The 57,671-nt window shown below is 69.0% G+C and carries 47 protein-coding genes and 1 pseudogene; 31 read left to right on the top strand and 17 right to left on the bottom strand.

The annotated features are described in order from the left end of the window. Window positions 1-58: 58 nt before the first annotated feature. From epsC to AruCF_RS08310, 6 genes are all read right to left on the bottom strand, one after another. Window positions 59-1,006: a serine O-acetyltransferase EpsC gene (gene epsC, locus AruCF_RS08335; RefSeq protein ID WP_049072982.1), complete on the bottom strand. Its 948-nt coding sequence runs from the start codon at window positions 1,004-1,006 to the stop codon at window positions 59-61. A 183-nt stretch (window positions 1,007-1,189) separates the two neighbouring features. Continuing rightward, window positions 1,190-2,242, bottom strand: a complete 1,053-nt coding sequence (gene galE / locus AruCF_RS08330; RefSeq protein WP_049072981.1) for a UDP-glucose 4-epimerase GalE — start codon at window positions 2,240-2,242, stop codon at window positions 1,190-1,192. Between the two features lie 12 nt (window positions 2,243-2,254). Further along, the gene (gene pgi / locus AruCF_RS08325; protein WP_049072980.1) at window positions 2,255-3,928 is read right to left on the bottom strand and encodes a glucose-6-phosphate isomerase; all 1,674 of its coding nucleotides are present in this window, start codon (window positions 3,926-3,928) and stop codon (window positions 2,255-2,257) included. Window positions 3,929-3,941: 13 nt separating this feature from the next. After that, window positions 3,942-5,345: a phosphomannomutase/phosphoglucomutase gene (locus tag AruCF_RS08320; protein WP_049072979.1), complete on the bottom strand. Its 1,404-nt coding sequence runs from the start codon at window positions 5,343-5,345 to the stop codon at window positions 3,942-3,944. Between the two features lie 18 nt (window positions 5,346-5,363). Then, the gene (locus AruCF_RS08315; RefSeq protein ID WP_049072978.1) at window positions 5,364-7,625 is read right to left on the bottom strand and encodes a GNVR domain-containing protein; all 2,262 of its coding nucleotides are present in this window, start codon (window positions 7,623-7,625) and stop codon (window positions 5,364-5,366) included. Window positions 7,626-7,729: 104 nt separating this feature from the next. Next, window positions 7,730-8,866 carry a polysaccharide biosynthesis/export family protein gene (locus AruCF_RS08310; RefSeq protein WP_049072977.1) on the bottom strand — a complete coding sequence of 379 codons (1,137 nt, stop codon included), beginning with the start codon at window positions 8,864-8,866 and terminating at the stop codon, window positions 7,730-7,732. A gap of 249 nt (window positions 8,867-9,115) precedes the next feature. On the opposite strand from AruCF_RS08310, the gene AruCF_RS08305 reads away from it, so the two are divergent. The 13 genes from AruCF_RS08305 to AruCF_RS08245 all read left to right on the top strand — a co-directional run bounded on the left by AruCF_RS08305 (window position 9,116) and on the right by AruCF_RS08245 (window position 22,679). Beyond that, window positions 9,116-10,525 (top strand): undecaprenyl-phosphate glucose phosphotransferase, encoded by a 1,410-nt coding sequence (locus AruCF_RS08305; protein WP_049072976.1) that lies wholly within the window; start codon window positions 9,116-9,118, stop codon window positions 10,523-10,525. Window positions 10,526-10,598: 73 nt separating this feature from the next. Continuing rightward, the gene (locus tag AruCF_RS08300) at window positions 10,599-11,060 is read left to right on the top strand and encodes a GDP-mannose mannosyl hydrolase (protein WP_156515994.1); all 462 of its coding nucleotides are present in this window, start codon (window positions 10,599-10,601) and stop codon (window positions 11,058-11,060) included. Beyond that, a complete protein-coding gene (locus AruCF_RS08295) occupies window positions 11,057-12,487 on the top strand; it encodes a mannose-1-phosphate guanylyltransferase/mannose-6-phosphate isomerase (RefSeq protein ID WP_049072975.1) in 1,431 nt (476 codons plus the stop codon). The genes AruCF_RS08300 and AruCF_RS08295 overlap by 4 nt, the downstream gene beginning before the upstream one ends. Then, on the top strand, window positions 12,480-12,887 hold the full coding sequence (locus AruCF_RS08290) for a VanZ family protein (protein ID WP_175146593.1): 408 nt from the start codon (window positions 12,480-12,482) through the stop codon (window positions 12,885-12,887). Before AruCF_RS08295 ends, AruCF_RS08290 begins: the two co-directional genes overlap by 8 nt. A gap of 10 nt (window positions 12,888-12,897) precedes the next feature. Next, window positions 12,898-14,007, top strand: coding sequence for a GDP-mannose 4,6-dehydratase (gene gmd / locus AruCF_RS08285; protein ID WP_006387741.1), 1,110 nt, complete (start codon window positions 12,898-12,900; stop codon window positions 14,005-14,007). 6 nt (window positions 14,008-14,013) lie between these two features. Beyond that, a complete protein-coding gene (locus AruCF_RS08280; protein ID WP_049072974.1) occupies window positions 14,014-14,967 on the top strand; it encodes a GDP-L-fucose synthase family protein in 954 nt (317 codons plus the stop codon). A gap of 296 nt (window positions 14,968-15,263) precedes the next feature. Beyond that, window positions 15,264-16,580: a lipopolysaccharide biosynthesis protein gene (locus tag AruCF_RS08275; protein WP_049072973.1), complete on the top strand. Its 1,317-nt coding sequence runs from the start codon at window positions 15,264-15,266 to the stop codon at window positions 16,578-16,580. Window positions 16,581-16,585: 5 nt separating this feature from the next. Further along, a complete protein-coding gene (locus AruCF_RS08270) occupies window positions 16,586-17,503 on the top strand; it encodes a glycosyltransferase family 2 protein (protein WP_232732793.1) in 918 nt (305 codons plus the stop codon). 28 nt (window positions 17,504-17,531) lie between these two features. After that, window positions 17,532-18,824: an O-antigen ligase family protein gene (locus AruCF_RS08265; protein WP_049072971.1), complete on the top strand. Its 1,293-nt coding sequence runs from the start codon at window positions 17,532-17,534 to the stop codon at window positions 18,822-18,824. Next, complete coding sequence (locus AruCF_RS08260) at window positions 18,817-19,953, top strand: glycosyltransferase (protein ID WP_049072970.1); 1,137 nt, start codon at window positions 18,817-18,819, stop codon at window positions 19,951-19,953. Before AruCF_RS08265 ends, AruCF_RS08260 begins: the two co-directional genes overlap by 8 nt. 13 nt (window positions 19,954-19,966) lie before the next feature. After that, entirely contained in the window at window positions 19,967-20,851 is an 885-nt protein-coding gene (locus AruCF_RS08255; protein ID WP_080977378.1) for a glycosyltransferase family 2 protein, read from the top strand. Beyond that, complete coding sequence (locus AruCF_RS08250; RefSeq protein WP_049072968.1) at window positions 20,848-21,408, top strand: putative colanic acid biosynthesis acetyltransferase; 561 nt, start codon at window positions 20,848-20,850, stop codon at window positions 21,406-21,408. Before AruCF_RS08255 ends, AruCF_RS08250 begins: the two co-directional genes overlap by 4 nt. Then, entirely contained in the window at window positions 21,405-22,679 is a 1,275-nt protein-coding gene (locus AruCF_RS08245) for a glycosyltransferase WbuB (protein ID WP_049072967.1), read from the top strand. Before AruCF_RS08250 ends, AruCF_RS08245 begins: the two co-directional genes overlap by 4 nt. A 72-nt stretch (window positions 22,680-22,751) precedes the next feature. Here AruCF_RS08245 and AruCF_RS08240 read toward each other — a convergent pair whose 3' ends face one another. From AruCF_RS08240 to AruCF_RS08230, 3 genes are all read right to left on the bottom strand, one after another. Beyond that, the gene (locus tag AruCF_RS08240; RefSeq protein WP_049072966.1) at window positions 22,752-23,420 is read right to left on the bottom strand and encodes a response regulator transcription factor; all 669 of its coding nucleotides are present in this window, start codon (window positions 23,418-23,420) and stop codon (window positions 22,752-22,754) included. Window positions 23,421-23,728: 308 nt separating this feature from the next. Then, a complete protein-coding gene (locus AruCF_RS08235) occupies window positions 23,729-24,478 on the bottom strand; it encodes a response regulator transcription factor (RefSeq protein WP_049072965.1) in 750 nt (249 codons plus the stop codon). Between the two features lie 564 nt (window positions 24,479-25,042). Then, complete coding sequence (locus tag AruCF_RS08230; protein ID WP_049072964.1) at window positions 25,043-26,647, bottom strand: glucosamine inositolphosphorylceramide transferase family protein; 1,605 nt, start codon at window positions 26,645-26,647, stop codon at window positions 25,043-25,045. A gap of 355 nt (window positions 26,648-27,002) precedes the next feature. Between AruCF_RS08230 and AruCF_RS08225 the strand changes: the two genes are divergently transcribed. The 10 genes from AruCF_RS08225 to AruCF_RS08180 all read left to right on the top strand — a co-directional run bounded on the left by AruCF_RS08225 (window position 27,003) and on the right by AruCF_RS08180 (window position 41,330). Next, the gene (locus tag AruCF_RS08225) at window positions 27,003-27,674 is read left to right on the top strand and encodes a TetR/AcrR family transcriptional regulator (RefSeq protein WP_049072963.1); all 672 of its coding nucleotides are present in this window, start codon (window positions 27,003-27,005) and stop codon (window positions 27,672-27,674) included. 58 nt (window positions 27,675-27,732) lie between these two features. After that, on the top strand, window positions 27,733-30,081 hold the full coding sequence (locus AruCF_RS08220) for an acyl-CoA dehydrogenase (RefSeq protein ID WP_049072962.1): 2,349 nt from the start codon (window positions 27,733-27,735) through the stop codon (window positions 30,079-30,081). A 27-nt stretch (window positions 30,082-30,108) separates the two neighbouring features. Then, window positions 30,109-31,401, top strand: a complete 1,293-nt coding sequence (locus AruCF_RS08215) for an acetyl-CoA C-acetyltransferase (RefSeq protein WP_049072961.1) — start codon at window positions 30,109-30,111, stop codon at window positions 31,399-31,401. Further along, window positions 31,398-33,230, top strand: coding sequence for a 3-hydroxyacyl-CoA dehydrogenase NAD-binding domain-containing protein (locus AruCF_RS08210; RefSeq protein WP_083036599.1), 1,833 nt, complete (start codon window positions 31,398-31,400; stop codon window positions 33,228-33,230). Before AruCF_RS08215 ends, AruCF_RS08210 begins: the two co-directional genes overlap by 4 nt. A 116-nt stretch (window positions 33,231-33,346) precedes the next feature. Beyond that, window positions 33,347-34,657: an OmpP1/FadL family transporter gene (locus AruCF_RS08205; RefSeq protein ID WP_049072959.1), complete on the top strand. Its 1,311-nt coding sequence runs from the start codon at window positions 33,347-33,349 to the stop codon at window positions 34,655-34,657. A 60-nt stretch (window positions 34,658-34,717) separates the two neighbouring features. Beyond that, window positions 34,718-37,108 (top strand): 3-hydroxyacyl-CoA dehydrogenase/enoyl-CoA hydratase family protein, encoded by a 2,391-nt coding sequence (locus AruCF_RS08200; RefSeq protein ID WP_083036598.1) that lies wholly within the window; start codon window positions 34,718-34,720, stop codon window positions 37,106-37,108. Between the two features lie 204 nt (window positions 37,109-37,312). Beyond that, a complete protein-coding gene (locus AruCF_RS08195; RefSeq protein WP_049072957.1) occupies window positions 37,313-38,512 on the top strand; it encodes an acetyl-CoA C-acyltransferase in 1,200 nt (399 codons plus the stop codon). Window positions 38,513-38,530: 18 nt separating this feature from the next. After that, window positions 38,531-39,079: a DUF4442 domain-containing protein gene (locus tag AruCF_RS08190; protein WP_049072956.1), complete on the top strand. Its 549-nt coding sequence runs from the start codon at window positions 38,531-38,533 to the stop codon at window positions 39,077-39,079. Next, window positions 39,040-39,636 carry a chalcone isomerase family protein gene (locus tag AruCF_RS08185; protein WP_049072955.1) on the top strand — a complete coding sequence of 199 codons (597 nt, stop codon included), beginning with the start codon at window positions 39,040-39,042 and terminating at the stop codon, window positions 39,634-39,636. Before AruCF_RS08190 ends, AruCF_RS08185 begins: the two co-directional genes overlap by 40 nt. A gap of 2 nt (window positions 39,637-39,638) precedes the next feature. Beyond that, complete coding sequence (locus AruCF_RS08180; RefSeq protein WP_049072954.1) at window positions 39,639-41,330, top strand: AMP-binding protein; 1,692 nt, start codon at window positions 39,639-39,641, stop codon at window positions 41,328-41,330. A 54-nt stretch (window positions 41,331-41,384) separates the two neighbouring features. Here AruCF_RS08180 and AruCF_RS08175 read toward each other — a convergent pair. Then, window positions 41,385-42,952 (bottom strand): annotated as a pseudogene (locus tag AruCF_RS08175) (sulfatase-like hydrolase/transferase). Window positions 42,953-42,962: 10 nt separating this feature from the next. Beyond that, complete coding sequence (locus tag AruCF_RS08170) at window positions 42,963-43,937, bottom strand: Bug family tripartite tricarboxylate transporter substrate binding protein (protein ID WP_049072952.1); 975 nt, start codon at window positions 43,935-43,937, stop codon at window positions 42,963-42,965. Between the two features lie 202 nt (window positions 43,938-44,139). Here AruCF_RS08170 and AruCF_RS08165 point away from each other — a divergent pair, with 202 nt between their 5' ends. From AruCF_RS08165 to AruCF_RS08140, 6 genes are all read left to right on the top strand, one after another. Continuing rightward, a complete protein-coding gene (locus tag AruCF_RS08165) occupies window positions 44,140-44,661 on the top strand; it encodes a MarR family winged helix-turn-helix transcriptional regulator (RefSeq protein WP_049077649.1) in 522 nt (173 codons plus the stop codon). Between the two features lie 71 nt (window positions 44,662-44,732). Further along, a complete protein-coding gene (locus tag AruCF_RS08160; RefSeq protein WP_049072951.1) occupies window positions 44,733-46,586 on the top strand; it encodes an ABC transporter ATP-binding protein in 1,854 nt (617 codons plus the stop codon). 150 nt (window positions 46,587-46,736) lie between these two features. Continuing rightward, entirely contained in the window at window positions 46,737-47,765 is a 1,029-nt protein-coding gene (locus AruCF_RS08155; protein ID WP_083036596.1) for a 2-keto-3-deoxygluconate permease, read from the top strand. Next, complete coding sequence (gene dtnK, locus AruCF_RS08150) at window positions 47,762-48,982, top strand: D-threonate kinase (protein WP_049072949.1); 1,221 nt, start codon at window positions 47,762-47,764, stop codon at window positions 48,980-48,982. Before AruCF_RS08155 ends, dtnK begins: the two co-directional genes overlap by 4 nt. Then, window positions 48,979-50,031 carry a 4-hydroxythreonine-4-phosphate dehydrogenase PdxA gene (gene pdxA / locus AruCF_RS08145; RefSeq protein ID WP_049072948.1) on the top strand — a complete coding sequence of 351 codons (1,053 nt, stop codon included), beginning with the start codon at window positions 48,979-48,981 and terminating at the stop codon, window positions 50,029-50,031. Before dtnK ends, pdxA begins: the two co-directional genes overlap by 4 nt. Before the next feature lie 4 nt (window positions 50,032-50,035). After that, entirely contained in the window at window positions 50,036-50,944 is a 909-nt protein-coding gene (locus tag AruCF_RS08140) for a GntR family transcriptional regulator (protein ID WP_049072947.1), read from the top strand. A 71-nt stretch (window positions 50,945-51,015) separates the two neighbouring features. On the opposite strand, the gene AruCF_RS08135 is transcribed toward AruCF_RS08140, so the two are convergent. The 6 genes from AruCF_RS08135 to AruCF_RS08110 form a co-directional block, all read right to left on the bottom strand. Continuing rightward, entirely contained in the window at window positions 51,016-51,750 is a 735-nt protein-coding gene (locus AruCF_RS08135; RefSeq protein ID WP_049072946.1) for a CoA-transferase subunit beta, read from the bottom strand. Beyond that, the gene (locus AruCF_RS08130) at window positions 51,743-52,573 is read right to left on the bottom strand and encodes a CoA transferase subunit A (RefSeq protein ID WP_049072945.1); all 831 of its coding nucleotides are present in this window, start codon (window positions 52,571-52,573) and stop codon (window positions 51,743-51,745) included. Before AruCF_RS08130 ends, AruCF_RS08135 begins: the two co-directional genes overlap by 8 nt. Window positions 52,574-52,620: 47 nt before the next feature. Beyond that, window positions 52,621-53,343, bottom strand: a complete 723-nt coding sequence (locus tag AruCF_RS08125) for an enoyl-CoA hydratase/isomerase family protein (RefSeq protein WP_049072944.1) — start codon at window positions 53,341-53,343, stop codon at window positions 52,621-52,623. Beyond that, on the bottom strand, window positions 53,340-54,503 hold the full coding sequence (locus AruCF_RS08120) for a CaiB/BaiF CoA transferase family protein (RefSeq protein ID WP_049072943.1): 1,164 nt from the start codon (window positions 54,501-54,503) through the stop codon (window positions 53,340-53,342). Before AruCF_RS08120 ends, AruCF_RS08125 begins: the two co-directional genes overlap by 4 nt. A gap of 251 nt (window positions 54,504-54,754) precedes the next feature. Beyond that, the gene (locus AruCF_RS08115; protein ID WP_049072942.1) at window positions 54,755-55,519 is read right to left on the bottom strand and encodes an IclR family transcriptional regulator; all 765 of its coding nucleotides are present in this window, start codon (window positions 55,517-55,519) and stop codon (window positions 54,755-54,757) included. Window positions 55,520-55,648: 129 nt separating this feature from the next. Next, the gene (locus tag AruCF_RS08110; protein WP_049072941.1) at window positions 55,649-56,275 is read right to left on the bottom strand and encodes a cysteine dioxygenase family protein; all 627 of its coding nucleotides are present in this window, start codon (window positions 56,273-56,275) and stop codon (window positions 55,649-55,651) included. 179 nt (window positions 56,276-56,454) lie between these two features. On the opposite strand from AruCF_RS08110, the gene AruCF_RS08105 reads away from it, so the two are divergent. Together AruCF_RS08105 and AruCF_RS29690 are read left to right on the top strand one after the other, a co-directional pair. Then, window positions 56,455-57,228 (top strand): SIR2 family NAD-dependent protein deacylase, encoded by a 774-nt coding sequence (locus AruCF_RS08105; protein WP_049072940.1) that lies wholly within the window; start codon window positions 56,455-56,457, stop codon window positions 57,226-57,228. A 169-nt stretch (window positions 57,229-57,397) separates the two neighbouring features. Continuing rightward, window positions 57,398-57,671, top strand: a 274-nt coding sequence (locus AruCF_RS29690) for a hypothetical protein (RefSeq protein WP_217349497.1), incomplete at its 3' end; no start/stop codon positions are given.

The raw sequence follows: 57,671 nt of genomic DNA, 5'->3' as shown, positions 1-57,671 counted from the left end.
AGCAGGCCGCCCGGGCCGGACGCGGGCGGCATCGAAGCCGCCCACCGCACCGCGGACCTCAGCCGCCCAGGCCGCAATCCGGCGTGTCGCTGACCAGGCTGGCCTGGGTCACGTTGCTGCCCGGCGGCACGCTGCGCGTGAGCCAGACGTTGCCGCCGATGGTCGAGCCCTTGCCGATGGTGACGCGACCCAGGATGGTGGCGCCCGCGTAGATGACCACATCATCTTCGATCAGCGGATGGCGCGCCAGGCCTTTCTTGAGTTCACCGTTCTCGCCCGGCGGGAAGCGCTTGGCGCCCAGCGTGACCATCTGGTAGAGCCGCACGCGGTCGCCGATGATGGCGGTTTCGCCGATCACCACGCCGGTGCCGTGGTCGATGAAGAAGCTGCGGCCGATGGTGGCGCCGGGATGGATGTCGATGCCGGTGTCGGCGTGGGCGATCTCGGCCACGATGCGCGCCAGCATCGGCACGCCCAGGCGGTACAGCACGTTGGCCAGGCGATGGTGGATCATGGCGGCCACGCCGGGATAGCACAGCAGCACTTCGTCGACGCTGTGCGCGGCCGGGTCGCCCTGGTAGGCGGCGGTCACGTCCAGGTCGAGCGCGGCGCGCACGCGCGGCAGCTCGGCGCCGAACTGGCGCACGATCTCGATGGCGCGCGGCTGCGAATCGGCCAGCAGCGCCGGATCGTCGCGGCTGACGTATTGCAGCTCCAGGTTGACCTGGTGCAGCAGCGCGTCCAGCGCCGCGCCGATGGTGTGGCCGACGTAGAAGTCCTCGACCTCTTCGCGCAGGTCGATGGGGCCCAGCCGCATCGGGAACAAGGCGCCACAGAGGTCCTTGATGATCTGGCGCAGCGCTTCCTGCGACGGGAACTCGCGCAGGCCGGCGTCTTCGCGCAGGCGGCCGCGCGGGCCGCGCCAGGCCACGCGCGCCTGGCGCAGGCCCGAGACGATGCTGTCCAGGTTCCAGTGGGCGGTGGGAAGGTAGGCCGGGCCGCTCATCGGGACAGCCCCTGCGGGATGCCGGCCGGGCCGGCGAACGGATGAGAATCGAGCATGACAGTGCCTCGGTGACGGTGCATCGCGCGTGACGGCGGGGCCGCGCGGCGATGCTGCTTCGCAATATTTCCGTCAACTGTAACCGCTCGGCCCGCTTCGCGGAACCCATCCGACACGCCGTTGGGGTTATGACGCCGCGGACTCCGGGTCATAGCCATGCGGATTGCCCTGTTGCCAGCGCCAGCCATCGGCGCACATGGCATCCACGCCGCGCGTGCTGCGCCAGCCCAACAGCGAGGCGGCCAGGGCCGGATCGGCCCACATCCGCTCGATATCGCCGGGACGCCGCGGCCGGGTGCGCAGCGGGATGCGGCACTGGTTGACCCGCTCGAAGGCGCGCACCAGCTCCAGCACGCTGGTGCCCTGCCCGGTGCCCAGGTTGACCGCCACGAAGCCCGGGTGGCCGGCCGCATAGGCCAGGGCCTGCACATGGCCCTGCGCCAGGTCCATGACGTGCAGATAATCGCGCACGCCGGTGCCGTCCGCGGTGGCGTAGTCATCGCCGAACACGTTCAGGAACGGCTGCCGCCCCACCGCCACCTGCGTGATATAGGGAAACAGGTTGTTGGGCACGTCGCGGGGGCTTTCGCCGATCTGGCCGCTGGGATGCGCGCCGATCGGATTGAAGTAGCGCAGCGTCACCGCGCCGAACGCCGGCTCGGCCGCGCACAGGTCGCGCAGCATCTGCTCGACCATCAGCTTGCTGCGGCCATACGGATTGGCCGGCGCCAGCGGATGCGCCTCGGTGAACGGCAGCGAGCGCGGCTCGCCATAGACGGTGGCCGACGAGCTGAACACCAGCCGCGTCACGCCCTCGTCGCGCATGGCGCGCAGCAACGCCACCGATCCGGCCACATTGTTGTCGTAGTACTTGAGCGGATCGGCCACCGATTCGCCGACCGCCTTGCAGCCGGCCAGGTGCAGCACCGCCTGCACCGGGTCGCCGCGCCGCGCCTCGCGCGCCAGCAGCGCCTGCACCAGCCCGGTCTGGCGGATGTCGCCCTCGACCAGCGGGATCGGCGCGCCGCACAGGCGCTCGACCCGCCGCACCGCCTCGGCGCTGCCGTTGCTGAAGTTGTCCAGCACCAGCGGCCGCTGGCCCGCCGCCAGCATCGCCACCAGAGTGTGGGCGCCGATGTAGCCGGCGCCCCCGGTGACCAGCACGCGCATGTCCGTCATGCCCGCTCTCCGTCAAAGGTGCGCCGCCACGCCCGGCACCCAGGCATGGCGCGGCCGCGGCGCCTGGGCATGGCCGCGATAGCGGTCGATCCAGTACGAGGTGGAAGCGTCGTGGCCCCAATCGACCACGCCGGCCGACACCGGCACCGCCAGCTCGCGCTCGATGCCGCTCGCCAGACGCTTGCCCAGTTCCACGCCCCATTGGTCGAAGGGATTGACGCCCCACACCACGCTTTGCACGAACACCTTGTGCTCGTACAGCGCCAGCAGCGCGCCGAGGGCGCGCGGATCGAGCTGGCGCAGCACGATCAGCGTGGACGGCCGGCCGCCGGGATGCACCATGTGGTGCGCCAGGCTCAGCGCCTTGTCGGGGTCGTCGATGTGGGCCACGTCCAGCAGCGCCTGCTCCAGGCTCTTGCCGCGCATCAGCGCCTGGCGCTGCGCCAGGCAGTTGGCCAGCAGCATGCGGTGGGCGTCGGGACTGTCGGGGTGGCCCTGCAGGCTGGCGATGAAATCGACGGGCGCGCCCTGGGCGCTCTGGTGCAGCCACTGGAAGAAAGTGTGCTGCCCGTCGGTGCCCGGCATGCCCCAGATGATCGGCGCGGTGGGCACGTCGACCTCTGCGCCATCGCCGCCGACGCGCTTGCCCAGCGATTCCATTTCCAGCTGCTGCAGATAGGTCACCAGGTGCAGCAGCCGCGCGCTATAGGCCGCGATGTTGAGCGAACCGTGGCCCAGCACGCTGCAATTGACCAGCCCGGCCAGCGCCAGCTGCACCGGCGCATTGGCCGCCAGCGGCGCCTGCTGGAAGTGCTGGTCCATGGCCTCGGCGCCGGCGCGCATGCCGATCAGCACGTCGGCGCCGACGGTCAGCGCGATCGACAGCCCGGCCACCGACCAGACCGAATAGCGCCCGCCGACCCAGTCGCACATGCGGAACACCTGGCTCGACGGCACGCCCAGCGCGCGCGCCGCCGGCACGTTGGCGGTGACCGCCGCCAGGTGTTCGGACGGATCGGCCACGCCGCCCTGCTTGAGCCAGGCGATGGCGGCGCGGGCGTTGTGCAGGGTCTCGGCGGTGGTGAAGGATTTGGACGACACCACCACCAGGCAGCGGCGCGGGTCCAGCCCGGCCACCGCGTCATGGAAGGCATGGCCGTCAATGTTGGAGACAAAGCGGATCTGGCGGCGCTGCCCGGCGCCGCCGAAGGCCTGGATCGCCAGGCGCGGCCCCCAGTCGCTGCCGCCGATGCCGATGTGCAGCACCGCGGAAAAATCGGCGCTCTGATCGATGCGCCGCACGAAGTCGGTCATGCGCGCGTACTCGCAGACCGAGTCCTCGTCCTGCCCGTCCGGCTGTTCGCGGGTGCGGCCGGCGCGCAGCGCCGTGTGCCAGGCCGGCTTGCCTTCGGTCCAGTTGACCGGTCCGCCGCCGAACAGCGCCTGGCGCGCGGCGTCCAGTCCGCGCGCGCGCAGCAAGGCCTGCGCCGCGGCGTCCAGCGCGCCGGACTGCCGCTGCATCGTCAGGTCCACGCACAAGCCGGCCGCCTCGATCACCTTCAGCGTGCTCCCGTCCAGCGCGGCGCCGCGCGCCGCCTGCGCGAATGCCTGCCATTCGGCGCTGGCGGCCAAGCTGTCCGCTTCTGCCCCGGCCCGGGCCTCTCTCGCAAAATTCGCCTTTCCCATCGCGTGATGCTCCTTAGAACGGTAAACGGATATGAGGGGCAACGCGCCGGAACGCATTGCGGAAGTCCTCCTCGATGCGGGCCAATGCGGCCACGGTGTCTCCTTCGAAACGCAGCACCACCGTCGGCGTGGTGTTGGACGGCCGCGCCAGGCCGAAGCCATCGGCGTAGTCGACCCGCACCCCGTCCAGGTCGTTGATGGACAGGGCGCCGGGAAACTGCCCGTGCTCGCGCAGCGCCGCGACCAACGCGAACTGTTCGCCCTCGGTGGTTTCCAGCTTGATTTCGGGGGTGGCGCAGGACTGCGGCAGGCTTTCCAGCAGCGCCGACGGATCGGGCGCCGCCGACAGGATCTCCAGCAGCCGCGCGGCCGCGTAGATGCCGTCGTCAAAGCCATACCAGCGTTCCTTGAAGAACACATGGCCGCTCATCTCGCCGGCCAGCAGCGCGCCGGTCTCGCGCATCTTGGCCTTGATCAGCGAGTGTCCCGTCTTCCACATGGTCGGCTTGCCGCCGGCCTCGGCGATGGCGCGCGCCACGTGGCGGCTGCACTTGACGTCGTAAAGGACCTCGGCGCCGGGGTTGCGCGCCAGCACGTCGCGCGCGAACAGGATCAATTGGCGGTCGGGCCAGATGATCTGGCCGGACTTGGTGACCACGCCCAGCCGGTCGCCGTCGCCGTCGAACGCCAGCCCCACCTCGCAATCGGAATAGCGCAGGCAATAGATCAGGTCCTGCAGGTTCTGCGGATCGGCGGGGTCGGGATGGTGGCCCGGGAACGATCCGTCCACCTCGCAGAACAGTTCCGTGACCTCGCAGCCGAGCGCCCGGAACAACGCCGGCGCCACCGCGCCGGCCACGCCGCTGCCGCAGTCGATGGCGATCTTCATCGGCCGCGCCATGCGGATGTCGCCCACCAGCCGCGCGGCGTAGCAGGGCTGGATCTGCATCTGGGTGCGGCCGCCGGCCACGCTGGCCGACTCGATCGGCAGGCGCATCGCGTCGCGCAGCGCGGTGATGCCTTCGCCGTACAGCGAGGCGCCGTCCATCACGATCTTGAAGCCGTTGTGGGTCGGCGGGTTGTGGCTGCCGGTCACGGCGATGCCGGCGCCGGTGTCCATCAGCCAGGTGGCGAAGTACACCATCGGCGTGGTGGCCATGCCGATGTCGATGACGTGCAACCCGGCCGAGCGCAGGCCGGCCTGCAGCGCCGCCGCCAGCTCCACGCTGCTCAGGCGCCCGTCGCGCCCCACCACCATGGCGCGCGCGCCCAGTTCCAGCGCCCGCGCGCCCGCCGCCATGCCCAGGCTGTGGGCGAAGCGCGCGTCGATTTCCTCGGGCACCGTGCCGCGTATGTCGTACGCTTTGAAGACCGCATCCAGGATCTGCGGGGTTTCCCAGCCAAACGTTCCATGCATGCCAGTTCTCCGCGGGGTTTACTTGGGGCCGTTCTGCTTGAAGTCACCGTAATAGGCCGCCCGCGAATAGCGGTATCCGCCATATTTGGAACGGAACCCGAAGCGCTCGGGCATCAGCTTGAGACCGTTGAACAGCACCCCATCCACCGGCGCGCCCGCCTGGATCAGGCGCTTGGCGGTCTCGCGGATCTCGCCCACCGTGTTCATGCCCGACCGCACCACCACCATCACCGCCGCGGCATGCGTGCCGACCACCGCCGCGTCGGGCGAGGACAGCACCGGCGCCGTATCCAGGATGACCATGTCGTACTGGCTGGCCAGCTCGCGCAGGGTCTGGCCGAAGATCGGCGAGGCCAGCAGCTCCGATGGATCGAAGCTCACCGCGCCGGTGGCGATGAAGTCCACGCCCTCGGAGACGCTGTGCTTGCGCACCCGCTCCAGCGGCAGCGTGCCCGACAGCACCTCGAACAGGCCGTCTTCCTTGGGCACGCCGAAATAGCGATTGAGCTGGCCCTTGCGGAAATCGGCATCGATCAGCAGCACGCGCTTGCCGACCCCGCCCTGGATGAAGGCGAAGTTGGCCGACAGGAACGACTTGCCGACGCCGGCCACCGGCCCGGTGAACATGACCATGTTGTTGGCCGACTGGCGCAGCGAGGCCTGCAACACGTTGCGGAACGACCGCAGGCTTTCGATCGGTGGCGCGTTGCTCTGGCTCTGCGCCAGCAATGCCGGCACGGTGGCGTTCTTGCGCCGGCTGCGGCGCCACAGCTTGTCCTGCAGATCGCTGTGGGGAATCGCGGCCAGCACCGGCAGGCCGGTGTAGCGCTCGACATCGTCCGGCTCGGACAGGCCGCCGAACAGCGCGTTGCGCACGAAGGCGCACAGCACGCCGATGATCAGGCCGATGGCCGTGACCACGGCGATGATGATGGCGGCCTTGGGACGCACCGGCTTGTCCGGCTGCACCGCGGCGTCCAGGATGCGCACGTTGCCGACCTTGCCGGCACGGATCAGGCGCAGTTGCTGGGCGTTGTTCAACAGGCCCGTATACAGCTCGGTGTTGACGCGCACGTCGCGCACCAGCCGCACCACGTCCTGCTCCAGGTCCGGCAGCTGCTTGATGTTGTTGCCGATGCGGTTGACGTCGCCGGTCAGCGAGGCGATCTGGCGGTCGATGGCGACAATGCTCGGATGGGTCGGCGCGAACCGGGTGATCAGTTCCTGGCGCTTGGCGCGCAGCTCCATCACCTTGGTCTGGGCGTCCACCGACTGCGCCAGGATCAGCTTGGCTTCCTCGCTCAGATCGATGGTGCCGCGCTTGTTGCGCAGCGAGTTGTACTTGGTCTCGGCCGCGTCCAGTTCGCGCTTGAGTTGCGGCAGCTGCTCGTCCAGGAACGCCAGCGATTTCTCCGCCTGGGCCGACTTGCGATTGACGTTCTGCTGCACGTATTCCTGGCCGATCTGGTTCAGCACCGCGGTGGTCAGCGACGGATCATTGCCCTCCAGCGTCACGCCGATCACGCCCGAAGTGCGCCCGCGTTCGAAGATCCCCAGGCGCGATTGCACGTCCTCGATCGCCGCCAGGCGCGAGGTGCGCGACACCGTGAATTCGGTGCCGGGCCGGCCGCTGAGCGCGTCGATGTGCACGTCCAACGCGCCGCCGCCCGGCAGCACGAAATGCTCGGGCTTGCCGACCGTGCCCTTGAACGTGGCGCCGGTGATCTTATCGTTCAGGGTGTAGGCGCCTTCGCCCAGGGTGGTGATGCGAAAGGGCTTGCCCAGCCATTCATTGGGCACGTCCAGCTGCGAGATCGAGATCGACTCGCCGCCCCAGGCGTAACCGCCGCGCGGCAGCCCGGACGGGTACGGCAGGCTTTCGTAGTGCCGCGCCAGCCATTCGCCGACCACCGGGAAATAGCGCGGCTTGGCATGGATGTACAGCATGAACTTGTCGACGGCCGGTCCCACCACCATGCGCGAGCGCAGCACTTCCATCTCGCCGGAGGTCTCGGCCTTGGTGTCGAAGATGGCCGAGACGTCGCCCAGCAGGCTGCGGCTCTGGCCCTGCGGCAGTTCCTCCTCCACCTGGACGATGATGTCGGCCGAATAGACCGAAGGGGTGACCATGACATAGACCACCGCGCCCAACAGCGCGATCAGCGTGATGGCGATGATCAGCCAACGGTTGGAGAAAATGGCGTCCACGTGCGAGGACAGCGGGGTTTCCTGCTGGCGAGCCGGGACGGAGGGCTCGAACGATTCGATGGGCAACGACATGCAGCTCTCCAAGATTAGGCGCCGCCGCGGTCGCGGCGCCCCCAAAGGCGTGGGCCGGATCCCGGCCCCGCGCCCAGCGGCGCGGGGCGGGCCCCGAGGGTCGATTACTTGATTGAATGCACGGTCTGTACCGTTTGCGCGCTCGGGAACAGGTTGCTGATGAAGCGGTTCCACCGCACCAGCGCCGCCGTATCCACGAAGACGACGTCCTTGGGTTGCAACTCGAACTTCTCCGCCACCGCATAAGCCTGCGGCGAAGCGGCGTTCAGATGGAACACCAGCGGCGTCGCCTGCTCGGTACTGCGCACCACAAACACCTGCGACGAGTCCGCGGTCAGCTGGTTGGGGCCTCCCGCCACGCCCAGCGCTTCGTTCAACGTCAACCTGCCGTCCCGCATCACGATCGAGGCCGGCGTGGTCACCTCCCCGGTCACGAACACCTTGCTTTCGTCGCGCGGCGTCACCCTGACGATGTCGCCCGACTTCAGCATCACCTGGTTCAGATCCTGGCCGCGGTCGATCAGCGCGGGCAGATTCACGCGCGTCTTCCTGCCTTCGCGGATGACATAGACGCTGCTGCGGTCACCGGTGGGCAGCACCCCGCCCGCGCGGTTGATCGCTTCCAGCAGCGTCATGGGAATGTCGTTGATCGCGACGGTACCCGGCGTCTTCACCTCGCCTTCGACGTAGACCCGCTTGCTGCGGTAGCCCAGCACGCGCACCGTGATCTGCGGATCCTGGATGTATTTACCCGAACTGTTGACTATGAGATTGCGCGCCTGAAGTTCCGTCAACCCCGCCACTTTCAGCAGTCCCGTATAGGGAAATTGGATATATCCGGAGGATGAGACCGTATACCCCGGAATGCCCGAGGCGGTATCCCCGAAGGCTAGTTCGGTCACCCCCGTGCCGATGGCGTAGGTTTGCGTCGGAAGCACGAGCTCGGGGTGATCCCAGACCACGATAGAAAGAATGTCCCCGGGACCGATGCGATACGGCTCGGCCTTGTCGACCAGGCGCGATACCCCGTCGTTGTCCAGCAGCGCCTGGCGCGCGCGGTTGTCCTCCAGCACCAGGCTGGGCGTGATTTCCTTGATCTGCGCCACCGAATTCGGATCGAGCGGATCGACCAGGTGCTTGGCATCAAAGGTCATGCCGGGAGAAAGGGCGCAAGCGCCCAGCGAGGACACGAGCGCGATGGCAGCGATGGCTCGGCTCAACGTTCCGAAAAATGTCGTCATGGCAAATCCACTGTGAATGACTTCGTTGCTTGGAAAGGAGCCCGATGCGTAACGGGTTGCGACATTCCACTCCCTTTTCAAGCCCCCGCACATTCGACGGATGCCTTAAGCCTTCTCCTACATCGTTTGGAGGTTTCGGGTGCGCCGGGCACTCAATAAGATTTGGACGGTAGCCACATGCCTTGCGGCGGTGCAGCGTTTTTTTTCGCGGCCCCCAGGGCGCCTCCCCGAAGAACGAAGGAGTGCGCGATGGACCCGTCCCTCACGGACACGTCAAGCAGGTCGAACCGATCCAGCTATCTGTACCGGCTGCTGGACGCGGCGATCGTCATTATCTGCGGCCTGGCCGTCACCGAGCTGAAGTTCGCGGATGAGGCGATGGCCGATCCGCCGCAGATCCATCTGTTCCTGATCTATCTGTGCGGCCTGGGCGTCATCGCGCTGTTTCCGGCGTTCAGCCTGTATGTGTCATGGCGCGGCCGCCGGCTGGCGGACCTGATCGTGCGCAGCCTGGCGGCATGGTCGCTGGTCTTCGCGCTGGGGATCCTGGTCAGCTTTCTCATGCACCAGAGCGCATCGGTATCGCGCCTGTGGGCGGCGACCTGGTATGGCTGCGCGGCCCTGGCGCTGGCCGGCGTCAGGCTGGCGGTGTACGCGGTGCTGGGCGCGGCGCGGGATCGCGGCCTGAACCGCAAGCGCGTGCTGCTGGTCGGCTTCGGCGCGCTCGGCCATGACCTGTGGCGGCGCGTCGAACGCTACCGCGAAGCGGGTTATGAGGTCGCCGGCATCTACGCCGAACCGCACGAGAACCTGCCGCCGCAGGTGCGGCGCCTGCACGACCTGGACAAGCTGCACGCCTTTGTGCGCGAGCACACCGTGCGCGAAGTCTGGATCGTGTTGCCGATGGAGGCCGGCCAGGAATTGCGCGAGGTCCTCTACCACCTGCGCAACGACCTGGTGGACATCCGCTGGATTCCCGACGTGATGTCGATCCAGCTGCTGGGCCACCGCATCGGCGAATTCCTCGGACTGCCCGCGATCCAGCTGAACAGCCTGCCCGCGGCGGGCGTGCGCGGCTGGGCCAAGGAAGCCTTCGACCGCAGCTTCGCGCTGTGCGCCCTCATCGGCCTGTCGCCCCTGATGCTGACCGTGGCCTGCCTGGTCAAGCTGACCTCGCGCGGGCCGGTGCTGTTCACCCAGCCGCGCCTGGGCGTGGACGGCAAGGTGTTCCACGTCTACAAGTTCCGCACCATGACCGTGCACCAGGAGCACGGCGTGGTCACGCAGGCCACCCGCAACGATGCGCGCGTCACCCGCATCGGCGGCTTCCTGCGCCGCACCAGCCTGGACGAGCTGCCGCAATTCCTGAACGTCTTGCGCGGCGACATGTCGGTGGTCGGCCCGCGCCCGCATGCGCTGGAGCACAACGAACTGTACAAGGACCTGGTGCAGCGCTACATGATGCGGCACCGCGTCAAGCCGGGCATCACCGGCTGGGCCCAGGTCAACGGCTTGCGCGGCCAGACCGACACGCTGCGCAAGATGAGCGACCGCGTCGAGCATGACATCTACTACATCCAGCACTGGACATTCCGGATGGACCTGATGATCATCGCCCGCACGGCGATCTCCGGATGGACGGGGCGAAATGTCTATTGAACCGCTGGGCTGGCCCCTGATCGTCCCGTCGCGCGCGCGCCCGGCGCCCGCCCCCGCCGCGCCGCCGCCCGGCCTGCTGGCCGAGGATGACTTCCGCCGCGCGGTGGAGATGCTGCCGCTGGTGTCCATCGACCTGCTGTTGCGCGATGCCGACGGCCGCTACCTGACCGGCCTGCGCAGCAACCCGCCGGCCCAGGGCAGCTGGTTCGTGCCGGGCGGCCGCATCCGCAAGAACGAGACCCTGTCGCGCGCGCTGCAGCGCATCGCCCGCGAGGAACTGGGCCTGACGCTGCCGCCACAGGCCTGGCGCCCGCGCGGCGTGTACGAACACTTCTACGGCACCAATTTCGCCGGCGAGACCGGCCGCTCCACCCATTACATCGTCCTCGCCTACGAGGCCGAGTTCACGCTGGACACCGCCAGCCTGCCGCTGGGCCAGCACCGCCGCTACCGCTGGCAGCCCGCGGCGGCCATCGCCGCCGACCCCGGCGCCCATCCGTACACCCAGGCCTACTTCAAGGAGTCAGCGCCATGACCAACCCCCATCCTCCGTACCGGGCCGTGATCCTTTGCGGCGGCTCCGGCTCGCGCCTGTGGCCGCTGTCGCGCGAGCTGCTGCCCAAGCAGTTCATCCGTTTGACCGATGACCGCAGCCTGCTGCAGAACACCCTGCTGCGGCTGGACTCGGCCGGCGCCCAGGCCCGCCCCATGCTGGTGTGCAACGACGCCCACCGCTACATCGCCGCCGAACAGGCGCAGGAGCTGGGCATCCAGGACGCCGAGATCGTGCTGGAACCGTTCGCCCGCAACACCGCCCCGGCCATCGCCGCCGCCACGCTGCGCGCCATGCGCGACGGCGAGGACCCGGTGATGCTGATCATGCCGTCCGACCACGTGCTGGAAGACGGCCCGGTGCTGGCCGCCGCGTTCGCCCAGGCCTACCAGGCCGCGCGCCAGGGCGCCCTGGTGACCTTCGGCATCACCCCCACGGCGCCGCTCAGCGGCTACGGCTACATCCAGGCGGCCGAACCCGGCGCCATGGCGCCCGCCCGCAAGGTGCGGCGTTTCGTCGAAAAGCCCTCGCCCGAAGTGGCGCAGCGCTTCATCGAGGACGGCAGCTACTACTGGAACAGCGGCATGTTCGCCTTCCAGGCCTCGGTCTTCCTGGCCGAACTGGAACGGCTGGCGCCGCGCATCCTGGAACAGGTGCGCGCGGCGGTGGCCGCCGGCCATGGCGAGCCGGCGCTGTTCCAGCTGGACGGCCCGGCCTTCGAGGCCTGCCCCAGCGACTCGATGGACTACGCCATCATGGAGCGCACCGACAGCGCGGTGGTGATCCCCCTGGCCGCGCCGTGGAGCGACGTGGGCGCCTGGGACGCGGTCTGGGGCATCGCCCGCAAATCGGCCGAAGGCAACTCCACCAGCGGCGACGTAATGGTCGAGGACTCGCGCAACTGCCTGATCCATTCGACCAGCCGGCTGGTGGCCTCGGTCGGGCTGGACGACATCGTGGTGATCGAGACCGCCGACGCCGTGCTGGTGGCGCACAAGACCCGCTCGCAGGACGTCAAGCGGCTGGTGGAGGCGTTCAAGGTGCAGCATCGCAGCGAACTGAATCACCACCGCGAGGTGCAGCGTCCCTGGGGCTCGTACGACTCGGTCGGCCAGGGCCCGCGCTACCAGGTCAAGCGCATCACCGTGAAGCCGGGCGCGCGCCTGTCGTCGCAGATGCACCACCACCGGGCCGAGCACTGGGTGGTGGTATCGGGCACGGCGCGCATCTACAACGGCGACAAGCAATACCTGCTGACCGAAAACCAGTCGACCTACATCCCCCTGGGGGAAGTCCACAGCCTGGAGAACCCCGGCAAGATCCCGCTGGAAATCATCGAGGTGCAGTCCGGCGCCTATCTGGGCGAGGACGACATCGTCCGCTTCCAGGACATGTACGGCCGTGTCTGACCCCCGGCGCGCGGCCTCATCCTTTTGGCGGCCGGGCCTGGCTCGGATCTGCCTGCCGCTGGCGGCGCTGTTCTTCGTCACCCTGGTGACGGTGGGCAACCTGCCGGGGCTGGCCGCCGAGATGTCCGACGCGTTCGGCGACAAGCGCCTGCACCTGGCGGCCTACGCCTTCCTGACCGTGCTGGTCTACCTCTCGGTGCAGCGGCGGCCAGGGCTGACGGCGCTACTGGCCGTCTCCGCCCTGGGTGCGCTGGACGAAGGCATCCAGTCCTTTTTTGCCTATCGACAGGCCGAACTCTTAGACCTTTTGGCCGATATCTCCGCGGCGGGTGCGACAGTAATCTCGTTGAACATCGGTTCCGCAGCCTTCGGCTCTTTTCGTGCAGTGACTAAGTCTTAAGGATAAAACCATGCCAAAACGGGCACTGATTACCGGCGTCACCGGCCAGGACGGCGCATACCTGGCCGAATTCCTGCTGGCCAAGGGCTATGAAGTCCATGGCATCAAGCGGCGCGCGTCGCTCTTCAATACCGCGCGCATCGACCACCTGTACCAGGATCCGCATGACCAGCCGCGCAACTTCGTGCTGCACCACGGCGACATGACCGACTCCTGCAGCCTGATCCGCATCGTGCAATCGGTGCAGCCCGACGAGATCTACAACCTGGCGGCGCAAAGCCACGTCGGCGTGTCGTTCGAGGAGCCGGAATACACCGCCAACGCCGACGGCCTGGGCACCCTGCGCCTGCTGGAAGCCATCCGCATCCTCAAGCTGGAGGACAAGGCCCGCTTCTACCAGGCCTCGACCTCGGAGCTGTACGGCCTGGTGCAGGAGACCCCGCAGAAGGAAACCACGCCGTTCTATCCGCGCAGCCCCTACGCCGCGGCCAAGCTGTACGCCTACTGGATCAGCGTGAACTACCGCGAGGCCTACGGCATGTACGCCTGCAACGGCATCCTGTTCAACCACGAATCGCCCAAGCGCGGCGAGACCTTCGTGACGCGCAAGATCACCCGCGGCCTGGCGCGCATCGTGCTGGGACTGCAGGAATGCCTGTACCTGGGCAACCTGTCGGCGCTGCGCGACTGGGGCCACGCGCGCGACTACGTCGAAATGCAGTGGCTCATGCTGCAGCAGGACACGCCGGAGGACTACGTCATCGCCACCGGCATGCAATACAGCGTGCGCGAGTTCATCAATACCGCCGCGCGCGAGCTGGGCATCCTGCTTGCCTGGGAGGGCGAAGGTCTGGAAGAGACCGCCACCGTGCTGTTCAGCCCGGTGCACGACATCAAGCCCGGCCAGGTCATCGTGCGGGTCGATCCGCGCTACTTCCGCCCCACCGAGGTCGAAACCCTGCTGGGCGACCCGACCAAGGCGCGCGAAAAGCTCGGCTGGTCGCCGCGCACCAGCTTCGCCCAGCTGGTCAAGGAGATGGTGGAAAGCGACCTGAAGGACGCCCGGCGCGATGCGCTGGTGGAACAGAACGGCTACGAAATCTACGCCTACAAGGAGTAGTCCGCCATGAGCAATCCGGACCAACGCGTGTTCGTGGCGGGCCATCGCGGCATGGTGGGCGCCGCGCTGGTGCGCGAGCTGCAGGAGCGCGGCTACCGCGACATCATCACGCGCAGCCATAGCGAACTGGACCTGGAAAACCAGAACCAGGTGCACCGCTTCTTCTCGACCACGCCGGTCGACGTGGTGTACCTGGCCGCCGCCAAGGTCGGCGGCATCCTGGCCAACCAGAACCATCCGGTGGACTTCCTCTACCGCAACCTGATGATCCAGTGCAACGTGATCCGTGCCGCCTACGCGGCCGGCGTGCGCAAGCTGCTGTTCCTGGGGTCGTCCTGCATCTATCCGCGCGAGGCGCCGCAGCCGATCCGCGAGGACGCGCTGCTGACCGGGCCGCTGGAGGCCACCAACGAACCCTACGCCATCGCCAAGATCGCCGGTCTGAAGCTGTGCGAGGCCTACCAGCGGCAATATGGCGCGCGCTTCATCTGCGCCATGCCGACCAATCTGTACGGTCCGCACGACAACTACGACCTGCACAGCAGCCACGTGCTGCCGGCGCTGATCCGCAAGTTCCACGAGGGCCGCGAGGCGGGCCAGGACAGCGTCACGCTGTGGGGCACCGGCAAGCCGCTGCGCGAGTTCCTGTACGTGGACGACCTGGCGCGGGCCTGCGTAATGCTGATGGAGACGCCGTCGGCCGACGGCATCTACAACATCGGCGCCGGCGAGGACCTGTCGATCGCGGAGCTGGCGCGGGTGGTGGCGCAGGTGGTGGGCTACCAGGGCAACATCGTCTACGACGCCAGCAAGCCCGACGGCACGCCGCGCAAGCTGATGGATTCGGCGCGGGTGCGCGCGCTGGGCTGGAAGCCGGAGATTTCCCTGATTCATGGCGTGACGCTGGCCTATGGCCATTTCCTGCGCGAGCAGGCGCGCCAACCGCTGTCCGTGGCCTGAGGGCCTGTTCACACGGAAAGGAGCCTCGCATGAGTACCCGAATGAGTGACTATCAAGCCGCGAAGCGCAGTCGTGGCAGGTCCCCGGCGAGCATTCGCAACGCTGAGAGGCGCTCATTTGGGTACTCACCCTTCGGGCAGGCCGGTAATCGGCCGCCAGGCGTCGTTGCGCTCACCTTGCGTGGCACGGCCACGCGGCGGCGACCAAGCCTAGCCTGGCGGCCGATTTCCGGCCTGTACGAGGCTCCTTTCAGTGTGAACAGGCCCTAACCACGCCTATCGAAAACAGGCATTCCGATGTACCGACTCATCAGAAAGCACGTCGCCGGCAATGCCTCGTTCTGGGGGCTGGTGGAATATGGCATCGGTCCCGTCGCGGCGCTGGTGGCGCTGCCCATCCTGTTCCGCCAGCTGGGCACGGTGGGCTTCGGCCAGTACTCGATGATCATCGCGCTGGCCGGCTTCGGCAACGCCGCCAACCTGGGGGCCGCCGTCACCGCCACCAAGCTGGTGTCCGAGCGCATGCACGAGCCCGGCGGCGCCTATCGCGCGGCCGGCGTGGCCATGTCGCTGATCGGCTGCGCGCTGGGCGTGGTGACGCTGGTGGCGGCGCTGCTGTGGCTGGGCGTGTGGTGGGGCTGGCCCGCCGCCACCTTCGGCGGCGTGGCCGTCACCCTGCTGGCCATGCCGGCGCTGGCCGTCTACCTGACTCAGCAATACGACCAATTGATGTCCGGCTGCCTCAAGGGCCGCGAGGATTTCCGCGCCACCGCGCTGTGCGAACTGGTCAGCCGCAGCGGCACCATGGCCCTGGCCTGCGCCACCGCCTGGCTGACGGCCTCGCCCACCTGGACCGGCCTGGCCCAGGCGCTCGGCCTGCTGCTGGCCGGCTCGGTCAAGATGCGCGTATTCGCGCGCCGCTACGGCCACGTGCTGGTGCGCCCGGTGCGCGACCGGGGCGCCATGCTGGACGCGTTCCGGTTCTCGCGCTGGTCCTGGCTCAACAGCCTGAGCGCGCTGGCGTTCGGCTCGGTCGACCGGGTGCTGGTGGGCAGCCTGATGGGGCCGGCGGCGCTGGCCATCTATACCGTCGGCGTGCAGGTGGGCCAGATGATCCACACCGCCTCGGTGGCGATCTTCCAGAAGGCCATGCCGCGCGTCAGCCGGCTGAGCGCCGCGCCGCCGCATCCGGGCGCGGCCGAGGAAGAGATCCGCCGCCTGATGCTGTGGAACCTGCTGCTGTCGGCGGGCGCCACGCTGGCGGTGCTGGCGGTCAGCCAGCCGCTGCTGGACCTGCTGCTGGGGCATGCCGTGGCCGAGGGCCACCTGGGCACCTTCCGCCTGCTGATCATTGCCTCCGGCCTGCTTTCCTTGAACGCGGCCGCGCATTTCTCGCTGCTCGGACTGGGCAATTCCCGGGCGGTGGCGATCCTGAACGGCCTGGGCGGCCTGGCCATGCTGTGCGTCATGGCCGCCCTGGTGCACGCGGCGGGCGAACACGCCGCGGCCTGGGGCCGCATGGCCTACGCGGCGATCACGCTGGCCGGCGTGGCGCTCGCCATCCGTCAATCCCGGCCCGACTACCCGGGCGCCCTGCCTGCGGCCACCCGGTAGCCATCATGCTGAGGTCCTATATGCGCAAGCGCCACAATGAGTACTCGCGTCAGCTCATCGACTTCGTCAGCGAGCTGCGTCCCCCCGCGCCCATCGCCGGCGGCCTGCTGCCCAAGCTGACCATCGTGACGCCCTCGTACAACCAGGCGCGGTTCCTGGAGCGCACCATTGTGTCGGTGCTGAACCAGGGCTACCCGCGGCTCGAGTACATCATCATCGACGGCGGCTCGACCGACGGCAGCGTCGATATCATCCGCAAGTACGAACGCTACCTGACCTACTGGGAAAGCACGCCGGACCGCGGCCAGTCGCACGCCATCAACAAAGGCTTCGAGCGCGCCACCGGCGACTACGTCGGCTGGCAGAATTCCGACGACCTGTACTACCCGGGCGCCCTGCGCAAGCTGGGCGCGGCCGCGGCCCGGGGCCGGGCGCCCATCGTCAGCGGCAACCTGTTCGTGGCCGACGCCGACAACCACATCTTCCGCAAGATCCACTACACCCCGGTCAACCGCGGCACGCTCACGGTGGTCAAGGCCTCGATCCCGAACCAGTCTGCCATCTTCCGCCGCGACCTGCTGCGAAAACACGGACTGCTGCAGGAAAGCATGCGCTACTGCATGGACCTGGAACTGTGGAGCCGGCTGCTGCGCGAGGGCAGGAACCTGATCGTGCCGGACGCCATGGGCGTGTACACCGCCCATGACGAAACCAAGACCGCCCTGATGCAGGACGTGCTGCTGGAGGAACGCGAACAGATCGTCGACCGCATCCGCCGCACCGAACCCGGCATGGGCAAACTGTTCGGCCTCTCGTGCCGGGCCTCGCAGGTGGCCGCGCATGCGCGCCAGGGCGACCTGTCGTATCTGGTCGAAAAGCTCGCCATCAAGCTGTTCGGGCGCGACGACTGGGCCGCGCACTGACCCCCCAATCCCCAGCCATGGAGCCGCCATGCATCCGCACCGCCGCCTTTCCACGCTGCACCTGCTGGGGCTGTTCGCGTTCACCGCGCTGGCCCTGAACGACGACCGTTTCATCCTGGGGGTCGGCAGCTTCAAGCTGTCGCCCTTCGATGTGCTGTTCGTGGCCATCCTGGTGGTCAAGGCGCTGCGGCTGGCCGATCCGGCCGCGTACGCGCTGCCGCGCGGCGCGCTCGGCATGCTGCTGGGCCTGCAGGTGCTGTCGGTGATCTATCTGCTGCTGGTGTCGCTGCATCATCCCGGCATCGACACCGGCGACGTGGCGCGCGACCTGCGCATCGTCTTCTACTTCCTGAGCGTGCCGTTCCTTTGCTACAAGGACATCGACAGTCCGGCCGCCTACGCGGTGCTGCAGAAGTACATCGTGGCGGCCTGCCTGGCCGTGGCCACGCTGATGCTGCTGGAGCAACTGCAGGGCTTCAGCATTTCCAATCCGCTGCGCAATGTGCGCCTCGGGGTGTGGGCGATTCCGTTCGGCGTGGTGTCGCTGCTGTACTTCCGCAGGACGCTCAACGTGTCCGGGCCCAAGGCCTACGCGCTGACGGTCTACATGCTGCTGGCGCTGGTGTTCTCGCTGAACCGCAGCCAGTACCTGCAGTTGATGGTGGCGGTGCTGCTGGCGATGATGCTGGGCGCGGGCCCCGACATCCGCCGCCGGGTGGTGCTGATCTTCGCGCCCGCGGCCGTGGCCGGGGTGCTGGTGTTCGCCAGCATCGGCTACCTGGACGTGCTGACCAACCGCATTTTCAGCGTCGAGCGGCTCGACGAGGACTCCAGCTACGGCGCCCGCATCCAGGAGATGCAGGGGCAGATGGACTCGTTCGCCGAGAGCCCGGTTTTTGGCAAGGGCGCGGGCTTTCGCAGCTGGGTGATGGGTGAGAACGGCTTCGAGCTGAGCACCTTCGCGCACAACTCCTGGGCCTTCTACCTGATGAAGTTCGGCATCGTCGGCACCGTCATGATCATGTTGCCGCCGCTGCTGATCCTGCTGCTGTCGCTGGGCCGACGCTACGCCCATCCCGGGCTGGAACTGCACCGGCGCTACCTGATCGCCACCGCGCCGATCTACATCTTCGTCGACTCGCTTTCGGGCGGCCTGGCCTACGCGCCCAAGACCGCCTTCACCGGATTCCTGCTGTGCTATTGCCTGTCGCTGCTCCGCAATGCCCGGGCCATGCCCGCGCCCCAGCCCGCGCCCGCGGCTCCCAGCTCCCGTCCGGACGCCATGCGCCGGGCGCCACCGCGAGTACTGCCCCATGCCTGATGTCCTGTTCGTCGCCCCCGACCTGCATGGCGGCGTCGGAAGATGTGTCGCCTTCATCGCCGACGCCCTGCCCCGGCGGGGCGTGGACGCGGGGCTGTTCCTGCTGCGTTCGCGCAACCGCGAATACCCGATCGCCAACCCGCGCGTGACGCGGGCGCTGCCGGTGTTGGAATCGCCGACGGCGCTGCGCCTGATGCTGCCGCTGGCGTTCGCGCGCCTGGTGGCGCAGATCCGCCGCGACCGCCCGGCCATCGTCTGCTCGCACGGGCTGTTGTGCAACATGCTGGTGGTGCTGGCCAAGAAGGCGCTGCGCGGCGACTTCGCCATTGTGGCGTTCGAGCACAGCAGCCCCGCCATCCACTACGGCGCCTCGCGCATGCGCGGCCTGAAATGCTGGCTGGTGAGCCAGACCTACCGCCGCCACGACGCCGTCGTCGGCGTCTCGCGCGGCGTCAAGGAGGACCTGGTCAGCATGTTCCCGCCGCTGCGCGGCAAGGTGCGCACCATCTACAACGGCGTGCCGCTGGACGACGTGCGCGAGCAGAGCGCCGCGGCGTCGCGGCCCGCGCCGGCCGACGCCGGCGCGCCCTATCACGTGGTCGCGGTGGGCCGCCTGGAGGCCGTCAAGGACTACGCCACGCTGATCGACGCCGCCGCGCTGCTGGACGATCCGGGCATCCACTTCACCATCCTGGGCGAAGGTTCGGAGCACGGCGCGCTGCAAAGGCGCATCGACGCGCGGCCCTCGCGCAGCCCGGTCACCCTGGCCGGCCACATCGACAACCCGTTTCCGGTGATCGCCAGCGCCGGCGCCTTCGCCCTGACTTCGGTGCGCGAGAGCTTCGGCAACGTGCTGGTCGAGGCCCTGTGCCTGGGGGTGCCGGTCATTTCCACCGATTGTCCGCACGGCCCGGCCGAAATCCTCGACGCGGGCCGCTACGGACTGCTGGTGCCGGTGGGCGATGCGGCGGCGCTGGCCGCCGCGGTGCGCCGGCTGGCCTACGACGGCGACATGCGCGAACGGCTCGCGGCCGACGGCCCCGGGCGCGCCGACGCCTTTTCACTGGAGCGGCACTGCCGCGACGTCATCGATTTGTTCCAGCCGCTGATGCGGCGCGGCGCATCCTGAACAGGAAAGCATCATGTCCAAGATACCGGTATCCGTCGTCGTCATGACGAAGAACGAGGAACGCAATATCGCCAAATGCCTGAAGGCGCTGGCCGAGTTCGACGAGGTCTTCGTGGTCGACTCCAACAGCACCGACGCCACTTGCGCCATGGCCGCGGCGCTCGGCGCCAAGGTCAGCAATTTCAACTGGAACGGCAAATATCCAAAGAAAAAGCAGTGGTGCCTGGAACAGTTGCCGTTCACGCATCCGGTGGTGCTGTACGTCGACGCCGACGAGGAAATGACGCCGGAACTGGCCGCCGAGATCCGCGCGGCGCTGCCGCGCTTTGCCGCCGGCGCCGGCGGCGCCTTCGTGCCGTTCGACTATGTGTTCTGCGGCCGCAAGCTGCGCCACGGCCACCGGGTCTACAAGCTGGCGCTGCTGGCGCGCGATCAGTCGCGCTTCCTGGACTACGACGATCTGGACGTGGCCCACATGTGGGAGGTCGAGGGCCACTACCAGCCGCAGGTCAAAGGCGAAACCTTCGCGCTGCGGGCGCGCATGGTGCACAACGACCACGATTCGCTCTACCACTACTTCGACAAGCACAACCGCTATTCCGACTGGGAAGCCAATCTGCGCATCAAGGGCCTGATGAACGATCCGCGCGAGGCCAACGTCGGCGCGCGGGCGCTGCTCAAGCGGCTGTTCCAGGCGCTGCCGTTCAAGGCGCCGATCTCGTTCCTGCATTCCTACCTGCTGCGCCTGGGTTTTCTCGATGGCCGCGCCGGCTTCGATTACGCGGTGGCCCGCGCCATGTACTACTGGCAGATCCGCATCAAGACCGAGGAAATCCGCCAGGCCCGCCTGGCCGTCGATCCGGCGCAAGGCGATGCGCTCAGCGGAGCCGCCAAATGAGCGCGCTGCAGCGGTTGGACCAGTTCACCCTGGCGCCGGGCCAGCGCGGCCGTTCGGCGCTGACGGTGCAGTTGTGGTGGCTGGTGCAGGGCTCGCTGTTCCGCTGGTCGCCGCAAGTGGCCTACGGCCTGCGGCGCTGGCTGCTGCGCTGTTTCGGCGCGCAAATCGGACGCAAGGTGCTGATCCGCCCCAGCGCCACCATCACCTATCCCTGGAAGGTGACGATCGGCGACTACGCCTGGATCGGCGACGACGCCGTGGTCTACAGCCTGGGGCCCATCCATATCGGCGCGCATGCCGTGGTGTCGCAGCGCAGCTACCTCTGCGCGGCCGACCACGACGCCGCGCAGCCGGACTTCCCGCTGCGCGAGCGCGCCGTGCGCATCGAGGACGGCGCCTGGGTCGCCACCGATGTCTTCATCGGCCCCGGCGTCACCGTCGGCCGCGAGGCCGTGGTCGGCGCGCGCAGTTCCGTGTTCCGCAGCCTGCCGCCCGCCATGGTGTGCCACGGCAATCCCTGCCGCCCCATCCGCCCGCGCGTGGCGCCGCCGGCATGAAGATCCTCCTGTACGGCATCAACTACGCGCCGGAGCTGACCGGCATCGGCAAATACAGCGCGGAACTGGCCGAATGGCTGGCCGCGCGCGGCCACCAGGTCAGCGTCGTCACCGCGCCGCCCTATTATCCGCAATGGCGCGTGCACGATGGCTACCGCGCCGGCCGCTACCAGCGCGAAACGCGCGCCGGCGTCGACGTGCGGCGCGCGCCGCTGTGGGTGCCGGCCCGACCCGGCGGCGCCAAGCGCCTGCTGCACTTGGCCAGCTTCGCGCTTTCCAGCCTGCCGTCGCTGCTGCGCGCGGCGGCCGGCCGGCCCGACCTGATCGTGGTGGTCGAGCCCGCCCTGTTCTGCGCGCCGGCCGCCTGGCTGGCCGCGCGGCTGTGCGGCGCGCGCGCCTGGCTGCACATCCAGGACTACGAAGTGGACGCGGCGTTCGACCTGGGCCTGCTCAAGGGCGCCTGGCTGCGCGCGGCCGTGCGGCGCGCCGAGCGCTGGCTGATGCGGCGGTTCGACCGCGTCTCGACGATCTCCGGCCGCATGCTGGACCTGGCCTTGTACAAAGGCGTGGATCCGGCGCGCGCGGTGCTGCTGCCCAACTGGATCGATGTCGAGGCCATCGCGCCCGGCCGTGACAGCGACCTGCGCGCCGAACTCGGCATTCCCGCCGGCGCGGTGGTGGCGCTGTATTCGGGCAACATGGGCGGCAAGCAGGGCCTGCAGACGCTGGCCGAGGTGGCCCGGCTGCTGGAACAGGAGGAATCGCTGTGGTTCGTGTTCTGCGGCCAGGGCCCCGAACGCGCGCCGCTGCAGGCGCAGTGCCACGGGCTGGCGCGGGTGCGCTTTCTGGACCTGCAGCCCGCCGCGCGGCTGGGCGCGCTGTTGAACACCGCCGACATCCACCTGCTGCCGCAGCGCGCCGGCGCCGCCGACCTGGTCATGCCGTCCAAGTTGACCGGCATGCTGGCCAGCGGCCGCCCGGTGGTGTGCGGCGCCGCGCGCGGCACCGAACTGGCCGGCGTGGTGGCGCGCTGCGGCCTGGTGACGCCGCCCGAGGACGCCGCCGCCATGGCCGAGGCGGTGCGCAAGCTGGCCCGCCATGGCGAGATCCGGGAAACATTGGGCGCCGCGGCGCGTCGCCATGCGCTCGACCACCTGCACGTGGACGCGGTGCTGGCCGCCGCCGAGCGCGAATTCGCCGCCGTCGCGGGCGCGCCCGCGCCGCGCGCAACGCGGACCACCGAAGCCGCCAGCCGCGACGCCGGCCATTAAGCTCGATCGACCGGATTCTGCCCCGGCGCCCTCGGCGCCACGCGCTGGCCACGGGACGGCGGGTCGCGCCCGCTACACGCTGTCGTCGCCCTTGCCAGCGGCGGCGGCCGGCGTGGCGCCGCGCACCAGCCCCATCTGCACCGCGATATAGGCCGCCTCGGCCTGATTGCGCGCGTTCAGCTTCCAATACAGGGTGCGCGCGTGGCTCTTCACCGTGGCCACCGATATCCCCACCTGCTGGCCGATCTCGCGCATGGTCTTGCCCTGCACCAGCAACTGCAGGATCTCCTCCTGCCGCTGCGTCAATTCGCGCAGCTCCGGCAAAGACGCCTGTGACGTCGACAGGGGCCTGGGCTGCGGTTGCGGATAGCATTCACCGCCCGCCAGCACCAGGCTGACGGCGGCGGCCAGGGCGTCCGGGCTGGATGCCTTGGGCAGGTAGCCGGCCACGCCGGCGCGCGCGCAGGCCGCCATCACGTTCTGGTCCAGCACCGAGTACAGCGCCAGCACCAGGCGCGGCATGAACAGCGCCATCGCCTGCGACAGCAGGCCGATGTCGGCCTCGGCGGCGCCGCTGCACCCCACCACCAGCAGCTCCACGGGGCGATTGAGGGAACCGGGCATGTTCACGAGATGTGCCGGCGAGATCGCCAGAATGTCCTCTGCGTTCCGTACCCGCTCCAGCACATGCTGGATGGCGACACGAAGCAGGGCGTAGTCTTCGATTAGAACGGTTGTCATCCCGGAGGGAACCTTGTGACGCAGGGTCCAGACACGGTTCCCATGGCACGGCTGCGCACGGCGGCAATGGCGGTTCCAGCGCCTCGCCAGGCTCACGGGAATCTCGTCCACTACGTGGCATCGCTCTGGCGCGCTTGGTGATTCGCCATCTCAACCCATGCTTGTGGACACGACCCATGCTATCAGCGGCTACCTTCGCTGAATCTCGTTCAGGAGGATGATTGGAGGAGGAATGCTGCGGCACGGCGACCGTCGATGCTGCAGTGTGTATGACCTAGGCGGGATGGCGGGGTGCGCCAGCCCCGCCCTTAACCCAGCTTGCGGCCGTACAGTTGTCCGGCGTCGGCGTCGCGGCCGTTCGGCTCGTGCCATTCCAGCGTGGCGCCCCGTTGCAGCGCCGCGTAAACGGCCTCGCCCTTGTTCTTGACGTGCAGGCGCTGGTAAAGCGTGCAGGCATGCGTCTTGGCCGTTGCGACCGAGATGTTCAGCATCCGGCTGACCGTCTTGATGGGATAGCCGCGCGCCAGCAGCACCAGCACTTCGTATTGCCGCGGCGTGATCTGCAGCAACTGGGCGCCGGCGCTGACCGGCATGGCGCCTTTGCCCGCGCCATCGTCCAGGTCGCGCGCCGGCAGGGCGCAGCTTGCCTGCGCCGGCGCCTGCAAGGCCTGTTCGCTGGGAAAGCACTGCCCGCCCGCCATGACCAGGCGGATCGCCGCTTCCAGGATTTCGACCGACGCCGTCTTCATCAGGCAGCCGTAGACGCTGGCGCCGGGCAGGCCCTGCACCGGCATCGGCAACGGCATGACATCCGTCAGCAGCAGGATGCGCTTCGGACTCAGCTCGCGCTGGATCTCGTGCAACGTGCTCCAGGCTTCCTCGCTATCCACGGGCAAGCCGTAGATGAGCAGATCGGCGCCCGCATGCCCGCCACTGGCCTTGGAGACATCGGCCAGCCCCATCCCCTCGATTTCCCACACATCGTCCAACTTGCTCAGAATCTGCCACAACCCCAGCCGCAGGAGCGGATGGGCTTCAATCAGGACCATCTTGGCCATGGTGTCCTCCCGGTTTTTCAACAGGCCTAGAAGGGATCTTCGCTGTGCTGAAGACTATTTTTTTCCAGCCCACGCGGGGGTGGTCCGCAATATCCCGGAATATCTAATGACGCTGCACCGGGCCATTTGGGCTGGGAGACTTTCGTAGCCAACATAACGGATGGCATGAACCCATCTTATGGTTCGGAATTGGCAAAATCAAGACGCTTGCTGGCGATATAATCCGACAAAAACAGACATCATTCGTGAGCCTTAATCAGCCTCGTAAATCCGGATGAGACGCCGCCATCATCCTTTCATCCGCTAGGGTTTCTCCCGAGTCCTCCTCGGTCGAAGTGCGCTTTCCGCCCGTGCGCGGCGGGTCCGGCGGCTCCCGCGCAGGCCGCGTTCAGGCCGCCGACAGGCCGGATCGCGCGCCGCCACGGAGACTGGCGCGAATGGCAATGAAAGGCCGGATTGGCACGCAGGCTTGTCCATATGTTTCCATCGAAACATTAAGCCCGGGCCGGAAAACCGCAATCGAAATATAGGTAACATTTTTATTTTCAATCACTGCGGCGTCATTTACTCCATATAGGCGAAGTCGAATACCGTATGCCCCCCCTGATGGTGCCAATGGTGCATTGAAGCATGGCGCTTTCTCAGGAAACTGGCGTAGTGAATTTCGCCATCGGTCTCCACGTAGGTGGAGGGCGACAATTCCTCGATGCGGTTGAGCGAGACGCCCTTGCCGTAGTGGCAGAAGCCCTGGTACTGGGCGCAGCGGATCACCTCTCCGGCCGGCGACACAACGATCCCGGCGTTGCGGGCCCGCATCGGGTTGCGCACGATGGGGTTGCAGGCATGTGGCGTCCACTGGGTCGAGCGGGGCGAATCGGCAAAGAAGGCGAACAGTTCGTCGCAATGATTCTGGCCGTCGGTGCGATCAATATTGGTTAACAGCCACCAGTATTCTCCACGCTTGAAAATAATAGTGTCGACCGCTGAAACATCCGTCATCAGCGTCATATCCAATTCCCATTTCAATGGAAATTCCGTGCATTTCCATAATTCTATACTGCGATTTCCGCAGGTTTCCGGGACCATGTAGGTCACGCCTTCGTATTCGAATATATATGGAAACGATAAATGATAGGGCAGGTTCAAGGCAGTCCCCAGCAGGCGGAAAGCCCCGTCCTCGTAGGTCGCCACGGCGATCGTGCCCTTGCGGGAATTAAAATCGTAGTCTTCGAAAAATATATATGGGTGCTCATCGCGGGTATATACAAAGGGATCCGCGAAGAAGCGCCCCTTGGGCGGCTGCAATACCATTGCTTCCGATACCACGGCCTGCTGCCGGACCGACGGAAACATACCAATCCGCCATCGCACATTGCGTCCCATGACGCGCCGCACAATCAAATCCGTCATTAACCACGCCTGGCGCGCGATATAGGCGGCGCTGTCCCACTCGGCCGGATCGGCGCGGCGCTGGCCGCTCAGGATCTGCATGCCGGGCGGGGCCACGCCCGGCCGCGCGCGCGCCAGCGCCAGCAGCGCGTCGTACACCATGAAATTGCCCAGGCTGAATGCCCGCGTCTGGTTCTTCAGCCAGAACACCTCGGTATTGAAACTGCGCTGGTCCAGCAGCGTGTCTTCGTCTTCGCCCGCGCCCACCCGCCACAGCTTGACGGTGGTGTGGTCCTGGCGCTGATAGACCTCCCAGAATCCAGCGTAGCGGCTGGTGGCGGCGGCGATGTCGGAATAGCCCAAACGCCACACGCCCAAGCGCGCCCAATCCGCCATGCGCGCGCGCAACGGCGGCAATGGCGGCAGCGCGCCCAGCATGAGCACCAGGTCCAGCCCCAGCGCCGCCACGCCGTCGTCGCGGCCCGCGTCGCGCGGATCGCCCGGCAGCGTCAGAACGGGAGTGGATGCAGGCAGGCCCTCGCGCAGGTCGCGGCACGCCAGCATCTGCCGCTGCCGCGCTGGCAGCAGGCGCGACTCCAGCCGCGACAGGGTGCCGAACAGCGCCTTGGCGCCCAGGCGCGGCTCTGGAACGGCTTTTTCCATCACCAGCAACGCCGCCAGATCGCAGTCCTGGCTGCGCGCGAGCCACTCAGCCATGTCGTGGATCCACCCGGGCTGGTCGGTTCCGTCCAGCAACAGCCCCACTCTGTAGGTCTTCATGTCTCCTGCTCCTGTGTCTGGGCGAAATGGCCGCGGCACCGGAACGGCGATCGGGCTCGCCAGGCGCATCCACGGTGCCACGCTTTCAAGTCCTCGCGCTGATACTGCGGCGTTTTGGCTTGGTCTTCCAGACGGCTTTCAACCTAGGGCGCTCGTCCGAGGACAAACGGCGCAGCGCCGTTTGGGCGAGACCCACGCTTCTTCCTCGGCCAACCGCACGGGCCCTCGTGCAAAGGAACGAGGCGGTCATCCGGACCGTCTCGGGATTCATGCGTACCAGCTAGGGATAACCACTATCGCATCCTGGCACCGGCTAACGCATACTGCTTTCAAACGAACGTTTGAATTCAACCTAATGCAAGAACTCAGATCCTCCAGCACCCGCGAATCGATCCTGGACACCGCCGAAGCCCTGTTTGCGCAACAGGGCCACGACGGCACGTCCATGCGCCAGATCACGGGCGCGGCGGGCGTCAATCTGGCGTCGGTCAACTATCACTTCGGCTCCAAGGAATCGCTGGTCCAGGCCGTGCTCAAGCGGCGCCTGGAAGTCCTGAATCGCGAACGGCTGCGCCTGCTCGACGAGCTCGAGGCCCAGGCCCAGGGCAAGCCGCTCAAGCCGTCGCAGATCGTCGACGCCTTCTTCGGCACGCTGTTGCGGCTGGCGGCCGATCCGGAGCAGGCGGGAAGCACCTTCCTGCCGCTGCTCGAACGCACCATGACCGACCCCGCCGGCTTCATCCGCGCCCTGTTCGCCGAGGAATACGCCGACGTGCTCGAGCGCTATCGCAATGCCTTGTTCGCCGCCCTGCCCGACGTGCCGCGCGCCGAAATCGTGTGGCGTTTCCAGTTCATGCTCGGCGCCACCTCCTACGCCATCATCGGCACCGACCTGTTGCGCTCGGTGACCGGCTGGACGCTGGACGAGTCCGAGCAACCCGACAACCCCGAGCTGCTGCTGCCCCGCCTGATGAGCTTCCTGCTCGGCGGCCTGCGCGCTCCCCTGCCGCAGCACCCCGTCACCTAGGGCCCCAGGGTCGGCGCGGCGCGGCGGTTCCAGAGAATTCAAAAAAGGAGACTAGGAAATGAACGCAGTCATCGTCGCGCTGATCGCCATCGCGCTGCTGGCCGTCGTCCTGCTGGGCGTGCGCCCGCTCAGGCGGGCCTTGCTGTCGGCGCCGATCTTCAATCTCTACCGCAAGGTGCTGCCGCAGATGTCGGACACCGAGCGCGACGCCCTGGAGGCCGGCACGGTCTGGTGGGAAGGCGAGCTGTTCCGCGGCCGGCCCGACTGGAAGCGCATGCTGGCCTACCCGCGCCCGCGCCTGACCGACGAGGAACAGCACTTCCTGGACCACCAGGCCGAAGAGGCCTGCCGCATGGTCAACGACTGGAACATCACGCAGGAACGCTTTGACCTGCCCGCCGAGGTCTGGGACTACCTCAAACGCAGCGGCTTCCTGGGCATGATCATCCCCAAGGAATACGGCGGCCTGGCCTTCTCGGCCTACGCCCACTCCGAGATCGTGACCAAGCTGTCGACGCGCTCGTCGGCGCTGGCGGTGTCGGTGATGGTGCCCAACTCGCTCGGCCCGGCCGAGCTGCTGCTGCACTACGGCACCGATGAACAGAAGAACCACTACCTGCCGCGCCTGGCGCGCGGCGAGGAAGTGCCGGCCTTCGCGCTGACCAGCCCGTGGGCCGGTTCCGACGCCGCCGCCATCCCCGACAGCGGCATCGTCTGCAAGGGCGAATGGCAGGGCCGCGAAGTGATCGGCATGCGCGTCAGCTGGGACAAGCGCTACATCACGCTGGCGCCGGTCTGCACGCTGCTGGGCCTGGCCTTCCGCCTGTACGACCCGGACGGCCTGCTGGGCGGCAAGAAAGACCTGGGCATCACCTGCGCGCTGGTGCCGCACGACCATCCCGGCGTGGACACCGGCCGCCGCCACTTCCCGCTCAACGCCATGTTCATGAACGGCCCGACCCGCGGCCACGACGTCTTCATGCCGCTGGACTTCATCATCGGCGGCCCGGCCATGGCCGGCCAGGGCTGGCGCATGCTGATGGAATGCCTGGCGGCCGGCCGCTCGATCTCGCTGCCATCGTCCAACACCGGCATGTCCAAGCTGACCGCGCGCGCCGTCGGCGGCTACGCCCGCGTGCGCAGCCAGTTCCGCACCCCGGTCGGCAAGTTCGAAGGAGTCGAGGAGGCGCTGGCCCGCATCGGCGGCCACACCTACATGATGGACGCCGCGCGCAGCATGACCGCCGGCGCCGTCGACCTGGGAGAAAAGCCCTCGGTGGTGTCGGCCATCGTCAAGTACCACGTCACCGAGCGCGCGCGCCAGGTCGTCAACGACGGCATGGACGTGATCGGCGGCAAGGGCATCTGCCTGGGGCCGTCCAACTTCCTGGGCCGCGCCTACCAGCAGATTCCCATCGGCATCACCGTGGAAGGCGCCAACATCCTGACCCGCAGCCTGATCATCTTCGGCCAGGGCGCGATCCGCTGCCATCCCTACGTGCTGGCCGAGATGCGCGCGGCGCAGTCGTCCGACCGCAGGCAGGGCCTGATCGATTTCGACCAGGCCTTCTGGGGCCACGTCGGCTTTGTCGCGCGCAACAAGCTGCGCGCGCTGGGCACCGCCCTGACCGGCGGACGCTTCATCGGCATCGACGCCGACGTCGCGCCCGAAATGAAGCGCTACTACCAGTTGCTGAGCCGCTATTCGGCCGCTTTCGCGCTGCTGGCCGACACCTCGATGCTGGTGCTGGGCGGCAGCCTCAAGCGCCGCGAACGCCTGTCGGCGCGCCTGGGCGACATCCTGTCGCAGATGTACCTGGCCAGCGCCGCGCTCAAGCGCTTCGAGGACGAGGGCCGCCAGGACGCCGACGCGCCGCTGGTGCACTGGTCGGTGCAGGACGCGCTGTTCCGCCTGCAGGACGCCATCGACGGCGTGCTGGAAAACTATCCCAACCGCGTGGTGGCGTGGAGCCTGCGCCGCATCGTCTTCCCCTGGGGCCGGCCGCAGTCGCTGCCGTCCGACCAACTGGGCCAGGACGTGGCGCGGCTGCTGATCAACCCGGGCGCGACCCGCGACCGCCTGACCGCCGGCTGCCACCTGCCCGCCACCGCCGACGAACCGGTCGGCGCGATCGAGCTGGCGCTGGCCGCCACGCTGGAGGCAGAGCCGATCGAATCGAAGATCCGCGAGTTCGAGAAGCGCGGCACGCTCGAAGGCAATCCGCAGGCCAACGTGCGCGACCTGGCCGACGCCGTCTTCGCCGCCGGCGGCATCACCGCCGAAGAATATGCGGTGGTCAAGCGCCGCAATACCTTGCGCGATACCGTGGTGAAAGTGGATGATTTCCCCTTTGACCTCGGCGCCACCGGCGCGGTCAAGCCGGTCAGCGAACGCAAGGCAGCCTGAGGCCCGTCCACACACCAAGGAGATCGGATGGCATTCAAACCGGTATACGTGGTCGACGGTGCCCGCACGCCCTTCCTGAAGGCGCGTTCGGGCCCCGGCCCGTTCGCGGCCGGCGACCTGGCCGTGCAGGCCGGGCGCGGCCTGTTACTGCGCCAACCCTACGCCCCCACCGACCTGGACGAAGTCATCGTCGGCTGCGCCGCGCCGTCGGCCGACGAGGTCAACATCGGCCGCGTGATCGCGCTGCGCCTGGGGTGCGGCAACAAGGTGCCCGGCTGGACGGTGATGCGCAACTGCGCCTCGGGCATGCAGGCGCTGGATTCCGCCATCGCCAACATCCAGACCGGCCGCTCGCAGCTGGTGCTGGCCGGCGGCACGGACGCCCTGTCGCGCGCGCCGGTGCTGTTCTCGGACGACATGGTGCGCTGGCTGGCCAGCTGGTACGCGGCCCGCGGCGTCGGCGCCAAACTCGCCACGCTCGGCCGCCTGCGCCTGCGCCACCTGGCGCCGGTCATCGGCCTGCTCAAGGGCCTGACCGACCCGGTGGTGGGACTGTCGATGGGCCAGACCGCCGAGAACGTCGCCACCCGCTTCGGCATCAGCCGCCAGGCCATGGACGCCTATTCGGCGCAAAGCCACGCCCGGGCCCTGGCCGGGCGCGCCGACGGCGCCTTCGCCGAGATCACGCCGCTGATCGACACACAGGGCAAGCTGTATCCGGACGACGACGGCGTGCGCGAGGACTCCACGCCCGAAAAGCTGGCCAAGCTCAAGCCAGTGTTCGACAAGCCCTGGGGCAACATCACCGCCGGCAACAGCTCGCAGGTCACCGACGGCGCGGCGATGCTGGTGCTGGCCTCCGAGGAAGCGGTGCAGCGCTGGAACCTGCGGCCGCTGGGCCGCATCATCGACAGCCAATGGGCCGGCCTCGATCCGGCCATGATGGGCCTGGGGCCGGTGCATGCCGCCACCCCGATCCTGCAACGCCACGGACTGGGCCTCAATGACCTGGACTTGTGGGAGATCAACGAAGCCTTCGCCGCCCAGGTGCTGGGCTGCCTGGCGGCCTGGCGGGACGAGGCCTATTGCCAGGAACACTTCGGCACGCCCGCGTGGGGCGAGCTCGATCCGGCGCGCCTGAACGTGGACGGCGGCGCCATCGCCATCGGCCATCCGGTGGGCGCATCGGGCGCCCGCATCGTGCTGCACCTGCTGGAGGCGCTCAAGCGTCGCGGCGCGCGCCGCGGCATGGCCGCCATCTGCATCGGCGGCGGCCTGGGTGGCGCCATGCTGGTCGAAACCCTGGAGGACCGCCCATGAACACGCTGGAGACGCTCTCGCACTGGCGCCTGGAGCGCGACGCCGACGGCCTGGCGTGGCTGACGTTCGACCGCGCCGGCAGCGCCGTCAACGCGCTGTCCGCCGACACCATGGCGGAACTGGCGACGGTGCTGGACGCGCTCGACGCGCAGCCGCCCAAGGGCCTGGTGATCCGCTCGGGCAAGCCGACCGGCTTCATCGTCGGCGCCGACGTCAATGAATTCGCCGAACTGAACACGCCGGAACAGGGCCGTGCCCTGGTGGCGCGCGGCTGGAACCTGTTCAACCGCCTGGCGGCGGTGCGCTATCCGACGCTGGCGCTGATCCAGGGCCACTGCCTGGGCGGCGGCCTGGAACTGGCGCTGGCCTGCCGCTACCGGCTGGTGGAGGACGCGCCCGGCGCCTCGCTGGCGCTGCCCGAAGTGATGCTGGGCATCTTTCCCGGCTGGGGCGGCATGCTGCGCCTGCCCGCCGTGGTCGGCGCGCCGGCCGCGCTCGACATGATGCTGTCGGGCAAGCCGCCGCGCCGCGCGCGCGGCCTGGGCGCCTGGCTGAACCGCTGGCCGCTCAAGGCGGTGGCCGCCAAGCGCGCCCGCAAGCAGGTCGCCGCCAAGGATCCGCTGGGCCACTACCCGGCCGCGCCCGCCATCATCGAACTCTGGGAAAAACATGGCGGCAACGCCTTGCAGGCGCCGGCGCTGATCGACACCATCATCGCCTCGGATACCGCCCGCAACCTGCTGCGCGTGTTCCGGCTGCAGGAGCGCCTGAAGGCCAATGGTCGCCAGCCCGGCATCGCGCCGGTGCGCCACGTGCACGTGGTCGGCGCGGGTGTGATGGGCGGCGACATCGCCGCCTGGTGCGCGCTCAAGGGCCTGACCGTGACGCTGCAGGACCAGGACATGGCCCGCATCGCGCCCGCCATCAAGCGCGCCGCGACGCTGTTCGCGCGCCGCCTGAAGGACCGGCGCGCGGCCCGCGCCGCCTTCGACCGGCTGGTGCCCGACCCCACCGGCGGCGGCGTGCCGCTGGCCGACGTGGTGATCGAGGCCATCAGCGAGAACCCGGAGGCCAAGCGCGGGCTGTACCAATCGCTGGAGCCGCGCATGAAGGCCGACGCCCTGCTGGCCACCAACACCTCCAGTCTGTCGCTGGAAACGCTGAGCGCCGGGCTGGCCCGCCCCGAACGGCTGATCGGCATCCACTTCTTCAATCCCGTGGCCAAGATGCCCCTGGTGGAAGTCGTGCATGCGGACGGCACTGCCGCGCAAACGCTCGCGCGCGCCAGCGCCTTTGTAGGACAGATCGGAAAATTAGCGCTGCCGGTGCGTAGCGCCCCCGGTTTCCTGGTCAATGCGGTGCTGGCACCGTATATGCTTCAGGCCATGCGAAATATCGACGACGGTCTATCGCCCGCCGCCGTGGACGCGGCCATGGTGGCGTTCGGCATGCCGATGGGCCCGCTCGAACTGGCCGACACGGTCGGCCTGGACATCGCCCGCGCGGCGGGGCAGGAACTGGCTGGCGGCGCCGAGCCGCCGCGCTGCCTGGCCGAGAAGCTGGCGCGCGGCGACCTGGGCAAGAAGAGCGGCCGCGGCTTCTACACCTGGCGCGACGGCAAACCGGTCAAGGACGGCCAGGGCGGCGCGCAGGCGCCGGCCGGCCTGGCCGAGCGCCTGATCCAGCCTTTGGTCGATGCCACCCGCGAGCGGGTCGAGGCCGGCGTGGTGGCCGACGCCGACCTGGCCGACGCCGGCGTGATTTTCGGAACCGGGTTCGCGCCGTTCACGGGCGGACCCCTGCATTACCAGAGCAGTCGCAGTGCCTAGCGCAGTAACGCGTCAACAAACCAAACCGGCCTGGACCCCCTTGAGCCGGATAGACCGGGACGACGAGACCGGCAGTGCCATAGAGACATACCTATCCAACATGAGGAGGCAGTACCATGAGCAGACGTTCATTGTCCCTGAGCACCCTGTCCGCCATTGTGGTCGGCCTGGGCGCCACCAGCGCCGCCCACGGCGCCGGCTTTCAGCTCCTTGAGCAGAATGCCAGCGGCCTGGGCAACGCCTACGCGGGCTCGGCGGCAAATCCGGAAAACGCCAGCATCATCTACTACAACCCGGCGGGCATGACCTACCTGCCGGGCATCAATGTCTCGGGCGGCGTCAATCTGATCAAGCCCTCGTTCAAGTTCTCGGACAACGGCAACAGCCGCAATCCGACGGCGCTGGGCGGCACCCGCCCCACCGGCGGCGACGGCGGCGATGCCGGCAACCTGGGCGTCGTGCCCAACCTGTACGGCTCGTGGCAACTGAGCGACCAGTGGTTCATCGGCCTGGGCATCGGCGCGCCGTTCGGCCTGATGACCGAATACGACAAGGGCTGGGAAGGCCAATACCACTCGAACAAGTTCGAGATCAAGACCATCAACATCAACCCGTCGATCGCCTACAAGGTCAACGACAAGTTCTCGATGGGCTTCGGCGTCAACTGGCAGCACATCGACGCCACCTACAAGAAGAAGACCGTGGTGCCCGTGGCCCTGCCCGGCGGCGGCACCTTCATCACCAACGGCGACGCCGACCTCAACCTGAAGGGCGACGCCTGGGGCTGGAACGTGGGCTTCATGCTGCAACCCACCGAAGACACCCGCATCGGCCTGTCGTACCGCTCCAAGATCAAGCACACCGCCAAGGGCGACACCGATATCGACAACATCGGCCCGACCCGCCAGTCGGTCTCGTTCGACGCCAAGGCCTCGGTCGACCTGCCCGACACCCTGATCCTGAGCGCCACCCACCAGCTCAACGAGAAGTGGGAACTGCTGGGCGACATCTCCTGGACCGGCTGGAGCAGCATCCCCGACCTGAAGATCCGCAACTCCGGCACCGGCGCGCGCGATGACGACCTGCCGCTGAACTTCCGCGACACGTGGCGCATCGCCGTGGGCACGTCCTACAAGTTCGCGCCCGACTGGAAGTGGAAGTTCGGCCTGGCCTACGACCAGTCGCCGGTCCACAAGGCCGAGGACCGTCCGACCTCGCTGCCCGACAACGACCGCTACTGGTTCTCGACGGGCGTGCAATGGCAGGCCACCAAGAGCACCACGCTCGATCTGGGCTATACCTATCTCTACCTGCGCAAGACGGACATCGACACCACGTCCGGCAACGCGTTGACGAAGGGCCGCGTCGCGGGCACCTATGACAGCAGCGGCCACATCTTCGGCCTGCAACTGTCGTCCCGCTTCTAGCCCTGCCGGGGCGGATGACGGGCCGGCCCCGTCTTCCGCCCGCATTTTCAGGAGACTTCCTTGAGCAAGTTCGTCGTCAAACACGTCGCCGTGCTGGGTGCCGGCGTCATGGGCGCGCAGATCGCCGCCCACCTGGCCAACGCCGGCGTGCCCGTCACGCTGTTCGACCTTGCCGCGCCCGAAGGCGACCGCAACGGCATCGTCAAGAAAGCCCTGGCCGGCCTGAAGAAGCTGGAGCCCGCGCCGCTGGCCAGCCCCGCCCGCCTGGCCCTGATCACCCCGGCCAACTACGACGACCATATCGAACAACTGCGCGGCTGTGACCTGATCATCGAAGCCATCGCCGAGCGCATTGACTGGAAGACCGCGCTGTACGAGCGCATCGCGCCGCACGTCGCGCCCGGCGCCATCATCGCCTCCAATACCTCCGGCCTGTCGATCGACGCGCTGGCCAACGCCCTGCCGGCCGCGCTGCGCGACCGCTTCTGCGGCATCCATTTCTTCAATCCGCCGCGCTACATGCGCCTGGTGGAAATCATCGCCACCGCGCACACCCAGGCGCCGGTGCTGGACCAGCTCGAAACCTGGCTGACCTCCACGCTGGGCAAGGGCGTGATCCGCGCGCTCGACACGCCCAACTTCGTGGCCAACCGCATCGGCGTGTTCTCGATCCTGGCCGCCATGCACCACACTCAGCGCCTGGGCCTGGGCTTCGACGAGGTCGACGCCCTCACCGGCCCCAAGATCGGCCGTCCCAAGAGCGCCACCTACCGCACCGCCGACGTGGTCGGCCTGGACACGCTGGCCCACGTGGTCGGCACCATGGACAAGAACCTGCCGGACGATCCCTGGCACCGCTATTTCACGCTGCCCGCCTGGCTGTCGGCCCTGATCGCCAAGGGCGCGCTGGGCCAGAAAAGCGGCGCCGGCGTCTACCGCAAGGCGGGCCGCGAAATCCAGGTGCTGGACCTGCAGGCCCAGGACTACCGCCCCAGCGCCGGCAAGCTGGCCGACGAGGTCGCCGCGCTGCTGAAAGAACGCGATCCGGCCAGGCGCTTCGCCGCGCTGCGCGCCAGCGAGCATCCGCAGGCCCAGTTCCTGTGGAGCCTGTTCCGCGACATCTTCCACTACAGCGCGGTGCAGCTCGGCCAGGTGGCCGACAACGCCCGCGACCTGGACCTGGCCATGCGCTGGGGCTTCGGCTGGGCCCAGGGCCCGTTCGAGACCTGGCAGGCCGCCGGCTGGCAGGCCATCGCCCGCGCCGTCGCCGAAGACATCGCCGCCGGCCGCGCCATGAGCGACGCGCCGCTGCCGGCCTGGGCCCTGGAGCCCGAGCGCCAGGGCGTGCACACGCCGGCCGGCTCGTATTCCGCGCGCAGCGGCAAGCTGCATCCGCGCTCGGCGCTACCGGTCTACCGGCGCCAGTTGTTCCCCGAGCGCGTGTTCGGCGAAGGCCCCGACGACCGCGGCACCACGGTCTGGGAAAACGAAGGCGTGCGCCTGTGGAACCTGCCCGAGGTCGACTCCGGCATCGCCATCCTGTCGGTCACGTCCAAGAACCACACGCTGGGCGCCGAGGTGCTCGAAGGCATCCTGCAGGCCGTGGCCCGCGCCGAGCGCGAGTTCGACGGCCTGGTGATCTGGCATGACGCGCCATTCGCGGTGGGCGCCAACCTGCAACAGGTGTCCGAAGCCTGCGCCGCCGGCCAGTGGGACATGCTGGAAGCCACCGTCGAGAAATTCCAACGCACCTCGCAGGCCTTCAAATACGCGCAGATCCCCACCGTGGCGGCCGTGCAGGGCATGGCGCTGGGCGGCGGCTGCGAATTCCTGATGCACGCCTCGCACCGCGTGCTGGCGCTGGAAAGCTACATCGGCCTGGTCGAGGCGGGCGTCGGCCTGATCCCGGCCGGCGGCGGCAGCAAGGAATTCGCCGGCCGCGCCGCGGCGCTGGCGGCAAAGACCGCCACGCCCGGCGAGGTGTTCCCCTTCCTGCAGCCGGTGTTCCAGACCATCGCCATGGCGCGGGTCGCCAAGAGCGCCATCGAGGCTGTCGACCTGGGCTTCGCGCGCGAACAGGACATCGTGCTGTTCCATCCTGGCGAGCTGCTGTTCGTGGCCATCGGCCAGGCGCGCGCCGCCGCCACCGCCGGCTACGTGCCGCCGCCGCGCCTGCAGGGCGTGCCGGTGGCCGGCCGCAACGGCATCGCAAACTTCGAGATGGTGCTGGTCAACATGCGCGAGGGCGGCATGATCAGCGCCCACGACTACCGCGTGGCCCGCAGCGCCGCGGTGGCGCTGTGCGGCGGCGAGGTCGAGACGGGCGCCAAGGTCGACGAGGAATGGCTCCTGGCGGTCGAGCGCAAGGAGTTCGTGGCGCTGCTGCGCACGCCCGAGACCCAGGCCCGCATCCGCCACACCCTGGACACGGGCAAGCCACTGCGGAACTGACTCCCCCCCGAAGCGCCTGCGGCGCCTCCCCCCGGGGGGGCGCCGGCGGCGGACCGGCGGAGCCGAGCATCGGTCCCCCCGAAGCGCCTGCGGCGCTACCCCCAGGGGCGCCGGCGGCGGACCGGCGAAGCCGGATCCGCGCGGCCCCGCTAGTGAGAAACCGTGATGGACGTAGGGTGACTGTTATGGATACGAGGAATTGATATGAGCAAGCAGATTCAAGAGGCTTACATCGTTGCGGCGACGCGGCTGCCGGTGGGCAAGCGCAATGGGGTGTATGCCACCACCCGGCCCGACGACATGCTGGCGGCGGCGCTGCAGGGCGTGTTGAAGCAGACGCCGTGGCTGGATCCGGCGCGCATCGACGACGTCATCACCGGCTGCGCCATGCCGGAAGCCGAGCAGGGCATGAACGTGGCGCGCATCGGCCTGCTGCTGGCCGGCCTGCCGCAGAGCGTGGCCGGCGTCACCGTCAATCGCTTCTGCGCCTCCGGGCTGCAGGCGGTGGCCGACGCCGCCGCGCGCATCCGCAGCGGCGAGGTCGACATCATGATCGGCTCGGGCACCGAGTCCATGAGCGCCATGCCGCAGATCATGGGCAACAAGGTGTCGCTCAACCCGGCCATCTTCTCGCACCCCGAGAACGTCGGCATGGCCTTCGGCATGGGCCTGACCGGCGAGAAAGTGGCCGAGCAATGGAAAGTATCGCGCGAAGACCAGGACGCCTTCGCGCTGGCCTCGCAGCAGAAGGCCAACGCCGCCATCGCCGCCGGCCACTTCCGCGCCGAGACCACGCCGTTCGAGGTGGTGACGCGGCTGCCCGGCGGATCCAAGGGCGAGGTGAGCGAAACCCGGCGCCTGGTCGAAGTCGATGAAGGCCCGCGCCCCGACAGCAGCGCCGAGGGACTGGCGCGGCTCAAGCCCGTATTCGCCGCGCGCGGCAGCGTCACCGCCGGCAACAGCTCGCAGATGTCCGACGGCGCCGCCGCGGTGGTGCTGGTGTCCGAGCGGGTGCTGCGCGAATTCAATCTCAGCCCGCTCGCGCGCTTCGTCAGCTACTCGGTGGCCGGCGTGCCGCCGGAAATCATGGGCATCGGCCCCATGGCCGCCATTCCCAAGGTGCTGGCGCGCGCCGGCATCGCGCAGGACGACCTGGACTGGATCGAACTGAATGAGGCCTTCGCCGCGCAATCGCTGGCGGTGATCCGCGAACTCAAGCTCGATCCGTCCAAGATCAACCCGCTGGGCGGCGCCATCGCGCTGGGCCATCCGCTGGGCGCGACCGGCGCGATCCGCACCGCCACGCTGATGCACGGCTTGCGCCGCACCGGCGGCAAGTACGGCATGGTGACGATGTGCATCGGCACCGGCATGGGCGCGGCCGGCCTGTTCGAAGCCATGTAACCGAGGCGATGTAAAGCGGTGAAGCCCTATTGGTTCAAACGCCTGTCGCCGGCCTGGCGCGCGCGCCTGATGCGGGTGGGATTCAACCTGCACCCGGCGTTCCGCGCCACCGGCGGCCGGGTGTTGCACGTGTCGCACGATTTCCAGCACATCCGCATCAAGCTGCCCTTGCTGCGGCGCACGCGCAACATCGTGGGCTCGATGTACGGCGGCTCGCTGTTCGCGGTGACCGACGGCGCCCATCCCACCATGCTGATGGCGGCGCTGGGCGCGGACCACATCGTGTGGGACAAGGCGGCATCCATCCGCTACCGCAAGCCCGCCTATACCACGCTGTATGTGGACTTCCGGCTGCCGCCGGGAGAAATCGCGAACATACGCAGGATTCTTGCGCGTGACCACGAGACCACCCGGACCTACACCGTGGAATTGAAGGACAAGGACGGCGTCGTCTATGCCGTCGTGGAACGCACGATCTACATCGCCGACAAGAAGTACTACAAGCAGAAAACGACTGGAGGAGACCCATGCGTGACATCATCCCCGGAGGGCGCGCCGCCGCCCTGAGCCTGGTCCTGGCCGCCTGCCTGACGGCCGCCCCCGCGCTGGCCGCCGACATGGACGTGGCCGGCGTGCGCCTCCCCGCGCAGTTGTCCGAAGGCGGCCACGCGCTGGTGCTGAACGGCGCCGGCCTGCGCACCAAGTTCGTGGTCAAGGTGTATGTGGCGGCGCTGTATGCCAGCGCCAGGAGCCAGGACGCCGCGACCCTGATCAACAGCAACGACCCGCGCCGCATGCGGCTGCAACTCTTGCGGGATGTCGATAGCAAGAGCCTGGACGCGGCGCTGCAGGAAGGATTGCGCGACAATACGCCCAAACAGGAACTCGCCGCGCTGCAACCGTCCGCCGCGCGCCTGTCGGCGCTGATGGCCGAGATCGGCTCGGCCCGCGAAGGCGACGTGATCGACCTGGACTTCGACGCCCGCGGCGTGACCATCACCGATAACGGCAAGCAGCGCGGCCGCATCGACGACCCGGCCTTCGGCCGCGCGCTGCTGCGGGTCTGGCTGGGCAATGATCCGGCCCAGTCCTCCCTGAAAAAAGCCCTGTTGGGAGCCCCTTGAAGATGGAACGAATCTGGCAGAAAAGCTACCCCCCGGGCATCCCCAAGGACATCGAACTGGACAGCGCCACCACGCTGGTCTCGATCGCGCGGGACAGTTGCCGGCGTTTCGCCGACAAGCCGGCGTACCTGAGCATGGGCAAGACCATGACCTACGCCGAACTCGACCGCCTGACGCGCGACTTCGCCGCGTGGCTCCACGCCAACGGCCTGCGCAAGGGCGATCGGGTGGCGCTGATGATGCCCAACCTGCTGCAGTACCCGGTGTGCCTGTTCGGCACCCTGCGCGCCGGCTGCATCGTGGTCAACTGCAATCCGCTCTACACCGCGCACGAACTGGCGCACCAGTTGGCCGACGCCGGCGCGCGCGCCATCGTGGTGGCCGACAACTTCGCCGCCACGCTGCAAAAGGCGCTGCCCGACACCCCGGTCGAGAAAGTGCTGGTGACCTCGATCGGTGAACTGCTCAGCCCGCTCAAGGGCCGCCTGGTCGACTTCGTGGTGCGGCGGGTCAAGCGCATGGTGCCGGCCTGGTCGATCCCCTCCGCCATCCGCCTGGGCGCGGCGTTGCGGGAAGGGCGCGGCCTGCCGTTCGAGGAGGTCGCCCTGACCCAGGACGACCTGGCGTGCCTGCAATACACCGGCGGCACCACCGGCGTGGCCAAGGCCGCCATGCTGACCCACGGCAACCTGGCCGCCAACGTGACCCAGGCCCACGCCTGGATCAAGCCGCTGGTCAAGGAAGGCGAGGAGTGCATCGTCACGGCGCTGCCGCTCTACCATATCTTCGCGCTCACGGCGAACTGCCTGGCCTTCATGAAGATCGGCGCCAGCAGCCTGCTGATCATCAACCCGCGCGACATTGGCGGGCTGATCAAGGAAATGGCCAAGGTGCCCTTCAGCGCCTTCACCGGCGTCAACACCTTGTTCAACGCCCTGCTCAACCACCCGGACTTCGCCAAACTGGATTTCTCGCGCCTGCGGCTGACCATGGGCGGCGGCATGGCGGTGCAGCGCGCCGTGGCCGAACGCTGGCTGGCCGTCACCGGCCGCTCGCTGGCGCAGGCCTATGGCCTGACCGAGACCTCGCCGGCGGTGACCATCAATCCGCTCGACGTGCAGGTCTTCACCGGCTCGATCGGCCTGCCGGTGCCGTCGACCGACCTGTCTATCCGCGACGACGACGGGCGCGAGCTGGGCGTGGGCGAACGCGGCGAGATCTGCGTGCGCGGCCCGCAGGTGACGCAGGGCTACTGGAACCGGCCCGACGAGACCGCGCTGGTGATGACGCCCGACGGCTACCTGCGCACCGGCGACATCGGTTATGTCGACGAGGCCGGCTACGTCTTCCTGGTCGACCGCAAGAAGGACATGATCCTGGTGTCCGGCTTCAATGTCTATCCCAACGAGGTCGAGGACGCGGCGGCGCTGCATCCAGGCGTGCGCGAGGTGGCCGCCATCGGCGTGCCCGATGAACGCTCGGGCGAAGCGGTCAAGCTGTACGTGATCCGCAAGGATCCCAACCTGGACGCCGAAACGCTGATCGCGCATTGCCGCACCCAGCTCACCGGCTACAAGGTGCCGCGCTACGTCGAGTTCCGCGACGATCTGCCGCGCACCAACGTCGGCAAGATCCTGCGGCGCGAACTCAAGCCGGCCGCCGCGGCGCCGCAGAAGGACACCGCGGGCGCCTGATGCCGACACGGGCGCGGCGACGGGCGATCCGCCCGCGCCGCCGCCCAGGGTCTTTCACCACTGCCCGAAGAACACCCCGGCGCGCTTGTGCGCGTTGGTGCCCTGCTCCACCGCCGCGTCGCTCAGGGTGGTGCGGCGCTTGCCGCGCAGCATCCAGTCCAGCAGGCGCTCGCGCAGTTGCGCCCGCACCGCCGCATGCGCGGCGCTGGCGCCCAGGTCCTGGAACTCGTCGGGATCGGCCTGCAGGTCGTACAGTTGCTCGGGTTCGTCCAGCCAGTACACGTAGCGCCAGCGGTCGGTGCGCACCGACCAGGCGCGCGCGTTCTGCGGCGTCTTGCCGCGCAGGATGCGCGCCTGGCGGAAGCTGTAGTCCAGCTCCGAGAACACGCAGTCGCGCCAGGGCTCGTCCGCCCCCGGCCATGCAGCACGGTCTGCAGCTCGCGCCCCTCCAGCCGGTGCCAGGGCCTCGGCGCGTCCAGCGCGCGCAGCACCGTCGGCACCAGGTCCACGCTTTCCACCATGTCCGCCAGCGCCTGGCCGCGCGTCGCATCGGCCTCAGCCGACGGGTCCATCACGATGAACGGCACGCGCTGCACGGTGTCGTAGAACAGTTCCTTCTCGCCCAGCCAGTGGTCGCCCAGGAAGTCGCCGTGATCCGCCGTGAACACGATCAGCGTGTTGCGCATCAGGCCCGCGCCTTCCATGAAGTCGAACAACCGCCCCAGGTGGTCGTCGAGCTGGCGGATCAGGCCCTGGTAGGCCGGACGCACCACGCGCACGCATTCATCGGTCGAGAAGCTGACGCTTTCCTCATGCTGGCGGTAGGCCGCCACCACCGGATGCGCGCCGGCCAGCTCCTCGCGGCTGCGCCGCACCGGCAGGCACTGGTCGGCCGTGTAGCGCTGATGGTAGGGCGCCGGCGCCATGTAGGGCCAGTGCGGCTTGACGTAGCTCAGGTGCAGCACCCAGGGCTGGCCGCCGCGCTGCTGCATGAAGCGCAGCGCCTGGTCGGTCATGTAGGCGGTCTCGGAATGCGGCTCGGCCACCCGCGACGGCAGGTGCGCGTTGCGCATGTTCCAGCCGCTGACCACCTGGCCGTGCGCATCGACGCCGGCGATGACGTAGTCGGTCCAGGGGTCGGCGCTGTCGTAGCCCTGGCTGCGCAGGAACGCGGGGTAGCCGCTTTCCTTGCCCGGTTCGTGGTGGCCGTCGTAGCGGTCGACCTCGATGAAGCCGCCGCGCGACAGCAGCGCGCCAAGCTCGGAGCCGCCGTCGATCGACAGGCGCTCCATGCCGGCGCGGTCGGGAATCACGTGTGTCTTGCCCGCCAGCGCCAGGTCGCGCCCTTGCCCGGCCAGGTACTCGCCCAGCGTGATCTCGTTGACCGACAGCGGCACCCGGTTCCAGGTGGCGCCGTGGCGCGAGGGATAGCGCCCCGTGTAATAGCTCATGCGCGATGGGCCGCACACGCCGGAATTGACGAAGGCGCGGTCGAAGCGCGCGCCGCGCGCGGCCAGCGCGTCCAGGCTGGGCGTCTGCAAATAGGGATGGCCATAGCAGCTCAGGTGATCCGCCCGCAGCTGGTCGGCCATGATGAACAACACATTCTGCACCGTGCTCATCGTCGCCCGCCTATTGCGTGGCCGTGAAGCCGGACGCCTTCACCGCCGGTTCCCATTGGGCCCGGTAGGCGTCCAGCTCGCGCCCGGTGGCGGCGGCATCCGCCGTCACCGGCTCCAGATACGACTCGCGCACCGCCTGCTGCATGGCCGGCTCGCGCATCACCGCGGCGATGTCCTCGCCCAGCCGGGCGGCCTTGGCCGGCGCCATCGCCGACGAGGCGAAGAACGCGTTCCAGCCGTCGGCCGCCAAGTCCACGCCGGCCTCGCGGAAGGTCGGCACGTCCGCCAGCAGCGGATCGCGCGCCTCGCCCGAGGTCGCCAGGATGCGGATCTTGCCGGCTCGATGCTGCGGCAGCAGCGTGTCCAGCGTGTCGACCGCCTGCGGCAGCACGCCGCCGATCAGTTCGGAGATCAGCGGCGCCGAGCCGCGATACCCCACCACCTCGGGCTCCTGGCCGATCTGGCGGCCCAGCATCAGCGCGAAGAAGTGCGGCAGGCTGCCGGTGGCCGGCACGCCCACCGAGAACTGGCGCGGATTGTCGCGCAGCCATTGGCGCAGCCCCGCCACGTCGCGGATGGGCGAATTGGCCGCCACCGCCAAGGCGAACTTGTAGCGGCTGACCAGCGACACCGGCTGGAAATCGCGGCGGGCGTCGTAGCCGGGTTCGGCGTAGACCAGCGGCGCCACCACCATGACGGCGGGATTGGCCAGCATCAGCACGTTCTGCCGCGCGGCCAGCGCATGCAGGCCCTGGGCCGCGATACGGCCGCCTGCGCCGGTCTTATTTTCGACCACCACGGTCACGCCCAGCCGGTCCTTCAGGCGGTCGGCCACCAGCCGCGCGATGCGGTCGGAACTGCCGCCCGGGGGATAGCCCACCACGATGGTCAGGGCGCCGTCCAGCGGCGCCTGCTGGGCACAGGCGGGCGCGGCCGAAGCCGCCGCGAGCGCCGCGAACGCGGCGCAGGATATCCAATTACGCACGGTAGTCTCCCTGGTGACAACGGCCCGCTGTCGGTTATGTTTGCGCATGCCGGGCCTGGGCCTGGATAGGCGAGACGACTGTAGCGCCGTGAAGATTGCTTGATCTAATCCAGTACTTGCCATAACGATATGAACTGCCAATACTCGCCATAACGATATGCGCCACGCCATGGACGCGGCGCGCCGTTGGCAGGAGACGACCATGCCCCCGCAAGATCCCGTCGAACACCCCCTGGCCGGAATGCTGATGTACCAGCTGTACCAGGCCTGGGCGCAGTCCAACCCCGTCTTCGTGCGGCTGTGCGAAGGCCGCTTCGGCATCACCCGGCGCGAATGGCGCCTGCTGGCCTGCGCGGTCGAGGGCGGCATCATGACCTCGGCCGAACTGGCCGCGGCCGCCAGGCTCGACCTGGCGCGCACCTCGCGCACCCTTGGTTCCCTGTGTGAGAAAGGCTGGCTGCGGCGCCTGCCCGACAGCGCCGACCGGCGCGTGGTGCGCATCGAGGCCACGGACGAGGGCCTGGACCGCTACCACGCCCTGCTGCCGGAGGTCATGCGCCTGAACGACCTGCTGGTGCAGGATCTGGATGCCGCCGAGGTCGCCCTGCTGCGCGACCTGCTGACCCGCATCGCCGGGCGCGGCCAGCGCATGGCTCAGGACAACCTCATCACCGACAAGGCCAGCCGGCGCGAGGGCGGAACGCGGCGCGCGCAATACGGATGACGGCGCGCAGCCCCTTTATTTTTAAGGGGTTACCGTGATACGCTTGGGCGGCCTCCTTCTACGGACCTGCCATGCCCGGCGCAAAATCGAATCCCGTCTTCCGCTACTTCGAAAACCTGATCGACCCGTTCCGCGACGCCCCCGACATCACCCCGCCGGGACGCGTGCTGCGCTTCTATGCCTATTACCTGTGGCAGGTCTGGCCGATCTTCGCCATCCTGCTGCTGGTCGGCCTGGGCGGCGCATTGGTGGAGGTGGCGCTGTTCAGTTTCCTGGCCGACCTGGTCGACATGGCGCAGCACACCCCGCCGGCGGACTTCTTTCGCGAGCACGCCTACACGCTGGTGTGGATGGCGTTCGTGGTGATGGTGCTGCGGCCGCTGTCGATCGCGCTGCACGACCTGCTGTCGCACCAGACCATCTCGCCCAGCCTGACCACGCTGGTGCGCTGGCAGAACCACCGCTATGTGCTGAACCAGGGGCTGGCGTTCTTCCACAACGACTTCGCCGGCCGCGTCGCCAACCGCGTGCTGCAGACCGGCAATTCGCTGCGCGATTCGGCCGTGCAGTCGGTGGATGCGCTGTGGCACGTCATCCTGTACGCGGCCAGCGCGCTGTACCTGTTCGCCGAGGCCGACTGGCGCCTGGTGATTCCCCTGGTGCTGTGGATCGCCATCTATTGCGGCATGCTGGCGTACTTCGTGCCGCGCATGCAGGCGCGCGCCGTCATCGCCTCGGAGGCGCGCTCCCGGCTGATGGGCCGCATCGTCGACGGCTACACCAACATCTCCACGCTCAAGCTGTTCGCCCACGCCCGCCGCGAGGAAGACTACGCGCGCCAGGCCATGACCGAGCAGACGGAAAAGCAGCGCCTGTCGACCCGCGTCATCACCGCCATGGACGTGTCCATCAACACGCTCAACGGCATCCTGATCGCCAGCACCGCCGGGCTGGCGCTGTGGCTGTGGAGCATTGGCAGCATCAGCCTGGGCGCCATCACGCTGGCGCTGGGCCTGGTGATCCGCATCAACAACATGTCCGCCTGGATCATGTGGGAAGTGAACGGCATCTCGGAGAACGTCGGCATCGTGCAGGACGGCCTGGCCACGATCTCGCAGCCGCGCCAGGTCGTGGACCGCCCCGACGCGGTGCCCTTGCGCATCACGCGCGGCGAGGTGCGCTTCGAGGACATGTCGTTCCATTACGGCAGCGGCCGCCAGATCATCCCGCACCTGGACCTGACCGTGCATGCGGGCGAAAAGATCGGCCTGATCGGCCCGTCGGGCGCCGGCAAGTCGACCCTGGTCAACGTGCTGCTGCGGCTGTATGACGTGGAAGGCGGCCGCATCCTGATCGACGGCCAGGACATCGCCGGCGTCACCCAGGAAAGCCTGCGCTCGCAGATTGGCGTGGTCACCCAGGACACCTCGCTGCTGCACCGCTCGATCCGCGACAACCTGCTGTACGGCCGGCCCGACGCCACCGAGGCGCAGTTGCGCGACGCCATCGACCGCGCCCGCGCCGTCGAATTCATCGACGCCCTGGTCGACGGCGACGGCCGCCGCGGCCTGGACGCCCACGTCGGCGAGCGCGGCGTCAAGCTGTCGGGCGGCCAGCGCCAGCGCATCGCCATCGCCCGCGTGCTGCTCAAGGACGCGCCCATCCTGATCCTGGACGAAGCCACCTCGGCGCTCGATTCCGAGGTCGAGGCCGCGATCCAGGAAAGCCTGGAGGCGCTGATGCGGGGCAAGACCGTCATCGCCATCGCGCACCGCCTGTCCACCATTGCCCGCATGGACCGGCTGGTGGTGCTGGACGGCGGCCGCATCGTCGAATCCGGCACCCACGCCAGCCTGATTGCCCAGGGCGGGCTGTACGCGCGGCTGTGGAGCCACCAGACCGGCGGTTTCGTCGGACTGGACTAAGGCGGCGGGCGGGCGTCGCGCCGCCGCCACACGGGAAGACCCTGTACGTACATGCTGTACGTACAGGTGTACACTGGCGGCTTTCAACCCCCTGACAGACGCACGCATGAACGTCTGCGCCGCGAGAAAATCCCCCTGGAGACTCCGATTGTGACGACCGCAACCCCCCGTTCGCCCTTCTTTGGCACGATGCAGAAAATCCCTGGCGGCCTGATGCTGGTACCGCTGATCCTGGGTTCGCTGCTCGGCACCTTCGCGCCCGACGCGCTGGCCATCGGCGGCTTCACCACCGCCCTGTTCAAGAACAGCGCCCTGCCGCTGATCGCGCTGCTGATCTTCGCCGCCGGCACCCACGTCAATGCGCGCACCGGCGGCCCGATCCTGGCCACCGCCGGCACCATCCTGCTGATGAAAACGCTGGTCCCGGCCACCCTCATCATCATCCTGGGCAGCTACGTCGGCCTGGACGGCGTGCTGGGCGTGTCGATCCTGGCCATGCTGGCCGCCTTCGACAACAGCAACGGCGGCCTGTGGCTGGCCTACACCGGCCAGTACGGCGACGCCCGCGACCGCGGCGCCTACGTCGCCAGCGCGGTCAACGACGGCCCCTTCTTCAGCCTGCTGTTCCTGGGCGCCTCGGGTCTGGCCGACATCCCCATGATCGCCCTGGTGGCGGCGCTGGTGCCGTTCCTGCTGGGCGTGGTGGTCGGCAACCTCGATCCCAAGTGGCGCGACGTGCTCAAGCCCGTGCCCAACATCGTCATCCCCTTCTTCGCCTTCGCGCTGGGCACCGGCATCAACCTGGGCGCGGTCGTCAATGGCGGCATCACCGGCCTGATCCTGGGCCTGATCATCAGCCCCATCACCGGCGGCCTGGTCTACCTGGGCTATCGCCTGATCCTGCGCCGCGGCGGCAAGAGCGGCCTGGGCTTCGCGGCCGGCACCACCGCCGGCAACGCCATCGCCACGCCCGCCGTGGTCGCGGCCGCCGATCCCAACTTCCAGCAGTACGTCTCGACCGCCACCGCGCAGGTCGCCGCGTGTGTGCTGATCAGTTCGATCCTGGCCCCGGTGCTGGCTTCGTACTTCCTCAAGCGCGCCGGTGAACTCAAGTCCGAGGACGCCGCCGACGACGCGGCGGCGGGCGGCTACCGCGAGGCGCGCGGGGAGGCCCTTTGAATCCCGCCATCGCCATCGTCGCCGACGACCTGACCGGCTCCGGCGACACCGCCGTGCAGTTCGTGCGGGCCGGCTGGACCACCCGCCTGTCGATCGACGGCGCGCACGAGGCGCTGGCCGCGCCGGCCGCCGACGACGTCGACGTGCTGGCGGTCACCACCCACAGCCGCGCCCTGCCCGCCGCGCAGGCGTACGCGGTGATCCGGCGCAACGTCGAGCGGCTGCGCGCCGCCGGCGTCGCCCGCCTGTACAAGAAAGTGGACTCGACGCTGCGCGGCGCCTTCAAGGCCGAGATCGACGCGGCGCGCGCGGCCTGGGGCGATGACGCCATCGCGGTGGTATGTCCGGCCTTCCCGGCCACCGGCCGCACCGTGGAAGACGGCGTGCTCATGGTGAACGGCCAGCCCGTCACCGCCACCTCGGCCGCCACCGATCCGGTCACGCCCGTGACCGAAAGCCATATCCCGACCCTGCTGGGCTGCGCCCACGTCGCGGCCAGGGCGGGTGAATCGCCCGAATCGCTGGCCGCGCGCATCGCGCAGGCCGGCGCCACCGTGGTGGTGGATGCCCGCGACGACGCGGACTTGGAGCGGCTGGCCCGCGCCATCGGCATCCTCGGGCCGCGCGCCCTGCCGGTGGGCGCGGGCGGCCTGGCCGTGCCGCTGGCCCGCGTCTGGGCCGGCGCCGACCAGACCGCCCCGGTGGTCGTGGTGGTGACCTCGCAACACAGCGCCGCCCGCGCGCAGGCCGCCGCGCTGCAAGCCGCCGGCGCGCGCACCTGGGCGCCTTCGCTGGCGGACCTGGCCGATGACACGGCCTGGCGCAACTGGTGCGAGCCGCTGCTGCGCGCCCACGCGCAGGCCGGCGCCGACGCCGCCGGCACCCTGCTGTTGCTGGCCCCGGCCGGCCAGCGCGAAGGACTGGATTCCGACACCGTGGCGCAGCGCCTGGGCGCGCTGGCGGCGCAGGCCATCGGCGCCTCGCGCGCCGCCGGCGTGGTCGCCACCGGCGGCGACGGCGCGCGCCAGGTGCTGCTGGCGCTGGGCGCCGGCGGCATCGCCCTGGTGGATGAAGTGATCGGCGGCGTGCCCCTGGGCACGCTGACCGGCGGCACGGCCGACGGCCTGCCCGTGGTGACCAAGGCCGGCGGCTTTGGCGCCGAAGACGTACTGGTTCGCGCCGTGCGCGCGATCCGCGACAGGAGATTCAAGCGATGACACAAACCCCCGCTCCCAAGCTGCCGCTCTTGGCCGTCACCCTCGGCGACGTGGCCGGCATCGGGCCGGAAATCACGGCCAAGATGCTGATGGGCCATGACGAACTGCGCCAGAAGGCGCGCCTGGTCGTGGTCGGCGACGTCGACGTGATGGTCAACGCCGTGCGCGGCCTGGGCGGCGATCCCGCCATCGTGCGCCGCGTCGAGCGTCCGGCCGACGCCACCAACACGCCCGGCACCATCGAAGTGTTGCAGGCCGGCCCCTCGCTGGGCCACGTCAAGCTGGGCGAGATCAGCGCCGACGCCGGCGACGGCTCGGTGCGCTTCGTCACCACCGCCTGCGCGTTGGCGCGCGCCGGCGAGGTCGACGGCATCGTCACCGCGCCGTTGAACAAGGCCGCCATGCACGCCGCCGGCCACAAGTGGCCCGGCCACACCGAACTGCTGGCGCACGAATTCGGCGTCAAGACCTTCTCGCTGGTGCTGTCCGCCGGCGATCTCTACATCTTCCACGCCACCACCCACGTGTCGCTGCGCCAGGCCATCGAAGACCTGACGCCGGCGCGCATGCGCGCGGTGCTGCGCCTGGCCGGCTCGTTCGCCAAGGCCCTGGGCCGCGGCGACCGTCCGGTGGCGGTGTCGGGCCTGAACCCGCACGCCGGCGAGAACGGCATCTTCGGCACCGAAGACGCCGACATCCTGGCGCCCGCCGTGGCCGAGGCCAACGCCGCCGGCATCCTGGCGGCCGGCCCGATCCCGGCCGACGCGCTGTTCCCGCAAGCCGTGCGCGGCAAGTGGCAGTTCGTGATCGCCTGTTACCACGACCAGGGCCACGCCCCCTTCAAGGCCGTCTATGGCGATGACGGCGTTAACATCACCGTCGGCCTGCCGGTGGTGCGCGTGTCGGTCGATCACGGCACCGCGTTCGACATCGCGGGCCAGGGCATCGCCCGCGAAGACAGTCTGATCCTGGCCGCCGAGCGCGCCGCGCATCTGGCCCCGGGCTGGACGCATGTATGGGAAACTGCGCGGGCTCAAACAGGAGGTTGATTCCATGGCGCCCGCCAACGCTGAAGACTTGCCCGCGCTGGACCGATCCGGCGACGTGCCGCTGCACGCCCAGGTGGCGGCATTGCTACGCGGCTACATCCGCACCCGCAAGCTCGGCGCCGGCGCCCTGCTGCCCAGCGAGGCGGCGCTGTGCGAGCACTTCGGCGTGGCCCGCAGCGTGGTGCGGCAGGCCCTCTCGGCCCTGGCCGCCGAAGGCCTGATCCAGCGCGAGGCCGGACGCCCGGCGGTGGTGGCCGCGCCGCGCGAACACCGCCGCCTGGTGCAACGCTCCACCGGCCTGTACGAACAGTTCGCGCAATCCGGCGTGACGCTCAAGACCCGCGTGCTCGATCTCGCGCCCAGCGAGCCGCCCAAGGCCGTGGCCGAGTTCTTCGGCACCCAGGACCTGCTGTTGCTGGAGCGGCTGCGTCACGTCGCCGATGCGCCGCTGGCCTACGTGCGCACCTGGCTGCCCGCCGCCGCCGTGCCCGGGCTGCGCGCCGAGGAACTCACCGATGCTTCGCTGCACGGCGTGCTGACGCGGCGCTTCGGCCTGCATCCCGGGGCGGGACGCAACCAGATCCGCGCGGTGGCGGCGGATGCCGCCCTGGCCGGCCTGCTGCAAGTGCCGGCGGGCACGCCGCTGCTGATGCTGGAAGGCCAGGGCATGGATCAGCACGGCCGCCCGCTGGAGTGGTTCAGCACCTGGCATCGCGCCGAACAACTGGTGTTCGACGTCGACGTCAGCGTCGGCCACGAAAGCGTGCAGCCGCGCCTGCGCGGCGCGTCGGGCACCGCCGCGGCCGCCGTCGAACCGGCTGTCGCCGGCCACGATCCCTTGGCGCGCGCCCAGGCGCTGGTGGCAGAGCTTTCCGCCGAACTGGCGCGCCTGCGCGCCGGCAACCACGACTGAGCCCACGCGGCGCGCATCCGGCCGGCGCCGGGCCTGAACGCCCTTTCCAACGGGCGGGAGCCGCACGGGCCCTAGCGCAGCCTCACCGCCGCATCACGCTCGAACTCCCCATCGGGATCCAGCTCGCGCAAGGCGCGCCGCTCGGCCTCGGTCGGCGGCGGCGTCGGCCCGGCGCCCTCGGCATCGAAATCGAAACCGGTGCGCTCGCGCACTTCCGCCAGGCTGGACTCGGGATGCCAGGATTGCAGCGCCAGCCGGCCGTCGCGCTTGACGAACACGGCGATCGGCGTCGCCACGCCGGCAAAGCCGCCGCCCGCCGTCACGAAATCCAGCTCCCGCACGAACACCCGGCGCGAATGCTCGGTGCGCCAGGTGCAGGTGCGCCGCGCCGTGGGCATCATCACCGCCCCGCCGCCGCCGCCCGGCAGCCGCACCTTGGGCGCATGCCAGTCACCGATGCAGGAGTTGTTGGCGCGGCCGGCGCCGTCGATCTGCGCCGCGCCCAGGAACGCCAGGTCCATGCGGCCGCGCGTGCACAGGTCGTAGAAGTCCTCGTTGGCGAAGATCGAGGCGCTGTGCTCGGCCAGCACCGGATCGGAGCTGGACAGCGGGATGTGCGATGGACGCGGGTCGACCCCGCCCGCCACGTTGATATAGACGTAGTCCCAGTCGTAGGCGCGCTTGGCCAGCAGGCAGGCCAGCATGGGCTGGGTCGAATTGACGCCGCTGAAGGTGATCTCGTCGGGCCGGATGAAGCGCGCCAGATTGGTGACGATGTACGAGAACCCCGACCATTGCTCAGCCATTCGCCGCTCCCGCTTCCGGCGCGGCGGCCAGGTGGGCCGCCAGGTCGCCGTTCTTGTCCATATAGGCCTCGACCGCCGGATAGTCGATGGCATAGTCCGGCCAGCACGAACCCGGCCAGGCCGAGCGCGGCAGCACCGTATAGGCCTGCACCATGAAATACGGCACCAGCGTGGCCTCGGGCTGCGCCTCGAACACGGCGCTGTCCACCCGTTTCTCGGCCACCACCAGCACGCTGCCGGCGGCGCGCGACATGATGCGGTCCCAGTGCGCCGTGCCATGCACCCGCACATTGCCGCGCGCGTCCACTTCCGAGGCCTGGATCACCGCAAAGTCCGGCCGCACCGCCGGGATCACCCAGGTGCGCTCGCCGCTGCCGTAGGGATCCTCCAGGCACTTCCAGCCGTTCAGGGTCGGCAGGGCGCTGCCGTGCAGGCCGCCGCAGGGCTGGAACGGCACGCCGTAGGCGGCGGCCCGCAGGCCCGCCGTCAGGCTGTTGCAGGCATGCTCCTCCAGCTCGACCTCGCCGCGCTCGATGGCCTTGCGATACCACGGCGCCAGGCCGAAATTGCCTTCCATCGCCACGATGCCGGCGCGCACGCGCCGCAGCGCGCCCGCGCGGCACAGGATGTCCACGTCGTAGCCCGGCGACTGCTTGACCAGCTCCAGGTCGCGCCGCCCCTGGCGGATCAGTTCGCGCACGAAGGCGAACGGCCCCCGGTGCAGGAAGCTGCCTCCCAGCGCGATCGACGCGCCGTCCGGCACCAGCGCCGCCAGCTCGGCCAGCGAACACTGCTTGTGCGTTTGGTTGAATCCCGAACCCATGCTGCCTCCTCGATTTCCGTCTCGTCGTACCGGCCGGGCGGGCGGCGTCAGCGCGCCTGCAGGTAGGCCGCCACCCGCGCCTTCAGGCCGGGCTCGGCGGCCGATCGCACCAGCCGCGCCAGGTCGATGTCGGGCTGTTCCGCCGACAGGGCCGCGTACAGCTGCGCGCGGGCGGCGCCGGTCAAGGCGCCGGCGGCCTGCGCGGCCTGGCGCTCGAGGTCGGGCCAGCTGTCCGGCGCCGCCAGGTGGCTGACGAAGCCGTCGCGATGGGCCTGGCCCGCGTCGAACACGCTGGCCTGTTCCAGAATGGCGCGGGCGCGCTCGGCGCCCACCAGCGCGGCGAAGCGGCGCGTGCCCAGCACCAGTCCGAATTTCAGGCCGGGCATGCGGAAGGCCGCGTCGGGCGCGGCCACGCGCCATTTGCAGGCGCCGAACAGATCGACGCCGGCGCCGAAGTTGCGGCCGTGCGCCAACCCCACCGTCAGGCAGGGCGAGGCCGCCACCCGCTGCAGCAGCGTCTCGATGCGCACGAAGCGCAGCAGCAGGTCGCCCTCGCTCTGCGCCTCCCAATCGCCGAAATCGAAACCCGCGCTGAAGTTGCGGCCCTCGCCGCGCAACACGATGACCTCGGCGCCCTGCGCCGGGGCCGCGTCGACCGCCGCGATCAGCGCCTCGACCAGCTCGGCCGACAATGCATTCATCTTCTCCGGACGCGTCAGCGTCAGGACCTGCGCCGGACCGCGCCGCTCGACCCGCAACGCCCCGCTCATGCGCCCTTCCCCTTGCTGCGCAGCGGCCCCAGCACGGCCTCGTTGTGCTCGCCCAGCGCGGGCGGCGGGCGGCGCAGCGCGGTGGTCTGGCCGTCGAAACGCACCGGCAGCCCGAAGGTGCGCGTCCGCACGCCATTGGGCAATTCGAGCGGCTGCACCCAGCCCATGTGCTCGACCTGCGGATCCGCCAACACCTCGGAATAGGTATTGATGGGCGCGCACGGCACGCCGGCCGCGCGAAAGCGCGCCAGCCACGTGGGGGCGTCGTCGGCGGCGAAGATCGCTTCCAGGATCTCGCGCAGCGCATCCTGGTTGCGGGCGCGCGCGCTGGTGTCGGTAAAACGGGGATCCGCCAGCAGGTCCTCGCGGCCCACCGTCACGCACACGCCCTTCCACAAGGCGTTGTTGCCCGCCGCCATGCCGAAATAGCCATCCTTGCACCGGAACGCCTGGTAAGGCGCGTTGCGCGGGTGGGCCGAACCGAGCTTGACCGGGTCGCGCCCGCTGCCGAAGAACTCCGAGGTCTGCAACGCCGCGATGCCGAGGGTGGCGCCCAGCATCGGCACGTCGATGTGGGTGCCCTGGCCGCTGGCCTGCGCGGCGCGCAGGGCCGAGGCGATGGCGAAGGCGCCATACAGGCCGGCCGAGAAATCGGCCACCGGCACGCCGCACTTGACCGGTTCGCCGCCAGCCTCGCCGGTCACGCTCATCAGCCCGCTCATGGCCTGGATGGTCAGGTCGAAGCCGCCCTCCTGCGCGCGCGGCCCGGACTGGCCATAGGCCGAGATGGAGCAATACACCAGGCGCGGATTTGCCTCGCGCAATGCCGCATAGCCCAACCCCAGGCGATCCATCACGCCAGGCCGGTTGTTCTCGATCAGCACGTCGACGCCGGCGGCCAGCTCGCGCGCCAGCGCCAGGTCGGCCGGATCCTTCAGGTTCAGCGTGACCGAGCGCTTGTTGCGGTTGAGCGAAGCGAAGTTCTCGCTATAGCCCTGGCTCAGGGGCGGCCAGCTGCGCAGCGTGTCGCCCCCTTCCGGGTTTTCCAGCTTGATCACGTCGGCGCCCATGTCCGCCAGCAGCATGCCGCAGAACGGCCCCGCCGCGACGTTGCAGATCTCGAGCACGGTGATGCCGGCCAATGCCGAGCCAGGAGTCATGTCGACCTCTCGTTATACGGAATCAATATATGGGACAAGAAAAAGAATCCAAGCGTGCCGCCTGGGCCGTGTCATCCTGGGGGATGCAGCGGGCCGTCATGCGCCTTGCTTGGCTCTGTTGGCGAACCCCGCGGGCAGGGTGCGATCGCCGCCCAGCATAGCATCGGGCGGAATCCTCGGTAAATCATTAATTGAAATTTGAATCCCAATATTCAGGATTCATGAACATCCCGTGGCGGACGCCGCAGCGCTCATTCGCCCAGGAAGCCGCGCCGGTAGCCCATGCCCCGCGAAATGGCCTGGGCACAGGCGGCCACGTCCGGCGCCAGTTGCTTCATGCGGGCCGCCCCCAGGCGGTCCAGCGGTCCGGAAATGCCAACCGCCGCCACCGGCTGGTCCAGGCTGTTGAACAAGGCCACCGCCAGTCCGCCCACGCCCTCGCGCCACTCGCCGCGATTGATCGCATAGCCGGCGCGCGCCACCTTGCGCAGTTCATCCTTGAGCAGGGCCATCGACACCAGCGTCGCCGGCGTGTGCCGCGCCAGCTTGTCCGCATAACGATCGACATAGCCGTCGGCCTGGTACGCCAGCAGCGCCTTGCCGGTGGCCACGGCATAGGCCGGCGCGCGCCCGCCCACCATGGAATAGGCGCGGATCGGCTGCGGGCTGTCGATCTTGTCGACGTAGACCACGTCGAAACCATCCAGCACCGACAGGTGCACCGTTTCGCCAGTCTGGTCGGCCAGCGTGCGCATGAACGGCGCGGCCAGCTTGCGCAGGTCCAGCTGGCCGAGCTGGCGCGCCGCCAGCTCGAACAGTCGCACCGCGCCGCGATAGCCGCCGCCGTCCTCGTCGCGGATGACATAGCCGGCATGGATCAGGGTTTGCAGCGTGCGATGGGTATTGCTGCGCGTCAGCCCGACCCGGGCCGCCAGCGCATCGATGGTGCGCGGCGGATTATCGACGTCGGTGACCGCCTCCAGCACCATCAGCCCCTTGAGCAGTGTCTTGTCCATTATTCTGGATTTTCCCAATATTTAGGACGCGAACATAGCACGCCGCAAGCGCGGCGAACAGGCTTGGCCGCGCCAGACAGGCCGCGTGAAGCCGGCCCGCGCCACACGGCGACCGGGCGCGGCCGCGCCTCAGGCGGCCGGGGCCGGCAGCGCCGCGCGCACGGCGGCCGAACGGTCCCACAGGTTCGGCACGCTGGCCGCCGAATAGCCCGACACGAACGGCTTGGCCTGCCCCGTGGCGGGGTCGTAGACATGGCGCGACACGGCGCCGATATTGCCGCCATACATGTGCACGCTGATCGACACCTTGTCGTCGAACGCGTTGGACACGCGATGGATGTCGCCCTCTTGTGGCGACAGGCGCTCGACGTCGCCGGGGCGCAGGGTCTCGGGCGCGCCGCGCGCCACCAGCCGGCCGTCGGCCTCGCGCGCATAGCGCTGGTTCACTTCCGCGCCGCGCAGCATCCCGACGTATCCCCAAACCTCGTGGTCATGCACGGGCGTCAGTTGTCCCGGCCCCCAGACAAAACTGACGATCGAAAAACGCTCCAGCGGATCGCAATGCAACAGGTATTGCTGGTAATACTGCGGATGCGGCACGGTACAGGCCTCGGGCAGCCAATCGTCATGGGCGATCAATGCGGCGAACGCGGCCTGCAGCTCGGGCGACTGCGCCAGCCCGGCGGGCGTGGCCAGGCGGGTCGCGGTGGCGATGAAATGGCGCAGACGGTCCAGGCCGACGGGGGCTTCGGGCATTGCATGTCTCCGGATCGGGCACGGTCCGGAACGGGCCATGCCAGTGAATATCCCAATTGGGCTTTCCAGTATCCACGATTCGGGACGCTTGCCGCAACGGCCGCCGGCGCGCGCCGCGCTTGACAGCCCCGGGGCCGCGCGTGCAGCGTATCGGACTTGCTCATTACCGGCCTTATGGCATGGATACCCTGACTCCTTCCATCCCGCCCGCGCTAGCCGACGCCCTGGCGCGGGCGCGGCGCGTGGTCGTCTTCACCGGCGCCGGCGTATCCGCCGAAAGCGGCATCAGCACTTTCCGCGATCCGCTGACCGGCCTATGGTCGCGCTTCGATGCGCGAGCCCTGGCCACGCCGGAGGCCTTCGCGGCGCAGCCAGACCTGGTATGGGGCTGGTACGAATGGCGCCGCGCCCACGCCGCGCGCGCCGAACCCAATGCGGCCCACCGCGCCATCGCCGCCCTGGCGCGGCGCGTTCCCGGCCTGGCGCTGATCACGCAAAACGTCGACAACCTGCACGAGCGCGCCGGCAGCGACAGCGTGATCCATCTGCACGGCAGCCTGCACGCGCCGCGCTGCAGCGCCTGCGGCCAGGCCGCGGCGTTCGCCTCCCCGCCGCAGGCCGAACCCGCCGAAGGCCGCGCCATCGCGCCACCGGCCTGCGTCCATTGCGGCGCGCCGATACGCCCCGGCGTCGTCTGGTTCGGCGAAAGCCTGCCGGCCAGCGCCTGGCAACAGGCACTCGACGCCGCCCGCGACTGCGACCTGTTCCTGAGCATCGGCACCTCGGCGCTGGTCTATCCCGCGGCCGAATTGCCGTTGCGCGCCTTGCGCGCCGGCGCCACCGTGGCGCAGGTCAACCCCGCCGCCACGCCGCTCGATGCGCACGCCCACTTCAACCTGCGCGGCGCGGCCGCCGAGGTCATGCCTCGCCTGCTGGCGGCGGCCGGCTTCTGACGCAAGCGCCGTCCGCGCCGACGGCGCCCGCGCGGCCAGCCCGCCCTGTTGCGCCCCCGCTCACCATTTGCAGCCATCCCCGCGCAACGCGTCGGCCAGCAACAGCGGCGCCGCCAGCAATCCCATGTGCGCATGCGCCTCGCGGCAAGGCGGCCGCGCACTTTGCGCGATGCCCCTGGCCAACACCGACGGTTCCGCCGCCGCCTTGGGCGCGAGGTTCACGCGAGGCTCGCCGCGCGCATGCGGCGCGCCCTGCGCCGCGGCATCCTCGGCGCGCCAGCGGAAATCTCGCGCGGGCGCGGCGGACGGCGCGGACGGCAAAGTGGCGGACGATCCCGGCGTTATTGCCGGCATGGCGGCGGTTGGCCGTGGCGGCGCCGCCGGCGTCGACATGGCGCCAGGCCTTGCCCGCGGCCCGGTCGATCGCGCCGCGCCGGCCGACG

The organism is Achromobacter ruhlandii (genome assembly GCF_002082135.1).
Taxonomy (GTDB): Bacteria; Pseudomonadota; Gammaproteobacteria; order Burkholderiales; family Burkholderiaceae_B; genus Achromobacter; species Achromobacter ruhlandii.
The sequence above is the reverse complement of the archived record's forward strand: the minus strand, read 5'-3'. Positions and strand labels throughout refer to the sequence as shown.

What these genes read in the sequence shown, in the direction of transcription:
- AruCF_RS08180 (WP_049072954.1), top strand. Translation starts at nt 39,639, where the DNA reads ATGGAACGAATCTGGCAGAAAAGCTACCCCCCGGGCATCCCCAAGGAC.
- gmd (WP_006387741.1), top strand. Translation starts at nt 12,898, where the DNA reads ATGCCAAAACGGGCACTGATTACCGGCGTCACCGGCCAGGACGGCGCA.
- AruCF_RS08205 (WP_049072959.1), top strand. Translation starts at nt 33,347, where the DNA reads ATGAGCAGACGTTCATTGTCCCTGAGCACCCTGTCCGCCATTGTGGTC.
- AruCF_RS08275 (WP_049072973.1), top strand. Translation starts at nt 15,264, where the DNA reads ATGTACCGACTCATCAGAAAGCACGTCGCCGGCAATGCCTCGTTCTGG.
- AruCF_RS08115 (WP_049072942.1), bottom strand. Translation starts at nt 55,519, where the DNA reads ATGGACAAGACACTGCTCAAGGGGCTGATGGTGCTGGAGGCGGTCACC.
- AruCF_RS08280 (WP_049072974.1), top strand. Translation starts at nt 14,014, where the DNA reads ATGAGCAATCCGGACCAACGCGTGTTCGTGGCGGGCCATCGCGGCATG.
- AruCF_RS08320 (WP_049072979.1), bottom strand. Translation starts at nt 5,345, where the DNA reads ATGCATGGAACGTTTGGCTGGGAAACCCCGCAGATCCTGGATGCGGTC.
- AruCF_RS08135 (WP_049072946.1), bottom strand. Translation starts at nt 51,750, where the DNA reads ATGGCTGAGCAATGGTCGGGGTTCTCGTACATCGTCACCAATCTGGCG.
- AruCF_RS08105 (WP_049072940.1), top strand. Translation starts at nt 56,455, where the DNA reads ATGGATACCCTGACTCCTTCCATCCCGCCCGCGCTAGCCGACGCCCTG.
- AruCF_RS08130 (WP_049072945.1), bottom strand. Translation starts at nt 52,573, where the DNA reads ATGGGTTCGGGATTCAACCAAACGCACAAGCAGTGTTCGCTGGCCGAG.
- AruCF_RS08235 (WP_049072965.1), bottom strand. Translation starts at nt 24,478, where the DNA reads ATGGCCAAGATGGTCCTGATTGAAGCCCATCCGCTCCTGCGGCTGGGG.
- AruCF_RS08260 (WP_049072970.1), top strand. Translation starts at nt 18,817, where the DNA reads ATGCCTGATGTCCTGTTCGTCGCCCCCGACCTGCATGGCGGCGTCGGA.
- AruCF_RS08265 (WP_049072971.1), top strand. Translation starts at nt 17,532, where the DNA reads ATGCATCCGCACCGCCGCCTTTCCACGCTGCACCTGCTGGGGCTGTTC.
- AruCF_RS08240 (WP_049072966.1), bottom strand. Translation starts at nt 23,420, where the DNA reads ATGACAACCGTTCTAATCGAAGACTACGCCCTGCTTCGTGTCGCCATC.
- pdxA (WP_049072948.1), top strand. Translation starts at nt 48,979, where the DNA reads ATGACACAAACCCCCGCTCCCAAGCTGCCGCTCTTGGCCGTCACCCTC.
- AruCF_RS08315 (WP_049072978.1), bottom strand. Translation starts at nt 7,625, where the DNA reads ATGTCGTTGCCCATCGAATCGTTCGAGCCCTCCGTCCCGGCTCGCCAG.
- AruCF_RS08225 (WP_049072963.1), top strand. Translation starts at nt 27,003, where the DNA reads ATGCAAGAACTCAGATCCTCCAGCACCCGCGAATCGATCCTGGACACC.
- AruCF_RS08210 (WP_083036599.1), top strand. Translation starts at nt 31,398, where the DNA reads ATGAACACGCTGGAGACGCTCTCGCACTGGCGCCTGGAGCGCGACGCC.
- AruCF_RS08120 (WP_049072943.1), bottom strand. Translation starts at nt 54,503, where the DNA reads ATGACTCCTGGCTCGGCATTGGCCGGCATCACCGTGCTCGAGATCTGC.
- AruCF_RS08230 (WP_049072964.1), bottom strand. Translation starts at nt 26,647, where the DNA reads ATGAAGACCTACAGAGTGGGGCTGTTGCTGGACGGAACCGACCAGCCC.
- AruCF_RS08220 (WP_049072962.1), top strand. Translation starts at nt 27,733, where the DNA reads ATGAACGCAGTCATCGTCGCGCTGATCGCCATCGCGCTGCTGGCCGTC.
- AruCF_RS08140 (WP_049072947.1), top strand. Translation starts at nt 50,036, where the DNA reads ATGGCGCCCGCCAACGCTGAAGACTTGCCCGCGCTGGACCGATCCGGC.
- epsC (WP_049072982.1), bottom strand. Translation starts at nt 1,006, where the DNA reads ATGAGCGGCCCGGCCTACCTTCCCACCGCCCACTGGAACCTGGACAGC.
- AruCF_RS08165 (WP_049077649.1), top strand. Translation starts at nt 44,140, where the DNA reads ATGCCCCCGCAAGATCCCGTCGAACACCCCCTGGCCGGAATGCTGATG.
- AruCF_RS08195 (WP_049072957.1), top strand. Translation starts at nt 37,313, where the DNA reads ATGAGCAAGCAGATTCAAGAGGCTTACATCGTTGCGGCGACGCGGCTG.
- AruCF_RS08160 (WP_049072951.1), top strand. Translation starts at nt 44,733, where the DNA reads ATGCCCGGCGCAAAATCGAATCCCGTCTTCCGCTACTTCGAAAACCTG.
- galE (WP_049072981.1), bottom strand. Translation starts at nt 2,242, where the DNA reads ATGACGGACATGCGCGTGCTGGTCACCGGGGGCGCCGGCTACATCGGC.
- AruCF_RS08295 (WP_049072975.1), top strand. Translation starts at nt 11,057, where the DNA reads ATGACCAACCCCCATCCTCCGTACCGGGCCGTGATCCTTTGCGGCGGC.
- AruCF_RS08250 (WP_049072968.1), top strand. Translation starts at nt 20,848, where the DNA reads ATGAGCGCGCTGCAGCGGTTGGACCAGTTCACCCTGGCGCCGGGCCAG.
- AruCF_RS08215 (WP_049072961.1), top strand. Translation starts at nt 30,109, where the DNA reads ATGGCATTCAAACCGGTATACGTGGTCGACGGTGCCCGCACGCCCTTC.
- AruCF_RS08310 (WP_049072977.1), bottom strand. Translation starts at nt 8,866, where the DNA reads ATGACGACATTTTTCGGAACGTTGAGCCGAGCCATCGCTGCCATCGCG.
- AruCF_RS08125 (WP_049072944.1), bottom strand. Translation starts at nt 53,343, where the DNA reads ATGAGCGGGGCGTTGCGGGTCGAGCGGCGCGGTCCGGCGCAGGTCCTG.
- AruCF_RS08255 (WP_080977378.1), top strand. Translation starts at nt 19,967, where the DNA reads ATGTCCAAGATACCGGTATCCGTCGTCGTCATGACGAAGAACGAGGAA.
- AruCF_RS08110 (WP_049072941.1), bottom strand. Translation starts at nt 56,275, where the DNA reads ATGCCCGAAGCCCCCGTCGGCCTGGACCGTCTGCGCCATTTCATCGCC.
- AruCF_RS08245 (WP_049072967.1), top strand. Translation starts at nt 21,405, where the DNA reads ATGAAGATCCTCCTGTACGGCATCAACTACGCGCCGGAGCTGACCGGC.
- pgi (WP_049072980.1), bottom strand. Translation starts at nt 3,928, where the DNA reads ATGGGAAAGGCGAATTTTGCGAGAGAGGCCCGGGCCGGGGCAGAAGCG.
- AruCF_RS08270 (WP_232732793.1), top strand. Translation starts at nt 16,586, where the DNA reads ATGCTGAGGTCCTATATGCGCAAGCGCCACAATGAGTACTCGCGTCAG.
- AruCF_RS08185 (WP_049072955.1), top strand. Translation starts at nt 39,040, where the DNA reads ATGCGTGACATCATCCCCGGAGGGCGCGCCGCCGCCCTGAGCCTGGTC.
- AruCF_RS08305 (WP_049072976.1), top strand. Translation starts at nt 9,116, where the DNA reads ATGGACCCGTCCCTCACGGACACGTCAAGCAGGTCGAACCGATCCAGC.